Origin of the sequence: Cardinium endosymbiont of Oedothorax gibbosus, assembly GCF_936981045.1 — a bacterium.
GTDB lineage: Bacteria > Bacteroidota > Bacteroidia > Cytophagales > Amoebophilaceae > Cardinium.
The window spans coordinates 807,402-865,072 of the sequence record NZ_OW441264.1 but is presented as its reverse complement, the minus strand read 5'-3'; the positions used below and the strand labels follow the sequence as shown (position 1 = coordinate 865,072).

40 protein-coding genes, 3 tRNA genes and 18 pseudogenes (2 of these 61 cut by a window edge) are annotated in these 57,671 nt (G+C 36.3%); 36 read left to right on the top strand and 25 right to left on the bottom strand.

The window, feature by feature from the left end:
- The 5 genes from NBW36_RS04035 to prfA all read left to right on the top strand — a co-directional run.
- A protein-coding gene (locus NBW36_RS04035) for a prolipoprotein diacylglyceryl transferase (protein ID WP_250237947.1) crosses the window boundary here: on the top strand, positions 1-310 show its end. It extends 863 nt beyond the left edge of the window; only the last 310 of its 1,173 coding nucleotides appear in the window; the start codon falls outside the window, past its left edge; it ends in the stop codon at positions 308-310.
- Positions 311-461: 151 nt separating this feature from the next.
- Complete coding sequence (infC, locus tag NBW36_RS04030; protein ID WP_250237945.1) at positions 462-989, top strand: translation initiation factor IF-3; 528 nt, start codon at positions 462-464, stop codon at positions 987-989.
- Between the two features lie 193 nt (positions 990-1,182).
- Entirely contained in the window at positions 1,183-1,383 is a 201-nt protein-coding gene (gene rpmI, locus NBW36_RS04025) for a 50S ribosomal protein L35 (RefSeq protein ID WP_250237942.1), read from the top strand.
- A 94-nt stretch (positions 1,384-1,477) separates the two neighbouring features.
- The gene (rplT, locus tag NBW36_RS04020; RefSeq protein ID WP_250237940.1) at positions 1,478-1,822 is read left to right on the top strand and encodes a 50S ribosomal protein L20; all 345 of its coding nucleotides are present in this window, start codon (positions 1,478-1,480) and stop codon (positions 1,820-1,822) included.
- A gap of 113 nt (positions 1,823-1,935) precedes the next feature.
- A complete protein-coding gene (gene prfA, locus NBW36_RS04015; RefSeq protein WP_250237938.1) occupies positions 1,936-3,015 on the top strand; it encodes a peptide chain release factor 1 in 1,080 nt (359 codons plus the stop codon).
- Between the two features lie 22 nt (positions 3,016-3,037).
- Here prfA and NBW36_RS04010 read toward each other — a convergent pair whose 3' ends face one another.
- On the bottom strand, positions 3,038-4,498 hold the full coding sequence (locus tag NBW36_RS04010; protein ID WP_250237936.1) for a mechanosensitive ion channel family protein: 1,461 nt from the start codon (positions 4,496-4,498) through the stop codon (positions 3,038-3,040).
- A gap of 329 nt (positions 4,499-4,827) precedes the next feature.
- On the opposite strand from NBW36_RS04010, the gene uvrA reads away from it, so the two are divergent.
- On the top strand, positions 4,828-7,683 hold the full coding sequence (gene uvrA / locus NBW36_RS04005) for an excinuclease ABC subunit UvrA (RefSeq protein ID WP_250237934.1): 2,856 nt from the start codon (positions 4,828-4,830) through the stop codon (positions 7,681-7,683).
- Positions 7,684-7,749: 66 nt separating this feature from the next.
- Here uvrA and NBW36_RS04000 read toward each other — a convergent pair whose 3' ends face one another.
- Entirely contained in the window at positions 7,750-8,457 is a 708-nt protein-coding gene (locus NBW36_RS04000) for an IS6 family transposase (protein WP_250239135.1), read from the bottom strand.
- 56 nt (positions 8,458-8,513) lie between these two features.
- On the opposite strand from NBW36_RS04000, the pseudogene NBW36_RS03995 reads away from it, so the two are divergent.
- A pseudogene (locus NBW36_RS03995) lies at positions 8,514-8,903 on the top strand (DDE-type integrase/transposase/recombinase); the annotation flags it as partial.
- Between the two features lie 242 nt (positions 8,904-9,145).
- Here the strand turns inward: NBW36_RS03995 and NBW36_RS03990 are convergent.
- The 4 genes and pseudogenes from NBW36_RS03990 to NBW36_RS03975 form a co-directional block, all read right to left on the bottom strand.
- Positions 9,146-9,790 (bottom strand): alpha/beta hydrolase, encoded by a 645-nt coding sequence (locus tag NBW36_RS03990; RefSeq protein ID WP_250237932.1) that lies wholly within the window; start codon positions 9,788-9,790, stop codon positions 9,146-9,148.
- 177 nt (positions 9,791-9,967) lie between these two features.
- A pseudogene (locus tag NBW36_RS03985) lies at positions 9,968-10,309 on the bottom strand (transposase); the annotation flags it as partial.
- Between the two features lie 41 nt (positions 10,310-10,350).
- The gene (locus NBW36_RS03980; protein ID WP_250239133.1) at positions 10,351-11,058 is read right to left on the bottom strand and encodes an IS6 family transposase; all 708 of its coding nucleotides are present in this window, start codon (positions 11,056-11,058) and stop codon (positions 10,351-10,353) included.
- A 103-nt stretch (positions 11,059-11,161) separates the two neighbouring features.
- Positions 11,162-11,869 carry an IS6 family transposase gene (locus NBW36_RS03975; RefSeq protein WP_250239134.1) on the bottom strand — a complete coding sequence of 236 codons (708 nt, stop codon included), beginning with the start codon at positions 11,867-11,869 and terminating at the stop codon, positions 11,162-11,164.
- Between the two features lie 124 nt (positions 11,870-11,993).
- Here NBW36_RS03975 and nth point away from each other — a divergent pair, with 124 nt between their 5' ends.
- A complete protein-coding gene (nth, locus tag NBW36_RS03970; protein ID WP_250237930.1) occupies positions 11,994-12,626 on the top strand; it encodes an endonuclease III in 633 nt (210 codons plus the stop codon).
- 14 nt (positions 12,627-12,640) lie between these two features.
- Here nth and lepA read toward each other — a convergent pair whose 3' ends face one another.
- Positions 12,641-14,440 (bottom strand): translation elongation factor 4, encoded by a 1,800-nt coding sequence (lepA, locus tag NBW36_RS03965; RefSeq protein ID WP_250237928.1) that lies wholly within the window; start codon positions 14,438-14,440, stop codon positions 12,641-12,643.
- Positions 14,441-14,571: 131 nt separating this feature from the next.
- Between lepA and rplS the strand changes: the two genes are divergently transcribed.
- The 3 genes from rplS (at position 14,572) to NBW36_RS03950 (ending at position 16,037) form a co-directional block, all read left to right on the top strand.
- Positions 14,572-14,928: a 50S ribosomal protein L19 gene (gene rplS, locus NBW36_RS03960; RefSeq protein ID WP_250237925.1), complete on the top strand. Its 357-nt coding sequence runs from the start codon at positions 14,572-14,574 to the stop codon at positions 14,926-14,928.
- Between the two features lie 175 nt (positions 14,929-15,103).
- Positions 15,104-15,176 (top strand) — tRNA-Thr (locus tag NBW36_RS03955).
- 153 nt (positions 15,177-15,329) lie between these two features.
- Entirely contained in the window at positions 15,330-16,037 is a 708-nt protein-coding gene (locus NBW36_RS03950) for an IS6 family transposase (protein WP_250239133.1), read from the top strand.
- 130 nt (positions 16,038-16,167) lie between these two features.
- Here the strand turns inward: NBW36_RS03950 and NBW36_RS03945 are convergent.
- A pseudogene (locus tag NBW36_RS03945) lies at positions 16,168-16,686 on the bottom strand (transposase); the annotation flags it as partial.
- Positions 16,687-16,957: 271 nt separating this feature from the next.
- Here NBW36_RS03945 and NBW36_RS05730 point away from each other — a divergent pair.
- From NBW36_RS05730 to NBW36_RS03925, 4 genes and pseudogenes are all read left to right on the top strand, one after another.
- Positions 16,958-17,065, top strand: a pseudogene (locus NBW36_RS05730) (IS6 family transposase); the annotation flags it as partial.
- 328 nt (positions 17,066-17,393) lie between these two features.
- Positions 17,394-17,600 (top strand): cold-shock protein, encoded by a 207-nt coding sequence (locus NBW36_RS03935; RefSeq protein WP_250237924.1) that lies wholly within the window; start codon positions 17,394-17,396, stop codon positions 17,598-17,600.
- Positions 17,601-17,699: 99 nt separating this feature from the next.
- A complete protein-coding gene (locus tag NBW36_RS03930) occupies positions 17,700-18,809 on the top strand; it encodes a DEAD/DEAH box helicase (RefSeq protein ID WP_250239132.1) in 1,110 nt (369 codons plus the stop codon).
- A 430-nt stretch (positions 18,810-19,239) separates the two neighbouring features.
- Positions 19,240-19,899 (top strand): annotated as a pseudogene (locus NBW36_RS03925) (IS982 family transposase); the annotation flags it as partial.
- A gap of 203 nt (positions 19,900-20,102) precedes the next feature.
- Here the strand turns inward: NBW36_RS03925 and NBW36_RS03920 are convergent.
- The 4 genes and pseudogenes from NBW36_RS03920 to rho all read right to left on the bottom strand — a co-directional run.
- Positions 20,103-20,318: pseudogene (locus NBW36_RS03920) on the bottom strand (hypothetical protein); the annotation flags it as partial.
- 965 nt (positions 20,319-21,283) lie between these two features.
- A pseudogene (locus NBW36_RS03915) lies at positions 21,284-21,784 on the bottom strand (ArnT family glycosyltransferase); the annotation flags it as partial.
- Positions 21,785-21,896: 112 nt separating this feature from the next.
- The gene (locus tag NBW36_RS03910) at positions 21,897-22,454 is read right to left on the bottom strand and encodes a phosphatase PAP2 family protein (RefSeq protein WP_250237922.1); all 558 of its coding nucleotides are present in this window, start codon (positions 22,452-22,454) and stop codon (positions 21,897-21,899) included.
- 474 nt (positions 22,455-22,928) lie between these two features.
- A complete protein-coding gene (gene rho, locus NBW36_RS03905) occupies positions 22,929-24,461 on the bottom strand; it encodes a transcription termination factor Rho (RefSeq protein WP_250237919.1) in 1,533 nt (510 codons plus the stop codon).
- A gap of 590 nt (positions 24,462-25,051) precedes the next feature.
- Between rho and serS the strand changes: the two genes are divergently transcribed.
- The 5 genes and pseudogenes from serS to NBW36_RS03880 all read left to right on the top strand — a co-directional run.
- Positions 25,052-26,323: a serine--tRNA ligase gene (gene serS / locus NBW36_RS03900; RefSeq protein WP_250237918.1), complete on the top strand. Its 1,272-nt coding sequence runs from the start codon at positions 25,052-25,054 to the stop codon at positions 26,321-26,323.
- 96 nt (positions 26,324-26,419) lie between these two features.
- A pseudogene (locus NBW36_RS03895) lies at positions 26,420-26,944 on the top strand (IS6 family transposase); the annotation flags it as partial.
- 376 nt (positions 26,945-27,320) lie between these two features.
- On the top strand, positions 27,321-28,061 hold the full coding sequence (locus NBW36_RS03890) for a Bax inhibitor-1/YccA family protein (RefSeq protein ID WP_250237917.1): 741 nt from the start codon (positions 27,321-27,323) through the stop codon (positions 28,059-28,061).
- Between the two features lie 435 nt (positions 28,062-28,496).
- Positions 28,497-29,888, top strand: coding sequence for a chromosomal replication initiator protein DnaA (gene dnaA / locus NBW36_RS03885; protein ID WP_250237916.1), 1,392 nt, complete (start codon positions 28,497-28,499; stop codon positions 29,886-29,888).
- A 78-nt stretch (positions 29,889-29,966) separates the two neighbouring features.
- Positions 29,967-30,435 (top strand): annotated as a pseudogene (locus NBW36_RS03880) (IS6 family transposase); the annotation flags it as partial.
- A 66-nt stretch (positions 30,436-30,501) separates the two neighbouring features.
- Here NBW36_RS03880 and glyA read toward each other — a convergent pair.
- The 4 genes and pseudogenes from glyA to ltrA form a co-directional block, all read right to left on the bottom strand.
- The gene (gene glyA / locus NBW36_RS03875) at positions 30,502-31,791 is read right to left on the bottom strand and encodes a serine hydroxymethyltransferase (protein ID WP_250237915.1); all 1,290 of its coding nucleotides are present in this window, start codon (positions 31,789-31,791) and stop codon (positions 30,502-30,504) included.
- A 66-nt stretch (positions 31,792-31,857) separates the two neighbouring features.
- A complete protein-coding gene (locus NBW36_RS03870) occupies positions 31,858-32,922 on the bottom strand; it encodes an ankyrin repeat domain-containing protein (RefSeq protein ID WP_250237914.1) in 1,065 nt (354 codons plus the stop codon).
- Positions 32,923-33,059: 137 nt separating this feature from the next.
- Positions 33,060-33,167 (bottom strand): annotated as a pseudogene (locus NBW36_RS03865) (IS6 family transposase); the annotation flags it as partial.
- Positions 33,168-33,331: 164 nt separating this feature from the next.
- Positions 33,332-34,645 (bottom strand): group II intron reverse transcriptase/maturase, encoded by a 1,314-nt coding sequence (ltrA, locus tag NBW36_RS03860; RefSeq protein WP_250237913.1) that lies wholly within the window; start codon positions 34,643-34,645, stop codon positions 33,332-33,334.
- A gap of 238 nt (positions 34,646-34,883) precedes the next feature.
- Between ltrA and NBW36_RS03855 the strand changes: the two genes are divergently transcribed.
- Positions 34,884-35,027: a hypothetical protein gene (locus tag NBW36_RS03855; RefSeq protein ID WP_250237911.1), complete on the top strand. Its 144-nt coding sequence runs from the start codon at positions 34,884-34,886 to the stop codon at positions 35,025-35,027.
- Positions 35,028-35,133: 106 nt separating this feature from the next.
- On the opposite strand, the pseudogene NBW36_RS03850 reads toward NBW36_RS03855, so the two are convergent.
- From NBW36_RS03850 to NBW36_RS03840, 3 genes and pseudogenes are all read right to left on the bottom strand, one after another.
- Positions 35,134-35,733 (bottom strand): annotated as a pseudogene (locus tag NBW36_RS03850) (IS6 family transposase); the annotation flags it as partial.
- A 216-nt stretch (positions 35,734-35,949) separates the two neighbouring features.
- On the bottom strand, positions 35,950-36,465 hold the full coding sequence (locus NBW36_RS03845) for an Lrp/AsnC family transcriptional regulator (protein ID WP_250237909.1): 516 nt from the start codon (positions 36,463-36,465) through the stop codon (positions 35,950-35,952).
- A gap of 276 nt (positions 36,466-36,741) precedes the next feature.
- Positions 36,742-36,906: pseudogene (locus NBW36_RS03840) on the bottom strand (IS256 family transposase); the annotation flags it as partial.
- A gap of 352 nt (positions 36,907-37,258) precedes the next feature.
- Between NBW36_RS03840 and NBW36_RS03835 the strand changes: the two are divergent.
- The 4 genes and pseudogenes from NBW36_RS03835 (at position 37,259) to dusB (ending at position 41,335) form a co-directional block, all read left to right on the top strand.
- Positions 37,259-37,873 (top strand): IS256 family transposase, encoded by a 615-nt coding sequence (locus NBW36_RS03835; protein ID WP_250237907.1) that lies wholly within the window; start codon positions 37,259-37,261, stop codon positions 37,871-37,873.
- A gap of 270 nt (positions 37,874-38,143) precedes the next feature.
- Positions 38,144-38,676: pseudogene (locus NBW36_RS03830) on the top strand (IS256 family transposase).
- A gap of 606 nt (positions 38,677-39,282) precedes the next feature.
- Positions 39,283-40,164, top strand: a pseudogene (locus NBW36_RS03825) (IS982 family transposase).
- Between the two features lie 184 nt (positions 40,165-40,348).
- Positions 40,349-41,335: a tRNA dihydrouridine synthase DusB gene (gene dusB, locus NBW36_RS03820; protein ID WP_250237904.1), complete on the top strand. Its 987-nt coding sequence runs from the start codon at positions 40,349-40,351 to the stop codon at positions 41,333-41,335.
- Here the strand turns inward: dusB and dut are convergent.
- The 3 genes from dut to NBW36_RS03805 all read right to left on the bottom strand — a co-directional run bounded on the left by dut (position 41,332) and on the right by NBW36_RS03805 (position 44,399).
- Positions 41,332-41,766, bottom strand: a complete 435-nt coding sequence (gene dut / locus NBW36_RS03815) for a dUTP diphosphatase (protein ID WP_250237902.1) — start codon at positions 41,764-41,766, stop codon at positions 41,332-41,334. The two genes, dusB and dut, sit on opposite strands and share 4 nt — an antisense overlap.
- A gap of 314 nt (positions 41,767-42,080) precedes the next feature.
- Positions 42,081-43,511, bottom strand: coding sequence for an Asp-tRNA(Asn)/Glu-tRNA(Gln) amidotransferase subunit GatA (gene gatA, locus NBW36_RS03810; RefSeq protein WP_250237899.1), 1,431 nt, complete (start codon positions 43,509-43,511; stop codon positions 42,081-42,083).
- A gap of 21 nt (positions 43,512-43,532) precedes the next feature.
- Complete coding sequence (locus NBW36_RS03805; protein ID WP_250237897.1) at positions 43,533-44,399, bottom strand: DUF3108 domain-containing protein; 867 nt, start codon at positions 44,397-44,399, stop codon at positions 43,533-43,535.
- A 56-nt stretch (positions 44,400-44,455) separates the two neighbouring features.
- On the opposite strand from NBW36_RS03805, the gene NBW36_RS03800 reads away from it, so the two are divergent.
- The 5 genes and pseudogenes from NBW36_RS03800 to NBW36_RS03780 form a co-directional block, all read left to right on the top strand.
- Entirely contained in the window at positions 44,456-44,767 is a 312-nt protein-coding gene (locus NBW36_RS03800; protein WP_250237895.1) for a hypothetical protein, read from the top strand.
- A 1-nt stretch (position 44,768) separates the two neighbouring features.
- Positions 44,769-45,686: a hypothetical protein gene (locus NBW36_RS03795; RefSeq protein WP_250237893.1), complete on the top strand. Its 918-nt coding sequence runs from the start codon at positions 44,769-44,771 to the stop codon at positions 45,684-45,686.
- Between the two features lie 182 nt (positions 45,687-45,868).
- The gene (locus tag NBW36_RS03790; RefSeq protein WP_250237890.1) at positions 45,869-46,102 is read left to right on the top strand and encodes a hypothetical protein; all 234 of its coding nucleotides are present in this window, start codon (positions 45,869-45,871) and stop codon (positions 46,100-46,102) included.
- 489 nt (positions 46,103-46,591) lie between these two features.
- Positions 46,592-48,403 carry a RecQ family ATP-dependent DNA helicase gene (locus NBW36_RS03785; RefSeq protein WP_250237888.1) on the top strand — a complete coding sequence of 604 codons (1,812 nt, stop codon included), beginning with the start codon at positions 46,592-46,594 and terminating at the stop codon, positions 48,401-48,403.
- 198 nt (positions 48,404-48,601) lie between these two features.
- Positions 48,602-49,189 (top strand): annotated as a pseudogene (locus NBW36_RS03780) (transposase); the annotation flags it as partial.
- 292 nt (positions 49,190-49,481) lie between these two features.
- Here NBW36_RS03780 and NBW36_RS03775 read toward each other — a convergent pair.
- Positions 49,482-49,637, bottom strand: a pseudogene (locus NBW36_RS03775) (IS982 family transposase); the annotation flags it as partial.
- Positions 49,638-49,748: 111 nt separating this feature from the next.
- Between NBW36_RS03775 and NBW36_RS03770 the strand changes: the two are divergent.
- Positions 49,749-50,630 (top strand): IS982 family transposase, encoded by an 882-nt coding sequence (locus NBW36_RS03770; protein WP_250237886.1) that lies wholly within the window; start codon positions 49,749-49,751, stop codon positions 50,628-50,630.
- Here NBW36_RS03770 and NBW36_RS03765 read toward each other — a convergent pair.
- Positions 50,630-51,370: pseudogene (locus NBW36_RS03765) on the bottom strand (IS982 family transposase); the annotation flags it as partial. The gene NBW36_RS03770 and the pseudogene NBW36_RS03765 overlap by 1 nt on opposite strands.
- A gap of 442 nt (positions 51,371-51,812) precedes the next feature.
- Between NBW36_RS03765 and NBW36_RS03760 the strand changes: the two are divergent.
- From NBW36_RS03760 to NBW36_RS03740, 5 genes are all read left to right on the top strand, one after another.
- A tRNA-Ile gene (locus NBW36_RS03760) sits at positions 51,813-51,886 on the top strand.
- Positions 51,887-51,988: 102 nt separating this feature from the next.
- Positions 51,989-53,707 carry a signal peptide peptidase SppA gene (gene sppA / locus NBW36_RS03755; protein ID WP_250237884.1) on the top strand — a complete coding sequence of 573 codons (1,719 nt, stop codon included), beginning with the start codon at positions 51,989-51,991 and terminating at the stop codon, positions 53,705-53,707.
- 193 nt (positions 53,708-53,900) lie between these two features.
- Positions 53,901-53,983: transfer RNA gene (locus NBW36_RS03750), tRNA-Leu, on the top strand.
- A 58-nt stretch (positions 53,984-54,041) separates the two neighbouring features.
- Entirely contained in the window at positions 54,042-55,379 is a 1,338-nt protein-coding gene (locus tag NBW36_RS03745; RefSeq protein ID WP_250237883.1) for a trigger factor, read from the top strand.
- Positions 55,380-56,371: 992 nt separating this feature from the next.
- Positions 56,372-57,151, top strand: coding sequence for an IS256 family transposase (locus tag NBW36_RS03740; protein WP_250237879.1), 780 nt, complete (start codon positions 56,372-56,374; stop codon positions 57,149-57,151).
- Between the two features lie 19 nt (positions 57,152-57,170).
- On the opposite strand, the pseudogene NBW36_RS03735 reads toward NBW36_RS03740, so the two are convergent.
- Positions 57,171-57,671, bottom strand: a pseudogene (locus NBW36_RS03735) (IS256 family transposase) (it continues 674 nt past the right edge of the window).

Genomic DNA, 57,671 nt, shown 5'->3' with positions numbered 1-57,671 from the left:
CTATACCTGGGGTATTCCAAGGCATCCAGCACAACTTTATGAATCTTTTTCTTATTTTTTGATTTTTATAATGCTATTTTTATGGTGGTATAAAAAAGGTGAAACAATAGCACCTGGTCGCATCTTTGGAACACTTATAGTAACAGCTGCTTGCATGCGCTTTTTTTGCGAATGCTATAAAGAAAACCAAGTTGCATTTGAAAATAACATGTGGTTGAACATGGGGCAATTGCTTAGCTTACCTTGGGCTATAGTAGGATTGTTTTTAATACTCCGTCGAAGCGCTAAAACAGAACCCAAAACCATATAAGCTAAATAGGCCAGAAAAGAAGACCAGTATCCTATCTTTTTGATTTGATTTATTGAAAACTTGTTTAGATATTTGTATATTAACGTGCATAGCCAGAAGCAGCCTGGCTAAATGGATGTTTACAACAGACCTATAATCAATATTTCGCCATTTGAAACAGACAACAAAAGAAACCCATAATGTAAACGAGCGCATCACTGCATCGCAGGTACGCTTGGTTGGTGATAATGTCGTTGCCGGTGTGTATAGCATTCGTGAAGCTTTAGCCATTGCGGAAGCACAAGAGCTTGACTTAGTCGAAATTACCAAATCTAGTGATTTCCCTGTTTGTAAAGTAATGGATTATGCTAAATTTAAATACTTACAAAAGAGGAAGCATAAGGAAATAAAAAACAATGCCCAAAAGATCATTATAAAGGAAATCCGCTTTGGTCCCAATACAAGTGATCACGATTTTGACTTTAAGTTAAAGCATGCTATTAACTTTTTACAAGCTGCTGCTAAAGTCAAGGTTTGTGTTAAATTTGTAGGGAGGGAGATTATGTTTAAAGAAAGGGGTGAGCTTATCTTACTTAGGTTTTCGCAAGGACTAGAAGCCTATGGAAGGGTAGAGCAACTACCTAAACTAGAAGGCAAGAAAATGAGTCTAACCATAGCGCCATTAACAGCCAAAAAATAGTATCATTGTTAATGGGATTGTATTGCTATTTGAATATTTTTTACTAGATTTAGGGGTTATATAGGTCTACTATCAACCAGCAAGCAGCTTAGTCATATTGCGCATGCTTTAAAAAAGGCCTTAAAAAGGCACCAACCAGCAAATAAACCATTTGCGCTAGTTAAACCATTCAATATCCGTTATAACTAAAAGTATGCCAAAAGTTAAAACACATTCTGGTTCAAAAAAAAGGTTTCAAGTAACAGGTAGGGGTAAGATTAAGCGGAAGCATGCTTTTAAGAACCATTGCTTAGCAAAAAAAAATAAAAGTACAAGGCAAAAGAGGCATCTTACACACAGTGCACTGGTGCATAAGACCAATGCACCAACTATTCGCAAACTGCTAGCCATTTAGGGGTTATTAGCATCTCTACCTTTATTGTGCAACTGTAATATTTATCTTTCTATAGTTTTATAAATACCATCAACTTATAAATTAGAACATAACCATGCCAAGATCGGTTAATGCAGTAGCATCAAAAGCACGTAAAAAGCGGGTATTAAAGTTAGCAAAAGGTTACTGGGGCAAAAGAAAAAATGTTTGGACGGTAGCTAAGAATGCTGTTGAAAAAGGGCTTTTATATGCCTATAGAGACCGTAAAACAAAAAAAAGAACCATAAGAGCATTATGGATACAACGCATCAATGCAGCTGCTCGTCTGCATGGAATGGCTTACGCTCAGTTTATGGGCAAGCTTAAGCAAAACAATGTAGATATGGATAGGAAAGTACTAGCTGATTTGGCTATGAACCATCCAAGCGCATTTGAGGCTATTGTACAAAAAGTAGCTTAAAGGACATTTTTTGCTTGATAAAAAATGTGATAAACATTACTTATCTACCACTGACTTGAACAGATATATTTTGTAGCATTGCCACACAGCCGAACGGGATGCATCGGGATCATATGATTGAAAAATTAAAATCCATCAAAGAGCGGTTTCACGAGGTAGAAGCAGCCATCTATCAACCAGATGCCTTAAATGATATAAAGGCCTATGCAGCACTCAATAAGGAATATAGCAAGCTATCCAAAATTGTCGATTTATACAAATACTATGAACTTGTATTAGAAAACATAAAGGAAGCAAAAGAAGTATTAAATATTGAAAAAGAAGAAGAGTTCCGTGAAATTGCCAAACAAGAGTTAGCATCCGCCTTAGATAAAAAATCCCATTTAGAAGCCCAATTACGCGATGCCCTTACACCAAGTGATCCCAATGACAGTAGAAACATTGTTTTAGAGATTCGGGCCGGTATTGGTGGAGACGAAGCAGCCATTTTTACAGGAGATCTTTTTCGAATGTACAAACGTTTTGCAGAAAAAATGAAATGGGATTTTTCCATTGTATATACCATAGAAGGTACGGCTGGTGGATGGAAAGAAATTGTCTGTACCATAGCTGGCGAAGATGTATATGGCCTTATGAAATATGAATCTGGGGTACACCGTGTACAACGGGTCCCTACCACTGAAACACAAGGCCGTATACATACTTCAGCAGCCAGTGTAGTGGTGTTACCAGAAGCAGGGGAAGTGGAAATCAACTTGGACTTAAATGATGTACGAAAGGATACTTTTTGTTCTTCTGGTCCAGGTGGCCAGTCGGTAAACACGACCTATTCAGCCGTACGGCTCACCCACATCCCCACTGGGTTGGTTGTATCCTGTCAAGATGGCAAATCACAAATTAAAAATTATGAAAAAGCCTTAAAGGTATTGCGTTCCCGCCTCTATGATATGGAAGTTAAAAAGCAACAAGAAGCGATTGGTATGGAACGCAGATCTATGGTCAAACGTGGAGACAGAGGAGACAAAATCAGAACCTATAACTTTCCTCAATCCCGTGCAACCGATCACCGGATTGGCTATGCCGAACATAACTTAGCAGCCATATTAGATGGGGCGCTATTAGATATGATCAAAGCGCTGCGTATTGCAGATCATGCAGAAAAGTTACAAGCAGGAAGAGAAGGTGTCCTTTAACATACAGTAAGACAAAAATGCCTTACGGATGCGATGCTTCTATATGCGTAATATGTTGTATGTTTCCTAAACGTATACCAACTTGGTAGGCAAGTTTTAAGATAAGCGGTATAACCCTATTTTTACATGCATGTTCTAGACTGGTTTCAGTGGTGTCCAAATGAAAATTGAAAATGATTATAAATCCGTTTTCATTCATTTTATCAAGATATATGTTCGTTTTTTCTGGCTTTACTAATGGTTGAGATTCAGCAATCTCGCGTAATCCCCTTATAAATTTTGGTAATAATTCTAAAGATATAGCATAATTTAGTGGTACTTCTAGGGAAACCATTCGTGAAGCTCTTTTTCCAAAGTTATCAATGTAGGCATCAGCCAATTTTGCATTGGGTATATAGACTAAAGATTCTTCCTTTGTACGCAGTAAGGTAGAACGCAATCCCACTTCTTCTACTTTGCCACGAATGCCCCCAGAAACAATTTCATCCCCTACACTAAAAGGCCGATCCATTGTAATCATCAATGATGCAAATAGGTTCTTAATGGTATCTTGGCAAGCCAAACCAATACCAAGTGTACTGAAAGAAAGTGCCTTCACTAAGGATCCAGTTGCAAATCCAAGATGATCAATGGTTTGTACCAACCCAACAATCCCTACAACAATTTTAGCCATTATGCTAAAAAGAGGCAAAATATGGATCACAAACTTATTATGTTTCTTGGCAATTTTTATTCTATTTTGCATCAAATTGACACATTCATAGGCCAAACACATCCATAAGAAGGAAGTGGCAGCTTCTATGACCCGATTGATAAAAGCGGTTAAGAATTTAAACTGGAACATGGTCAGGCCACTCTTTAAGAAGTATATATTAATCACTAGCATGAGCAACCGTTCTATAGCAAATGATTTTTTACTACCTATAAACTTGTATACCATAAGCTTCAAAAAATAAGGCATAATTTTATAGGTCAGCCAAATAATGATGGTTAAACCTATCAACATAATATATTGCCAAATGGCAAAATTTAATATCTGTTTTTGACAAAATGTTTCAGGCAAAAAGTGATGTAAAAGCGTGTGAAATCTATCTGATACTTCATATTCCCTTATAAAATCTAGGGTTTCTTTACTGTAACGCCATTGTTCACCTTCCTTGATTAAGTAGACTTTTGGTAGTTTTTTAGATAAAATAAATCTATTTTCATTTATCGTTGGATCCATATAATTAGGATCTTTAGATATGGTTTCAATATTGATACCCTTAAGGGTCAGTAATCTTTTTAACTTAATAGCCATTTCTTTACTTTTTTGGTTAAAGGTTTCTCCATGTAGAAATACAATGCCTGCATGTTTAGAGGCTTTATTACCAGGATTTAAAAGCATAAAATGGGTATACACGGTATGGTATGGAGAGCTCAAATTTATATTGGGATCATCGATGCCTCTATTATCTGCTTGTACGATAATCGGTGGTAGCACGCATACAAAGAAAGCAATGTATGGTATCAGCTTGATCCGTAAGAAATAGGTTGGAATCTTGTGTATAGAAAATCGATGGGTACTATTCATGCTTATACATATTTAATGCTTATCGAATGTTAGAATATTTGCCCCTAAATTAAGCTATATCTTGAATTTTGTACAAAAAATAGCTCTTTAAAATGTTGAATGAGTCAAAGTTATAAAAATCAGGTTTATATATTTTCTGCTTGTTAACATGTGCGGGTCGTCTTCCTATACGGAACCCTCCATGTGGGCTAACCGTGCAAGATGCTGCTTCGTTGCGTCTGATTAAATCTTTTAGCTATATGGTAGATACAATCAATACAAAACAGACCCATCATGCTTGCCAAGACCATTATGGTTTTGACTATATAGAAGTTTTGGGTGCAAGGACCCACAATTTAAAAAATATTGATGTGGTTTTTCCGCGCAATCGATTGGTGATCATTACAGGTGTAAGTGGCAGCGGAAAGTCCTCTTTGGCCTTTGACACTATAAATGCAGAGGGACAAAGACGGTATCGGGAAAGCTTTAGTGCCTATGCACGCGGCTTTTTAGGTAGCTTAACCAGACCGGAAGTAGATAAAATAAATGGACTGAGCCCTGTTATTGCCATCGAACAGAAAACTACTCATCGCAATGTACGCTCTACTGTAGGGACGGCTACAGAAATCTATGACTTTATGCGCTTACTTTTTGCACGCATAGCAGATGCATATGCCTACACTACGGGTAGCAAAATGACAACACAGGATGAGGAACAAATCCTTGCCCATCTATTACGCACCTTCGCTAGAAAACGGGTGATCCTAATGGCCCCCGTTGTTAGGGGTAAAAAAGGCCATCATGAAACACTACTAAAACGTTTTATCAAACTGGGTTTCAATAAAGTTAGAGTGAATGATGCGATTGTTGAATTGACAGATAACCTCAAGCTGGCCCGCCATAAAAAACATGATATTGCCTTGGTGATAGATTATATGTTAATAGATCTAAAAGAGGTGGATCGTATCAAAAATGCACTACAGTTGGCTTTCCAATATGGAAAAGGGACATTATTGGTAGTAGATCCTGAGCAGCAAGATCACTATTTCTCTACAAACCTAATGGATGAAGAGACAGGGCTTGCCTATGATGCACCAGCGCCAAATCTTTTTTCTTTTAATACGCCTTATGGGGCCTGTCCTACCTGTGATGGATTGGGTGCAATTACCCACATAGATATAGACATGATTATTCCAGATAAAAGTATAAGCATTAAACACGGTGCCATTCTACCATTAGGCCCTTATAAAGCATCATTATTATTTAAAAAAATAGAAGCCTTACTAAGGTTTTTCCAATGTAAAATTACCGATCCAGTTGAGCGCCTGCCTTCAGCTGTATTGAACTTGTTGTTATTTGGCAATATTACAAAACATCGTTCTGTGCTTATTGCAAATTGTGTAGAACCATTTGAAGGGATGATCACTGCACTGATCAAGCAACAAGAACGAGAAACGGTTACACGGCATAGTAGTCTAGCAGAGGGGTTTGTTTACACAACTATATGCCCAGATTGCAAAGGGACTAGATTAAATCCAATTGCCAGGTCTTTTAAAATTAAAGAGCAAAGTATTGCTGATTTGGTTTCAATGGACCTAGATGGACTTAAAAAATGGTTTGATACCTTATCAACTGTATTAACAGAAAAACAGCAAATCATTGCCTATGAAATTATAAAAGAAATTTCCAAACGACTCCAATTTTTAATTGATGTTGGGTTACATTATTTACATCTTAATAGAGGCTTAAATACCTTGTCAGGGGGGGAAGCACAACGCATTAGACTGGCTACACAAATAGGGACCCAACTATTGGGCGTCTGCTATATTCTTGATGAACCCAGTATTGGTTTACACCAACGTGACAATTGGCGTCTTATTGGTGCCTTAAAAGCGCTTAGGGATATAGGCAATACGGTACTTGTAGTAGAGCATGATAAGGAAATCATGTTGGCAGCAGACTATTTAATTGAAATAGGCCCTCAAGCGGGCATTTGTGGAGGAGAAGTAGTTGCAGCCGGTCCCTTAGTGGAGTTTTTAGCAAAACCTAGCGTTACAGCCGAGTTTTTAACCAATAAAAAAACCTTTACCTTTCCAACTCATCGCAAACCAGGCAATGGTAAAACCCTAACCATTAGGGCGTGTAGTGGCAATAATTTAAAAAACATAACTTTAACCATTCCATTGGGTCTAATGATTTGCATAACAGGGGTATCAGGCAGCGGAAAATCTTCGCTGATTCGTAAAACCCTCTTGCCTATTCTTAAAAAACATCTCTATAACAGCCGTGTTATACCACTACCTTATGAAGAAGCCTTTGGATTGGAACACATTAATAAAGTTATAGAGGTAAGTCAGTCACCTATAGGCAGAACCCCGCGCTCTAATCCTAGTACCTATACGGGTATGTTTACCGATATACGTAGCTTTTTTGCAATCTTGCCAGAGGCTAAAATTAGAGGTTATAAGCCAGGTAGATTCTCTTTTAATCTAAAAGAAGGCCGGTGCAACACTTGTGAAGGGGCTGGTATTCAACGTATAGAAATGGGCTTTCTACCAGAGGTATATGTAACCTGTGATAGCTGTAAAGGCAAGCGTTACAGTCGTGAAACATTGGAAGTACAATATAAAGGTAAATCTATTGCGGATGTTTTAGATATGACGGTATCCAATGTAATTCCTTTTTTTGAAAGCCATCCATCTATACTGCTTAAACTGCGCACCTTAGAACAAGTAGGTCTGGGGTACATTACCCTGGGTCAACATGCGACTACTTTGTCAGGCGGAGAAGCACAACGGGTCAAGTTGGCGACAGAATTGTCCAAAAAAAGCACTGGGGATACCTTTTATATCTTAGATGAACCCAGTACGGGTCTTCACTTTCAGGATATTGTGGCGCTATTATCTGTGCTAAAGAAATTGGTAGACCAAGGGAATACGGTGCTGATCATAGAGCATAATATGGATATTATAAAAGTAGCAGACTATGTGATTGATATTGGTCCGGATGGTGGGCGCGATGGAGGCTATCTAGTAGCAGAGGGTACCCCAGAAGCTATTGCAAGGGTACCGAAGAGTTATACGGGCTATTTTTTACAAAAAGAATTAGGGGTGTAAAATACGGTTCTGTCGCGTCTATAGTTTTCTTAGTATAGGTTTTTCGTTTAAGTCAAATTTTGGATATTATGCGGCCATTAAGATAGCAAAGTTCTCAAAAGTAGAAAGATGATTTTTAGCTCCTCTTACTTGTCCTTTTTGAATCATACGAATGTTTTCTATCCCTGAAATAGTAATGGAAGCAGAATAAAAATTCTTAAAACCCAGCATAGGTTTTATCCGTTTTTTGATAAACCTATGATCTTGTTCAACTCTATTATTCAAATATTTGTTTTGAAATATTTGAATGGTATGATCTTGATCAAGATCTGTATTGATCGCATCAAGGGCAGCTTTATTACTACCGCTTTTGTCAATTACTACTTTCTTAGGAATATTATTTTCTGTGATCGCCTTGCGAAAAAAAGAAAGCGTTGAAGACTTGTCTCTATGATCAGATAGAAAAAAGTCAACTGTATCACCATAACGATCTACTGCTCTATATAAATAGATCCACTTCCCGTTTAGTTTAACATAGGTTTCATCCATTTTCCAACTACTACCAATTGGTCGTTTTCTTTTTCTTACTGCTTTATCTATCAGAGGAACAAACTTAATAACCCATCTCTGTAGCGTAGAATGATCAACTCTTGCGCCTCTCATACGCATCATCTCTTCCAAATCTCTATAGCTCAAGGAAAAACGACACTTCATGTATACAAATAACAGGATGACTTCTGATGAAGAACAATAACCTTTAAAATATGGTAATAACTCGGGAGAAATATTAAACATAATAACTACTTTTTTAAATACCGATACTAAAATAATCATTTTTTAGAATAAACGCGACAGAACCGTTTTTTCTATCTGATCATAGAGACAAGTCTTCAGCGCTTTCTTTTTTTCGCAAGGCTATCACAGAAAACAATATTCCTAAGAAAGTAGTAATTGACAAAAGCGGTAGTAATAAAGCTGCCCTTGATGCGATCAATACAGATCTTGATCAAGATCATACCATTCAAATATTGCAAAACAAATATTTGAATAATAGAGTTGAACAAGATCATAGGTTTATCAAAAAACGGATAAAACCTATGCTGGGTTTTAAGAATTTTTATTCTGCTTCCATTACTATTTCAGGGATAGAAAACATTCGTATGATTCAAAAAGGACAAGTAAGAGGAGCTAAAAATCATCTTTCTACTTTTGAGAACTTTGCTATCTTAATGGCCGCATAATATCCAAAATTTGACTTAAACGAAAAACCTATACTAAGAAAACTATAGACGCGACAGAACCGTAATCGGAGCTAAAAATCATCTTTCTACTTTTGAGAATTTTGTTATGCTAATGGCCGAATAATACCCAATATATATCCAAAACTTCACTTAAAAGAAAAGACGTTACTAACGAAAATGTAGACGCGACAGAACCGGTCATACTGCTGAATAAACATTTTTTTCTTCTTTTGGGGTATAGCTTATTGTTTTAAACTACTATTTTTTATAGCGTTAACCGCAATTTCTAGGCCTCTATAATCTATCGAATGCGCAAGGTTTTCTAGTTTATGCGCGCTACATGGTACCTTATGGTTAGATAAATATTGTATGGCATGATCTATTGCATCTACTGTTACTATATTATCCAACACACCATGAATCAAACAAATTGGTGTAGTGGTATTGATGCATTGTGGAGGGGCTACCAATAACCCAGAAAATCCTATTGTAGATAAGAAGGGCTCGGTCTGTATAAGGGTTAAATACAGACCCATCATGGCGCCCTGCGAGAACCCGATGATAATGGTTTCTTTATTGGAAAGATTTAGCGCTATTTGTTTTTGTTTAATAATGTCTGTAACCGATGCAATATTACTGCCTAGTAACCTTTTCATCACATATAGCGTTCGATCTTGTAGGCTAAACCATTGTCGCCCATGAGGGGCCATATCATATGGTTCTACCCCATGCGGAGCCATAAAATAGCAATCTGACAAATCATCTTTAATATATGGAGCCAATTTGATTAAATCATGCCCATTAGAACCGACACCGTGCAATAGTACTACTAACTTTTTTGCTGGTAGTACTTTACTATGTGCTTCAGGATGTATTAAATTATTCATTATTGATCTACTATTATTGTAAACTCACAAGGTTATCACATCATGAGGCCGTTGTGATAGATTTCTATTATAATATTTTTAGGGTTGTTTAGACTGATCTTTGGTATTAAAGTGGTATTAATTTTATTATTTATTGATTTTCATGTACTTTTATTGCATTTTAGACAGACCATTCCCCTAAAGACCTCTTAATATGATATTTGGCGACCTGTATAAGTTATAGGCTATTGCTTCGATAACGTGTTGCGTATGAGTTTTAGCAAGTCCTATGTAGTGAGCTCCTGAGCTTCGGAACCAACTTTTAATACTTCCAAATACACGTTCTACTTTATACCTGGTTTTAGCTACCAATGTATCAAACCGTTTAGCAGTAGGTGATAAAGGATTATTTCTAGTAGCTTTCTTCTGAATAGCTGATTTTAAGGCTTTATTCTTTAATAAGGTTTCACTAGGTGATCCGCTATAGCCCTTATCTGCATATAGCCTACTACCTACTTTTGGTTCTGTCGCGTCTATAGTTTTCTTAGTATAGGTTTTTCGTTTAAGTCAAATTTTGGATATTATGCGGCCATTAAGATAGCAAAGTTCTCAAAAGTAGAAAGATGATTTTTAGCTCCTCTTACTTGTCCTTTTTGAATCATACGAATGTTTTCTATCCCTGAAATAGTAATGGAAGCAGAATAAAAATTCTTAAAACCCAGCATAGGTTTTATCCGTTTTTTGATAAACCTATGATCTTGTTCAACTCTATTATTCAAATATTTGTTTTGAAATATTTGAATGGTATGATCTTGATCAAGATCTGTATTGATCGCATCAAGGGCAGCTTTATTACTACCGCTTTTGTCAATTACTACTTTCTTAGGAATATTATTTTCTGTGATCGCCTTGCGAAAAAAAGAAAGCGTTGAAGACTTGTCTCTATGATCAGATAGAAAAAAGTCAACTGTATCACCATAACGATCTACTGCTCTATATAAATAGATCCACTTCCCGTTTAGTTTAACATAGGTTTCATCCATTCTCCAACTACTACCAACTGGTCGTTTTCTTTTTCTTACTGCTTTATCTATCAGAGGAACAAACTTAATAACCCATCTCTGTAGCGTAGAATGATCAACTCTTGCGCCTCTCATACGCATCATCTCTTCCAAATCTCTATAGCTCAAGGAAAAACGACACTTCATGTATACAAATAACAGGATGACTTCTGATGAAGAACAATAACCTTTAAAATATGGTAATAACTCGGGAGAAATATTAAACATAATAACTACTTTTTTAAATACCGATACTAAAATAATCATTTTTTAGAATAAACGCGACAGAACCAAAAGACGTTACTAACGAAAATGTAGACGCGACAGAACCTTATGCGGCCATTAAGATAGCAAAGTTCTCAAAAGTAGAAAGATGATTTTTAGCTCCTCTTACTTGTCCTTTTTGAATCATACGAATGTTTTCTATCCCTGAAATAGTAATGGAAGCAGAATAAAAATTCTTAAAACCCAGCATAGGTTTTATCCGTTTTTTGATAAACCTATGATCTTGTTCAACTCTATTATTCAAATATTTGTTTTGCAATATTTGAATGGTATGATCTTGATCAAGATCTGTATTGATCGCATCAAGGGCAGCTTTATTACTACCGCTTTTGTCAATTACTACTTTCTTAGGAATATTATTTTCTGTGATAGCCTTGCGAAAAAAAGAAAGCGTTGAAGACTTGTCTCTATGCTCAGATAGAAAAAAGTCAACTGTATCACCATAACGATCTACTGCTCTATATAAATAGATCCACTTCCCGTTTAGTTTAACATAGGTTTCATCCATTCTCCAACTACTACCAACTGGTCGTTTTCTTTTTCTTACTGCTTTATCTATCAGAGGAACAAACTTAATAACCCATCTCTGTAGCGTAGAATGATCAACTCTTGCGCCTCTCATACGCATCATCTCTCCCAAATCTCTATAGCTCAAGGAAAAACGACACTTCATGTATACAAATAACAGGATGACTTCTGATGAAGAACAATAACCTTTAAAATATGGTAATAACTCGGGAGAGATATTAAACATAATAACTACTTTTTTAAATACCGATACTAAAATAATCATTTTTTAGAATAAACGCGACAGAACCAATCCATTACCTATATATTAACATTCATGTAACGCTATTTCCTTTTACCATCAATATATTATGGAAAAACCAATAGTTGATAGAATTTTTGAGATTTTAAGCCATAAAAATCAAAACCCTACCACAGAACTAATCTATAAAAATGACTTTACCTTATTAGTAGCAGTCATACTATCGGCACAAGCTACGGATGTATCGGTAAATGTAGCAACAAAACCTTTATTTGGACGGTTTGATACACCAGAAAAAATGGTACACCTTGGAGAAGAAGGGTTAAAAAAGTATATCAAATCCATTGGATTATTTAACCATAAAGCCAAAAACATTATCTCCCTATGTAACCTATTGATCCGCCACTATGATAGCCGTGTACCCAACAACTTTGAAGCACTTTTGCAATTACCAGGTGTAGGACGAAAAACAGCCAATGTGGTCTTAAATTGTTTGTTTAACGAGCCAACTATTGCGGTAGATACCCACGTATTTAGAGTAGCCAAGAGGATTGGTCTGGCAAAGGGTACGACACCGGAAAAAGTAGAAAGTGAGCTATTAGAGACCATAGATCAAAAGTGGAGCAGATATGCCCATCATTGGCTTATACTACATGGTAGGTATATTTGCAAAGCACGAAAACCCAACTGTACCATGTGTCCCATTAAACTATATTGTGCCTACTATCAAGAAAGTGGGTAGTACCCCATTGCAATTTAATCATCCAACTTTAATACCGCCATAAAAGCCTCTTGAGGGATTTCTACTGAACCCACTTGCCGCATTCGTTTTTTACCTTTTTTTTGTTTTTCTAAAAGCTTCCTTTTCCGTGAAATATCACCACCATAGCATTTGGCAATCACATTTTTTCGTAATGATTTTACCGTTTCTCTGGCAATAATTTTTGTGCCAATAGCTGCTTGAATGCTTACTTCAAACATATGTCTAGGAATGATTTCTTTGAGCTTTTTACATAAGACCTTACCTCGTTCATAGGCATTTGATCTATGTACAATCGCTGAAAGGGCATCTACTTTTTCATTGTGTAATAGAATATCTAATTTGACTAGGTCTGCATCTGCAAACCTAGCTAATTCGTAATCCAAGGAAGCATAGCCGCGTGAAATCGTCTTAAGTTTATCAAAAAAGTCAAAGACTACTTCTGCTAGAGGCAGTTCAAAAGAAAGTTCTACACGGTTAGCCGTTAAGTAGACCTGGTTTTTAAAAATCCCTCTTCTATCCATACAAAGTTTCATAATGCCACCCACAAATTCCGATTTTGTAATAATTTGTGCTTTTATAAGTGGTTCCTCAATGCGATGAGTGGTATTAGGGTCGGGCATATCTGCAGGTGCTTGCACATCTATCCATTGACCTTTTTGATCTATTATACGAAACTGTACGGACGGAACAGTAGTGATAATGGTGATATTAAATTCTTTTTCTAATCGTTCCTGTATAATCTCCATATGGAGCATGCCTAAGAAACCACATCGAAACCCAAAACCCAAAGCAGTAGAACTCTCCGGCTCCCAAACCAACGAAGCATCATTTAATTTTAACTTTTCCATAGCATCTCGTAGTGCCTCATATTCGGTCGTATCTACTGGATAGATGCCGGCAAAAACCATAGGTTTTACCTCTTCAAATCCCTTAATCATTGCCCCTATCGTACGTCCCGACTTATCTATATGGGTAACCGTATCCCCTACTTTTACTTCACTTGCATTTTTAATCCCAGCAATCATATAGCCTACATGACCTGCTTCTAAAAATGGCTTGGGTATTTGCTGCAATTTTAAAATCCCAACCTCTTCCACCCTATAATCTATAGCTGTACTGATACATGTAATCTGATCTCCAGGCTTAATCGTTCCATTAAAGATGCGAAAATAGACCTCTACACCACGAAAAGTATTATATAGCGAATCAAAAATCATCGCTTGCAGTGGTGCCTGCTTATCCCCTTTAGGCGCAGGTATACGGGTCACTACCGATTTGAGTATGGCCTCAATCCCAATACCCTGTTTAGCACTAGCAGAGAGAATCTCATCTCGATCACATCCTATCAGTTCTACGATTTGATCCTTTATCTCTTCTGGCATTGCGCCTGGCAAATCAATCTTATTCAATACAGGGATAATGGTAAGATTTTGCACTAAGGCCAGATAGAGATTAGAAATGGTTTGCGCTTCCACTCCCTGTGCGGCATCGACCACTAGTAGAGCCCCCTCACAGGCAGCAATGGAGCGAGAAACTTCATAGGTAAAGTCTACATGCCCGGGTGTATCAATTAAGTTGAGCAAATAGGATTGACCATCGTATACATATTCCATTTGAATCGCATGGCTTTTAATCGTGATGCCCCGTTCACGCTCTAAATCCATATTATCCAGTACTTGATTTTTTTGATCCCGTACGCCAACCGTTTGAGTTGTTTCTAGTAAACGATCTGCCAAGGTACTTTTGCCATGGTCAATGTGTGCAATGATGCAAAAATTTCGAATATTTTTCATTAAACTTGGTTAAAGTGAAGATAAGAAGGTTTGATCTGTCGTTGCTTTTGCCATTTGCAATATTACAAGGTACGGAATTTAAAAAATAGTATTACCTTTGCATTAGCTTTTATGTAATTTTCCAACCAGTCATGAATAACTTAATAAAATATGTTGAAGCGGCATGTAATCCTCAACCAGCCCGTATATTTCCCTCTTTTAAGGCTGGAGATACCATCAACGTACATGTAAAGATACAAGAAGGGAACAAGGTTCGTATTCAACAATTTCAAGGAGCAGTTATTCAACGTAAGCACCCTAACACGAATGGAGAAACCTTTACAGTACGTAAAGTATCTAAAGAGATTGGTGTAGAGCGCATTTTTCCTTTACTTTGCCCCAATATTGAAAAAATAGAAGTAAAAAGAAAAGGCCGTGTACGCAGGGCTAGAATTTATTACCTGCGGGACAAACAAGGTAAAGCAGCACGTATTAAAGAACTTAGGTAAAGGGTTACCTTTATTATTTTTTAGCGCCATAGAACATAGCCCTTAGCTTTTGTAACCTTCGCCTTCATTGAGAAATGGGGTTCTGTAATGCACCTTTTTATATAAGCTTATTAACACATTTATAGTACATTTTTCTATATTTGCTTACTGTTTTTGATAGCATACTTTTTTAGTAGCCTCCTTAGCTCAACTGGTAGAGCAACTGATTTGTAATCAGTAGGTTGCTGGTTCGATTCCGGCAGGGGGCACTTATGGGTTCTGTCGTGTCTATATTTTCGTTAGTAAAGGCTTTTCTTTTGGTTCTGTCGCGTCTACATTTTCGTTAGTAACGTCTTTTGGTTCTGTCGCGTTTATTCTAAAAAATGATTATTTTAGTATCGGTATTTAAAAAAGTAGTTATTATGTTTAATATTTCTCCCGAGTTATTACCATATTTTAAAGGTTATTGTTCTTCATCAGAAGTCATCCTGTTATTTGTATACATGAAGTGTCGTTTTTCCTTGAGCTATAGAGATTTGGAAGAGATGATGCGTATGAGAGGCGCAAGAGTTGATCATTCTACGCTACAGAGATGGGTTATTAAGTTTGTTCCTCTGATAGATAAAGCAGTAAGAAAAAGAAAACGACCAGTTGGTAGTAGTTGGAGAATGGATGAAACCTATGTTAAACTAAACGGGAAGTGGATCTATTTATATAGAGCAGTAGATCGTTATGGTGATACAGTTGACTTTTTTCTATCTGATCATAGAGACAAGTCTTCAACGCTTTCTTTTTTTCGCAAGGCGATCACAGAAAATAATATTCCTAAGAAAGTAGTAATTGACAAAAGCGGTAGTAATAAAGCTGCCCTTGATGCGATCAATACAGATCTTGATCAAGATCATACCATTCAAATATTTCAAAACAAATATTTGAATAATAGAGTTGAACAAGATCATAGGTTTATCAAAAAACGGATAAAACCTATGCTGGGTTTTAAGAATTTTTATTCTGCTTCCATTACTATTTCAGGGATAGAAAACATTCGTATGATTCAAAAAGGACAAGTAAGAGGAGCTAAAAATCATCTTTCTACTTTTGAGAACTTTGCTATCTTAATGGCCGCATAATATCCAAAATTTGACTTAAACGAAAAACCTATACTAAGAAAACTATAGACGCGACAGAACCCCGCATAATATCCAAAATTTGACTTAAACGAAAAACCTATACTAAGAAAACTATAGACGCGACAGAACCATTAGTTTTACCTGTGGTCAGTTGAAAATTCATAATTTCTCCTAAATCATTGACTATCAAGTGCAACTTTAATCCAAAAAACCAACCGGTGCTGGTTTTACCTTTAGTAGCAATCGATTTAAAAACCCTGTGCGTATAGGCTCTTTTGATATGGCAAACCTTGATGGCTGTTGCATCCATAAAATAACAACCTGTTTTTGTTTTAGAAAGACTTTTTGTAAAACAGTACAAGGGAACTAACGTTCTTTGGATCAGTTCTATAAATCTATTCTAGCTTACTAACTTTCCAAATTTACTAGAATGAAATTGCTGTAAATGAATATAATAAGACTTAAAATTTCTAAAACCAATCACATGAAAGGCAATAAGAACAGTCATTATTTCACTCAAAGTTAATGAACAAGTTTTAGTAGGTTTTCTTTTAGAGTTGGTTAACAGTTGTTTTTCCATATACGGCATAAACTTTATGAGAAATTCATCAACAGCATAATATATTTCAACTAATTTTTCTACATTCATAACTGGCTCCTTTGGATAATCTGGTTAGTATTTTTTTATCTCCAAATTTAAAACACAAAGGAGCTTTTTAAAGCTATTTTTTAACAAGCTAATCCCGAACTCAGGTAAGAAGACTGTCGGACCGCCGTATTCGGGAAAACTGAACGTACGGTGGGATGAGAAGGGAATGGGTAAACAATGAAGAATAAAGTTAGTCAGTTACTGTATTGCGAGCAATCGGAAGCAATAGATATGCTTAATTTTAAGTGGTCCAACCATTTCTTTACTCTAGACCATTGTAGAGATAGAAAACATTCCTATGATTCAAAAAGGACAAGTAATCGGAGCTAAAAATCATCTTTCTACTTTTGAGAATTTTGTTATGCTAATGGCCGAATAATAACCAATATATATCCAAAACTTCACTTAAAAGAAAAGACGTTACTAACGAAAATATAGAAGCGACAGAACCCGTTTTGTTTGGTTATAGCGGTAGATTAGAGCAGTGCAAGTCAAGATTGAAGCGCTATCTGTTCAAGCCTATCCGTTTAATTTTTTGGCAAGGAAAGTTTTCTTTTTTGAATAAAAAATTTTAACTTGTGGCCAGCGTTTTTTTATTCCAACCTTGAGCCAAACTGCTTATAGGTTGCTCGTTTAACGGTTTATATAAGTAAAGGTAGGTTAGGGCGCTTGGAGTCTAATTTTTTAATATAGTTTTTTTGTTTCCTATGGAAGGAGTAGTAAAATGGTTTGACCCAGCCAAAGGTTATGGGTTTATCAAACCAGTAAATGGAGGTAAGGATGTTTTTGTGCATATAAGTGCACTTGTGGCGTCTAGAGTAAGCATGATAGACCACGGTCAATCGGTGTATTTTGAAATCACCAGTGATAGAGGTAAGGAGGTAGCTAGTAACATTAGAGTTCTTGATGTGTGAATAACACATCAAGAACTTTTTAAATTTTAATATTGTACTTTGAGTAATACTTTTCAGAAATATAATCTGCCATCAGCTCTATTAGGAGCGTTGGCAAGGATGCAGTATGACCACCCTACTGCTATTCAAGATCAAGTAATTCCAGTAGCCTTAACCGGTCAAGATATTTTGGGTTCTTCTAAAACAGGTAGCGGAAAGACAGCCGCCTTTTCTATACCTGTAGTTGCGCAGCTTATGCATTGCCCTGCTGCCAGCGTATTGGTATTAGCGCCTACACGAGAGCTTGCTGAGCAAGTAGCAGGTGTTATGTCAAGCATGGTGAGTGGCTGTAAGCATTTACGTACGGTGTTGTTAATAGGAGGGGAGCCTATTGGGAAGCAGTTAATGCGTTTGCGTGCAAATCCCAACATCATTGTAGGTACACCTGGCCGTGTGGAAGATCATTTATGTAGGGGTTCGTTGTGTTTTCATAACACTACCTTTTTGGTATTGGATGAGATTGACCGAATGCTAGATATGGGTTTCTCTATTCAGATAGATAAGATTATTAAACGTTTGCCAATGGAGCGGCAAACTTTAATGTTTTCGGCTACTTTGGATAGGAATATTGAGCGTTTAGCTGGATCCTATTTAAAACAACCAGCACGGATTAATGTGGAAATTTTAAATAGTGAGTCCAAAAATATTCAAGAAGAATTCCTTTATGCGCCAGAATCAGGAAAGTTTCAAGTCTTATTGGAGCAGCTTAGTCAACGGGAAGGTTCTGTGATTATCTTTGTAAAAACGCAAGTAAAGGCTGACAGTATCAGTTATCAATTGCAACAAGCAAGTTTTAAGGTTCGCGCGATTCATGGTGGATTAAAACAACACCAACGAAAGCAGGTAATCAAGGACTTTAGAAACAAGCAGTATTCTATTATTGTGGCAACTGATGTGGCTGCAAGGGGATTAGATATTGATCATATTAAACATGTAATCAATTATGATTTTCCGCAAGCTGCTGAAGATTATACCCATAGAATAGGTAGAACGGGTAGAGCTGGTGCAACAGGATTTGCTTTATCTATGATTTCTTCTCCTCAAGAAAAGAGACTCTGGCGTATTATTCATAACGAGCCAGTAGAAAAAGAAGAGCGGAGTCCATTTAGGAAAAGTTCACATTTTAATCGGTTTAGGTCTCGTCCTTTTAGGCGTGGTTTTTCAGGTTAAGCATTTAGCTTGCTAAACCTGTTTTATGTAAAGGCCAGCTCTCATCCATTTTTGAGGGTTGGTCCTTTTTTTATATCCATTCTTGTTTTTCTTGCCTTTTATTTTCTGTTCAGCCTGGTGAGATTGGAGGTACAATAACGCTCTTTTTGGGGCTATTCTGCCTAACTTAGATCAAAACAACCTTATCACGTGGGTTCGGGATTTATGTGACTGATTTACAACAATTTAATATCAATTATTTAGTTAATATTTGCACCTATTTAATAAGTTTTTATATCTAATTTTATAAATATAATATATATAATAAACTGATTATCAGAATTATTTGTTATTCAACTACCTATTTAACTGTCTATAAAACAAATTTTATAAATTTTTATTAATATTGATTATCAAATGAAAAAATAATCTAATCCCGAACTCACGTTAGAATGAAATTGGAAAGTTAGTAAGCTACAATAGATTTATAGAACTGATCCAAAGAACGTTAGTTCCCTTGTACTGTTTTACACAAAGTCTTTCTAAAACAAAAACAGGTTGTTATTTTATGGATGCAACAGCCATCAAGGTTTTCCATATCAAAAGAGCCTATACGCACAGGGTTTTTAAATCGATTGCTACTAAAGGTAAAACCAGCACCGGTTGGTTTTTTGGATTAAAGTTGCACTTGATAGTCAATGATTTAGGAGAAATTATGAATTTTCAACTGACCACAGGTAAAACTAATGATAGGCTTCCTGTAGAAAATTTATGTAAACACTTCATGGGTAAAATGTTTGCCGATAAAGGTTACATAAGCAAAGATTTATTTGAAAAACTGATCGAGAAAGGCGTGGAACTCATTACCTAAATCAGAAAAAATATGAAAAATGCTTTTATGCCACTCTAGGATAAACTGATGCTTAGAAAACGATCTATAATTGAAACTATTATAGATCATCTCAAAAATATTAGCCAGATAGAACATTCCAGGCATAGAAGCATACCTAATTTTCTAGTCAATTTGATAACTGGAATTACAGCTTATGCACTAAAAGAGAAAAAACCTTCTATAACTAATATATATATGACTGGTTCACAATACGTCTAATCCCGAACTGAGGTTATTAATAAAAATTTATAAAATTTGTTTTATAGACAGTTAAATAGGTAGTTGAATAACAAATAATTCTGATAATCAGTTTATTATATATATTATATTTATAAAATTAGATATAAAAACTTGTTAAATAGGTGCAAATATTAACTAAATAATTGATATTAAATTGTTGTAAATCAGTCACATAAATCCCGAACCCACGTTTGTAGCATAGCATGATCAACTCTTGCGCCTCTCATACGCATCATCTCTTCCAAATCTCTATAGCTCAAGGAAAAACGACACTTCATCTAGACAAATAACAGGATGACTTCTGCTGAAAAACAATAGCCTTTAAAATAAGGTAATAATTTGGCTTCTGTTGCAGCACCTGGGTCTTGGAAACTGCTTGGTTTTGATGCGCTACGGATACTTTAGGTAACCGTTTATAAAATGCAAAACAGCCGGCATCTTTTATATAAGTAATATCTTTATAGGGTTCCAAAAGTGCGCTATTGCTTTTGTATAAAATAAACAAACAAGGCTTGTCAATAGCCCCTTCCAATAGCCAGGCTATATCTGGTCGCTTTAAGCTTTTGGGTTGATCGGCATAGAAAAGAGGTGCAGCTGATTTAAAACCAATGGTAGTAAGGTATAGATCCTTTCCTTTGCATGCTTTACAAAAATCAACCATTTCTTTTTGCGTATAAGCTTCTACCTTAGGTGCAATACGCATGCAAAATAATGCCAATGTGCAAATATTGATGCACATAAAGGCTACCATAAAAGGAACCAAACGAAACTGCAAAAAGTAATAGTAGGCGATACCTATACCTATGATATAGATCAAACCTGGCATGCTATCCCAATAGTTCCATATAACAGATAGTTCGAAGGCATCTTTTATAACTTGATTTTTAATAAGGGGAACCCATGCAGCTTTATGTAGCATTACCCAAGGCATAATGGCTAAAACGCTACCTATCACTACACCCATGGCTACAAACACCCCTCCTATCCTTGGATGGATATATTTTCTATTGTAAATCCATTCATAGAAAAAATCAGCTGCAAAAAAGGTTATAGGGAAATAGGCCATAGCGCTATAATGGACAATTTTGGTACCCACCAACGTAAAAATCAGTAAGACGACCACCAGTAAAGCTTGCATATTAGCTGCAAAATAATGGTTCTGGATCAACCTTTTTTCTTTTAAAAAGTGCATCGCAAACAGGGAGCTTGGAAAGCATCCCCAAAAAAGTACTAGATAGTGATAGTACCAAGGTTGTGCATGGGTATCAACAGGGTGATGATAGAGCAATAAATGGTAGGCCCAAAGTTCTTTAATAAACCTAGATCCATTAGAGTAAATTTCTGGAACAAGCCAACAGGATAGGACTACTGTTGCTACCAACATAGCTAAAATGAGCGGCCGCACCACCCTTCCCCTAAACCAAGTGTAAGATAAGGATAAGGTAGCCAGTGGTATGATAAGCGCCATAGGTCCTTTGGACAATAACGCACAACCTATAGATAGCCCGCCATACAGCGATGCTTTGGATAACGTAACTGTACGTGATAAAAAATAGATGGCCAACAGCAAAAAATAATTAAAAAAAGGATCTATAATACCTGATTTAAAGTAAAAATGAGGCAAAAAAGCAGTTGCATACAAGCACATCCATAAAAAGCCAAACCATCTCCCCTTGTAGTGTTTACCGATGTAGTATATCGTTGCAAGTGTGAATAACCCACACACACCATTAGGAAAGCGCGCACCAATCTCATTAATGCCCCAGAGGTGCATGCTAGCCGCTTGTAGCCAAAAGAAAAGCGGCGGTTTTTCATAGAGGGGTTCAAAATTAAAGGTCACTTGACCATACCAGCCAGTACGCATCATCTCTCTAGTAATCTCAGCAAAATAGAGCTCATCTAAATCAAATAGATGCACCGCTCCTATGCCCCAGGCAAAAATAGATCCAAAGCCCACTAAAAAATAAGCAACTGTACTATTTTTTAATCGGGAACCCTTTTCCATGCGTATATATTAAACAATAGATAGAACGATCCAACCAGTCTGGTCCATTCAAATGGGCAAGAGCTATATATACTATCACAGCAGCAACTGTACCAATCCAAGCACCTACATAGACATCTGTGTAGAAATGCTGGCAAAGATACATTCTTGAGTAGGCAACCGTTAGGGCAAGCCCTAATAAGATGACACTATAGATTTTATTTTTGCTTTCAGACAATAGCTGTATAACAGATATCAACAGAAAGATAGTAGCCGAGTGACCTGAAGGGAAACTTAAATCCCTTAATAAGGGTACTCCCTCTACTAGGTGTAAGGATTCACCTACAGGGAGCAAGGCTATGGGCCTTAACCTATGCATAAAAAAAGCACGCTTTAATAATTGCACTACAATAGACATACAGACAAAACTACCCCCCATAATGATAATCTTTCTACAACTTGCACACAACAAGGCAACCATCCATAGAAGACATATATAAGTAACTCCATCACCTAACCAGGTCAAATAAGGCGCTATACAATCTACCACAGGATCGTGCCACTGCTTGAGGAATATCAAAAAAGCAACTTTATCCAACACGAACAAGGGAAAGATTCCGATGATGAATAGGGCAGTAAGCAGGTAAAAAAACAACTTATTTTCACACCAAATCATCCTAATAGGCGTTATCTGCTTCATGCTGTTTTTGTATCTGTTCAGCTGGTAATGGGGCTTAATGGAATACATTTTATTGCAACCCTACTTATAGACTGTTGGTATAGTCCCTTGCTATACGGCCAAATTCCTTTATCGACGGCCATAATACCGCTAATAGCTTGATTTGATAGAGTTGCAAAGTATTATTAGACCAGTTTCGACCAAGCAATCCCTTACATTCCTCTCTATGGTCTATTCAGACCATGGCGCCAACTTAAGGATTATATCCGCTCTGTTTTCTGGCAACACTGCTTAAACATAAGAAAAGGTAGCATACAAATTCCTTATCTGCCATGCCGCTCATAACTAATTGCTCATAGAGACTAAAAACTCCTCATTATTACGTGTACCCCGCATTTTCTTAAGTAGAAAATCCATAGCTTCTGTAGAACTCATATCTGACATAATATTACGCAATATCCAGATCCGCGCCAATTCCTCTTTTCCAATCAATAACTCTTCATGTCTTGTTCCAGAAGCAGGTACATCAATAGCGGGATAGATACGTTTGTTGGCCAACTTTCGATCCAATTGTAACTCCATATTACCCGTACCTTTGAATTCTTCAAAAATCACCTCATCCATTTTAGAGCCTGTATCAATAAGTGCGGTAGCCAAAATAGTCAATGAGCCCCCATTCTCCACATTACGGGCTGCACCAAAAAATCGCTGTGGCTTATGCAGTGCATTAGCATCAATACCACCAGAAAGTATCTTTCCAGAAGAGGGACTAACCGTATTGTGCGCCCGAGCCAATCGGGTAATAGAATCCAATAAAATAACCACATCACGACTACATTCTACCATTCTCTTGGCCTTTTCTAAAACAATATTAGAAACTTTTACGTGCCGCTCAGCTTGTTCATCAAAGGTCGAAGCAATTACCTCTGCTTTTACATTCCTAGCCATATCCGTCACCTCCTCTGGACGTTCTCCAATTAAAAGAACAATCAAATAGACCTCTGGATGATTAGATGCAATGGCATTGGCAATTTCTTTTAATAGTACCGTTTTACCAGTCTTAGGTTGTGCGACAATCATGCCACGCTGCCCCTTACCAATAGGAGAAAATAAATCCATAATGCGTGTCGAATATTGACTGGCCCCATTGGAAATATGCAACTTATGATGTGGAAAAAGCGGTGTAAGATGTTCAAAGGGAATACGATTACGCCCCTCCTCTGTGGTGACACCATTCATATAAATTACCTTTAAAAGTGCAAAGTATTTTTCCCCTTCTTTAGGTGGTCGTATTTTGCCACGAATGGTATCACCTGTTTTTAGATTAAATAACTTGATTTGAGAGGGGGATACATAGACATCGTCTGGGCTGGCTAAATAATGATAGTCAGATGAACGTAAAAATCCATAGCCATCTTGCATAATCTCTAGTACGCCTTCCCCTTCAATAGTGGTGTCCAGGTTATGCAGCATAACGGCTTCTTTTTTACTCTTTTCAAATGAAAGGGGTAACTCCTTTGGTTCTTTGACAGTCGAAATAGAAGAACGTTCAGTTACAACTGATTTTTCTGGCTCTGTGGGCTCACTGTTTTTGCCTTGTACACTAAATTCAACCTGTGCTTCTATTGCCCTAGATTTCACATACCCTTTTTTTGGTAATACAGATGCGGGTACTTCCTTTGGTTGCGGCAGTGCAATAGGCACCTGGTTATTCTTTTTTTGAGGAATCTCCCCTACAGGAAGTAGGGCTTGCTGGTCCAATATTTTATAAATAAGTTCCTCTTTTGAAAGCGTTTTATAACTTTTAACTTTAAATCTTTCTGCTATTTCGCGTAACTCAGAAATAAGCTTTTGATTGAGCTCTCCGATATTGTACATGATTGAGTTAGGTGTAAATTAATATAAATCCCATTAAAAATAATATGCATCATCTTAATGATTATTCTTAAAAATGAGTAGTAGTAACGTATATTACATAGGCATATAAGTGAAGTGTGCCAACATGCAGGCAACCAATACTATTTGTCAATTGACCATCAATCTATAACCAATAAAACGCTTCCACACTTCAAGTAAAGCCATCTTGTAAGACTTCAATACCGTATGGTTATGTAAATCTTTACGTCAGCTAATAATATATCTTAATTGCCAAGCAGAAGTAATATCTGCATTAAATATGCATACTACCTTCTTATTTGTTCTGATTTCGCTTTTTTAAATCTAGTAAGAATAGCCAAAAATAAGGGTATTTCTGTACATACAGCATATATAAAAGCTGTAACAAGGAATGAATATTAATGCAGGAATCCGAATGCAGCCCCATGGCAAACCAATACCAGCAATTATACAACTATAATTTGAAAAAATCAAAAAAAGCAACATTTTTAATAAAAATAAAGATCGGTTGCTTAAAATACTGTAGCTTTAAGCTAATGTATGCTATACTGCAAAGTTTAAACGCAAATAGAATGATTGACTTACATCGTATAAGAACAGATAAAAAGGCAGTAATAGATGGCCTCCATAAAAGAGGTTTACCCAATGCAGAAGAGCTCGTAGAAGTCATATTCAGACTGGACATAGCAAAACGGGCGACACAATCCCAACTAGACAACCTAGCTGCTACACTAAACAAACTAAACAGGGAAATAGGAAGTGCACGGCGCTTACAAGGTGAAACAGCCCTATTAGAGGGCAAAAAGAGCGAAATTAATAGATTAAAAACAACGGCCAAGCAGTTGACCCAAAAGGTCAAGGAATATACATCATCTCTGTTAGAGCGGCTCTATGCGCTACCCAACCTGCCTCATGAAAGCGTACCCATTGGCAGCCATGCTGAAGACAATTTGATTATTTATCAAACGCCACCAAGTCGCAGAAGCGGGCATTGGGCCCACTGGGATTTAATTAAAAAATATGACTTAGTTGACTTTGAACTGGGCAATAAAATTACAGGTGCCGGTTTTCCAGTATACAAAGGAAAAGGTGCTAAGCTACAACGTGCTTTAATCAACTTTTTTTTGGATCAAGCATCAAAATCAGGCTATACAGAAATTCAACCCCCTATTTTAGTAAACGAGGCATCTGCCTATGCAACGGGTCAACTACCTGACAAAGAAGATCAAATGTATCAGATACCATCGGCACAATTATATCTGATACCTACTGCTGAGGTATCTATCACAAATATCTATCGTGATACTATGGTAGCAGAGGCTGCATTACCTATTAAACATGTAGGATATACGCCTTGCTTTAGGCGCGAAGCAGGTTCTTGGGGAGCTGATGTACGTGGACTGAATAGACTCCATCAATTTGATAAGGTAGAACTGGTTCAGATTTGTCATCCTGACCAGTCTTATGCCAACCTAGAAGAGATGCTAGCCTATGTGCAAGGGTTAGTAGAACAGCTAGAACTAGCTTATCGCGTTGTAAAACTTTGTAATGGAGATTTAGGTTTTTGCGCTGCTATGACCTACGATATAGAAGTATATGCTATAGCCCAAAGTAAGTGGTTAGAAGTGAGTTCAATTAGTAATTTTGAAACCTTCCAATCCAATAGGTTATCGCTAAGGTATAAAGATAAAAATAAGAAAAGTTGTCTTTTACATACCTTAAATGGAAGTGGATTAGCCCTTCCACGTATTCTAGCTGCACTGTTAGAATGGAATCAAACTCCAGAAGGGATTCATATTCCAAAAGTCTTACAATCGTATACAGGGTTTAATATAATGCATTAGCATCTGTTTAGCCAACGGTGCGGCCTTAAACCGGTTCTGTCGCGTTTATTCTAAAAAATCATTATTTTAGTATCTATAGTTAAAAAAGTAGTTATTATGTCTAGTATTTCGCCCAAATTATTACCTTATTTTAAGGGCTATTGTTCTTCAGCAGAAGTCATCCTGTTATTTGTCTAGATGAAGTGTCGTTTTTCCTTGAGCTATAGAGATTTGGAAGAGATGATGCGTATGAGAGGCGCAAGAGTTGATCGTTCTACGCTACAAAGATGGGTTATTAAGTTTGTTCCTCTTATAGATGAAGCAGTAAGCAAAAGAAAACGACCAGTTGGTGGTAGTTGGAGAATGGATGAAACCTATGTTAAACTAAACGGGAAGTGGATCTATTTATATAGAGCAGTAGATCGTTATGGTGATACAGTTGACTTTTTTCTATCTGAGCATAGAGACAAGTCTGCAGCTTTTTCTTTTTTTCGTAAGGCGATCACAGAAAATAATATTCCTAAGAAAGTAGTAATTGACAAAAGCGGTAGTAATAAAGCTGCCTTTGATGCGGTCAATACAGAACTTGATCAAGATCATACCATTCAAATATTTCAAAACAAATACTTGAATAATAACGTGAGTTCGGGATTTATTTGACTGATTTACAAAAATTTAATGTCAATTATTTAGTTAATATTTGCACCTATTTAACAAGTTTTTATATCTAATTTTATAAATATAATATATATAATAAACTGATTATCAGAATTATTTGTTATTCAACTACCTATTTAACTGTCTATAAAACAAATTTTATAAATTTTTATTAATATTGATTATCAAATGAAAAAATAATCTAATCCCGAACTCACGTTACTAACGAAAATGTAGACGTGACAGAACCGGTTAAGCGACCAAACAGCTACCGATTAGAGGCCAGCATTGGATTTTATGCTAATATTTTATAAATTTGATTAGTGGTTTGTAGACTAACTATTTAAAAGATTTAAGAACGATGAATGATTACATAAGAGATTACATGCGCGCCAAGCGAGCCGTAGATAGTGGTTTGCAGCGCTATATGGTTAAGGTATACATGCATATAGCTTTTGGACTGTTGATTACGGCTGTTGCAGCAGCGGCGACCTTTACTTTTCCGCCTTTAACCAACTTACTTTTTGAATTTGACCAGTGGGGAAATATTGTAGGTCGTACTTTTTTGAGTTATGGGATCATGGTTGCTCCATTTTGCATTGCTATGTATCTATCGGGCAACTTTGTTAGGGCAACATTTGCCCATTCTCGCTTCCTTTTAATGTTGTATGCTACACTTGTGGGCATATCACTGACTGAACTAGCTTTTTTTTACACGACTGATTCTTTACATAAAACTTTTCTCACAACGGCTTTTACCTTTGGGGCTATGAGTATGTATGGTTATATGGCCAACCGTGATTTAACCTCTGTCGGCTCTTTTTGTATGATGGCTATTTGGGGGCTTATTATAAGCACTGTAGTAAATATTTTTTTTCAGAGTCATGCGGTTTATTTTGTAACCAGTTTTATAGGGGTAGTTGTATTCATTGCTTTTGTGGCATACAACACCCAGAAATTAAAAAACCTCTACTATGAGGTACAAGAGACTGGTCTAGTAGAGAAAGCCGCACTCATGGGTGCATTTTCGCTCTATCTTAATTTCTTAAATCTTTTTTTATACTTGCTACGTTTTTTAGGAGAGCAAAAAAGAAGAAATTAATGATATGCTAAGGAGGTTATACTAGTGGTTTAAGTCACTCCCAGTATAACGTCAAAAACACGAGCATGACAAGCATGTACGCTTGTGAACCAGTTGTTTTGTATGGTTTGTATAGTGTATATCAGTGCCTAAAGTAGGCAATCAGTAAGATAGATAGCCTTACAGCTATCTATCTTAATTTCTATTTTTTTATAGTGACCTCACGGTTTTCATAAAAAGCGTCATGCGCTTTTAGAAAGGGGACATATATATCGACTAGTTGGGCAGTTAGTAAGCCCTATGATGTTTTACGCTGGTTTTATACCAAAACAAAATACCGTCCAAACATAAAGCGATTACAACCCCTGGCATCTGTGTATTGCTCAATAATTGGCGTAAAGCAATCTTCTATAATATGGTAATAGGATTTTAAAATAGCTGAAAAAGAAGTCATTCATGCATACCGATGGCAAAATTATTTGGGGTAAATGTCTTCTGTATATTCAAGGTCAGATCAGTGAACAAACCTATAAGACCTGGTTCAGCCCTATTATAGCCAAAGATTTCAAGGATGGTATCTTAATGATTCAAGTCCCTAGTCAATTTTTTTATGAGTGGTTAGAAGAGCACCATTTACCATTGCTTAAGCAAGCAGTACTTCAAGAAATAGGTCCTCATGGCAAACTAGCCTATGCTGTTGTGATAGACAAAGGGAATAAAAGGCAGAAGCCGTTGATGGTGAATTTGCCTACCTACCCAGGTCCAGCGCCAAAAAGTGTTATTGCACACCCATCTACTATTTCAGGAAATGAAATCTTTCAATTAAACCCTAATTATCTTTTTGATAATCTCATAGAAGGAAACTGTAACCAACTTGCCAAGTCTGCTGCACAAGCTGTTTCCAAGCAGCCAGGTGGAACTGCTTTTAATCCGCTGATGCTTTACGGAGGTGTAGGCCTAGGCAAGACCCATATTTCTCAAGCTATTGGAAATGAGGTTAAAATATTTTTACCAGACAAAAAAGTAGCTTATGTTTCCTCTGAAAAATTTACGACGCAGTTTATAGAAGCCTTGCGCAGCAACTACGTTCAAGCTTTTACAGGGCAATACCTAGCGGTAGATTTGCTTATTCTGGATGATATACAGTTTTTATCTGGTAAAGAAAAAACACAAGAAATCTTTTTTCATATTTTTAACCATTTGCATCAACTAAAAAAACAAATTATCATTACAAGTGATTGTGCACCACGTGATTTAAAAGGGTTGCAAGAACGCCTTCTTTCCAGGTTCAAATGGGGCTTAACAGCAGATTTACAGTGTCCCGATTTTGAAACCCGTGTTGCCATTATACATAGTAAAGTAGCGGCGGATGGCATCACGTTTTCATCAGACTTGATCAATTATATTGCCAAACATGTCGATACCAATGTAAGAGAATTAGAGGGCGTACTTATTTCACTTATTGCGCATGCTTCGTTGACCAAACGAGACATTAACATAGAACTGGCCGAACAAGTTTTAAAACATATTGTACAGCAACAACCTACTGCTGAAACCACTATTGAAGTACTACAAGAGCACGTGGTTGCACATTATAATATTGCCTTAGATGATCTAAAGGGTAAATCACGTAAAAAGGAAATTGTAGCTGCTCGACAAGTCGCTATGCACCTAATTAAAAAATATACTACACATTCTTTAAAATCCATAGGTGCCTATTTTGGTGGAAGGGATCATACAACGGTGATACATGCTGTACAAGTCATAGATGACTTATTGAATAAAGACCCAGAATATGCTCAGTTCTATGCATCACTTGAAAATAAGATCAAATTAACGATCAAATAAGATAACGCTTTGTTGGTTCTGTCGCGTTTATTCTAAAAAATGATTATTTTAGTATCTGTAGTTAAAAAAGTAGTTATTATGTTTAATATTTCGCCCAAATTATTACTTTATTTTAAAGGCTATTGTTCTTCAGCAGAAGTCATCCTACTTATTTGTCTAGATGAAGTGTCGTTTTTCCTTGAGCTATAGAGATTTGGAAGAGATGATCCGTATGAGAGGCGAAAGAGTTGATCATTCTACACTACAAAGATGGGTTATTAAGTTTGTTCCTCTTATAGATGAAGCAGTAAGCAAAAGAAAACAACCAGTTGGTGGTAGTTGGAGAATGGATGAGACCTGTGTTAAACTAAACGGGAAGTAGATCTATTTATATAGAGCAGTAGATCGTTATAGTGATACAGTTAACTTTTTTCTATCTGAGCATAGAGACAGGTCTGCAGCTTTTTCTTTTTTTCGTAAGGCGATCACAGAAAATAATATTCTTAAGAAAGTAGTAATTGACAAAAGCGGTAGTAATAAAGCTGCCTTTGATTCGATCAATACCAAATTCCTTATTTACCACTGACTTGGACAGATACCCTTGCAACAAGTAGCATACAAATTTCTTATTCGGCTAGTTCGAATGATCAACCATGGTTAAGGGAAAATGGCTCATATATTTATTGACTTCTTCCTTTACTTTTTTAATTTTTGATTCATTTTCAATATTTTTAAGCACACGATCGATCCATTCTACTACCAATAGCATATCAGAGGCTACCAATCCTCTAGTCGTTATTGCAGCTGTTCCCAAGCGGATACCTGAGGTTATTTGTGGCGTGGTACGGTCAAAAGGGATTAAGTTTTTATTAGTGGTAATAGCTGCCTTTTGTAAGGCTGCTTCGGCTTTTTTACCCGAGATATTTTTACTAGATAAGTCCAACAATAATAAGTGGTTATCTGTTCCATCAGATATAATTTTATATCCTTTATCCATCAATGCTTGTGCCATAACGGTTGCATTTTTTTGTACTTGTATGGCATAAGCTTTATAGTTGCTTGTCATGGCTTCGTAGCATGCAATAGCCTTGGCAGCAATACTATGCACCAGTGGTCCACCCTGTGTGCCAGGGAAGACAGCAGCATCAAGTAGCGTAGACATACGTTGAACCATCCCTTTGGCATTGGTTTTACCAAAGGGATTATTAAAATCTTTTCCCATCAGTATCATACCACCTCGAGGCCCTCGCAATGTTTTATGCGTTGTAGTAGTTACAAAGTGGCAATGCGGGAAGGGATTATTGAGTAACCCTTGGCTAATAAGACCTGCAGGATGGGCAATATCTGCCCATAAAAATGCACCTATTTCATCTGCAATCGCCCGTAGTCGTACATAGTCCCAATCACGGCTATAGGCAGAAGCACCACAAATCATCATAACGGGTTGTAGCCTCCTTGCCTTTTGTGCAACTTCTTCCCATTCCACACGCCCCGTTTCTCGGTTTACACCATAAAAAAAAGATTGATATAATTTGCCAGAAAAATTTACAGGAGATCCATGGGTTAAGTGACCACCATGGGCTAGATTAAATCCCAAAATTTTATCACCGGGCTTTAAAACCCCCATCATCAACGCTGCATTTGCCTGTGAACCAGAATGTGGTTGTACATTCACCCAATCCACATTGAACAATGCTTTGGCTCGTTCAATAGCTAAGGATTCTACTTCATCCACAATATGACAACCACCATAATAGCGTTTGCCTGGAAGGCCTTCTGCATACTTATTCGTTAGAATGCTTCCTGTGGCAGCAGCTATTTGAGCAGAAACAAAATTTTCAGAAGCGATCAACTCTAATCCTTCTTCTTGACGTATTTTTTCTTTTGCTATCAGTTTAAGAATAATTGAATCCTGTTTGATCATCTCAGATGTATAATTAAGATCATTACAGTGCGTGGCGTCCGGTGCACACGAACTCTAATAGAAGGGTTAATCAACGCCTAAAAGACTTATATGCGCTAGCATTAAGTTATACATTTTAACGTTATTTTGATGCATGGCAAGCTCTAATGGTGTAATCTCTTTTTTATTTTGTATGCATATCCCCTTACCAGCGCGTGCTAATAGTTTTTTTAAAATGGCCATATGTTGGTATTGAACAGCATAATGTAAAGCGGTTTGGCCTATATTGTTTTGTATATTTACATCAATGGAAGCACAACGCAATAAGCCATTCACGGTTTTTAGCTGATTAGTAGCTGCTGCATAGTGTAATGGTGTACTGCCCGTACTATCTTGTGCATTGACTTCCAATAAGGGATGATTCAACAAAATTTTTAAAAACTTACTTTTTTTATTTGTAGCTATAAAATGCAGTGGGGTAGCCCCATTATTTGCTTTTGCATTAATATTAAAACGTTCAGACTTTACTAATGCGCTAAAGATACCTACTGCATTTTGCTTGGCAGCCCAATACAACTCAGTATATCCCTTTTTATCTTTCGTTTCAATAATTTGTTTTTGTTGCAACAACAGTTGTACGATTGGAAGACTACCTCTTTCAATGGCCATCCGTAAAGGGCTAAGACTGGCGCTACAAGTGGCACCTGCTTGCAATAGTAATTGAACAAGGTCCTTTCTATTTTGTTGAATAGCAAGTTGTAATGCATTGTATCCTTTATGATTTACAATATTTGGATTTGCACCAGCTACTAGCAAAAGCGATGCAATCCTTTTATGTCCTCTCTGAATCGCCAGTAATAAAGGTGTATGGCCATTTCTAATACTCACTTGATCCAAAAAAGCTTTGGCTTCAACCAAGTGTGCTACAATTGCTGTCTTAGCATATTTAGCCGCATAGTGTAATGGGGTATATCCTAAAAAATCTTGATTATTAATGTTTTTTACATCACGTAATAAAGCAGTAACCTTTTTTAAATTATTCTCTTGAATGGCCCATATAAGCTGTTTATCTGCAATAGATGGCTTGTTCGTTCCAGCCGCTACGTTTGGCTCTGATGTAGCATGGATATATGAACCGCTAATGGATGGCATCCAAAAGAAAATAAATACTTTTAAATATTTTGCAGAAAAAAAGACAAAAGATGATGGTTGCATATGGTTCTGTCGCGTCTATATTTTCGTTAGTAACGTCTTTTCTTTTAAGTGAAGTTTTGGATATATATTGGTTATTATTCGGCCATTAGCATAACAAAATTCTCAAAAGTAGAAAGATGATTTTTAGCTCCGATTACTTGTCCTTTTTGAATCATAGGAATGTTTTCTATCTCTACAATGGTCTAGAGTAAAGAAATGGTTGGACCACTTAAAATTAAGCATATCTATTGCTTCTGATTGCTCGCAATACAGTAGCTGACTAACTTGATTCTTCATTGTTTACCCATTCCCTTCTCATCCCAAGGTACGTTCAGTTTTCCCGAATACGGCGGTCCGACAGTCTTCTTCATAAACCTTGCACAACTCTCTCAGGATAGTTAATCATTCCACTACCAATGTACAACATCCCCATTGTATAGAGTTTGCTATTGGGATAGCTTTGCCACCCACACCCACGGCCTTTTCTTCTATGGGTTAAGTATCTGCGAAATCGGTTATTAATAAAGTCCTGCAATCTAACAAAAGCTTCACTGGAATTCGTATGTTTAAAATAGTTAACCCATCCTAACACTATTGGTTTTATTTGCTCGATGAATGCTTGAGGTTTGATTGGTGCTCTTCTACAAGTCAGGTATTTTAGTCTGTTACGGATGCTTTGTTGGGATTGTTTCGTTGGAAATACATAAATGCTATTTCTGCCACTTGTTGGACTCTTTCTTTTTACAAAGTAAAAACCTATGAAGTTAAAGCCTTCTTTCAGTTTCGTTATTCGTGTTTTTTGGTGGTTAATAATGAGCGATAACCTCTTTACTAATTCTATGAATTTCTCCAGCGCTAAGCTAGCACTCTTACGACATACCAAAATTGCATCATCACAATACCTATGCAAGGTTGCGCTTAGCTTTTCTGGATACCCCCTTGAGTGCCACACTTGGTCTATAACATTTAGGTAGATATTACTATACAACGGTGATATTGGTGATCCTTGCGGTACTCCAACTTTCTTGCATGTAATTTTACCTTGTTTTACTATTGACGTTGTTAGGGTTTGTTTAATTAGCTTCAACATACTGCCATCTGCTATCCTTTTACTAATAAGTTTTAATAATTTTTCGTGTGAGATGCTAGTAAAGTATGATTGAAAATCAATCTCAACTACGCCCCATGCCTGCTGGTATAGATCTTCTCGGATCACTAAACTCGCTTGTTTGGTTCCTCGTTTCGGTCTATAGCCGTATGAACATTCATGAAAATCAGCTTCGAAGATCGGTTCAATGACTATTTTCATTGCTGTGAGCACTATGAGATCTTCTACGGTCATTACCTCTAGTGGCCTTGTTCCACCTTTAGCTTTGGGTATTTCTACCAACCTGCTTGAGGTAAATTTGTATAGCTTTGCGCGTAGTTGCTGCTGCAATTTATTGATAATCTTTGCCTCACCTTGATCTATTATATCACTTATGCTTTTACCATCAATCCCTGCTGAACCTTGATTTGCTTTGACTTGACGCCAAGCTTCCCAAAGTACATCTTTTAGATAAATTTTATCATATATACTATAAAATCTGACTTCCTTACATTGCTTGGATTTGAGATATAGAGTTCTTTGGAGTTGCTGAACTTTTAATGTTCCGTTCATAGCTTTAGGGCAATCAGACATTCTCAACTCTTTTAAACTCGTTAACTGAAGTAGGGTCCCTTTCCTCTTGAGTGGTTTCCCAATCAATACGAACGGTATTATAGACCCCGCGGACTTCTGATATGACCCTTATTGATTTCGCTTTACTTATACAATAAAGTTTCCAGTGGCCTACTGGATTCATATCAGATCTCCCGGACTACGATGTGAAACATTCATAGCGTGCAACCCCTAACACCCCGGCACTTGTATGATGGTCATGGTCTATTTTTTCCATCCTACTATCAGCCTTCCTGTAGCCACTAGACAGTCGGCAAATGTGCTTAAACGGCTTAACGAGGCTAATTTGGGTTCACTTTTGTTGCAGCCCGCTATTTTGCAGATGCATTTAAAGGTAACTTAAACCTGTGAATCACCTCACAAATCCAACCTCCTGCTAGACTCCCGAAATAGACAAATTAGAGTCAGGGGACTTACACCTCATTTGTTGCACACCTGTGCCGGCGTGCAATGGCTGCAGCCTTAAAACACTTAAAACTAAGCATAGGTTTTAGCCGTTTTTTGATAAACCTATGATCTTGTTCAACTCTATTATTCAAGTATTTGTTTTGAAATATTTGAATGGTATAATCTTGATCAAGTTCTGTATTGATCGTATCAAGGGCAGCTTTATTACTACCGCTTTTGTCAATTACTACTTTCTTAGGAATATTATTTTCTGTGATCGCCTTACGAAAAAAAGAAAAAGCTGCAGACTTGTCTCTATGCTCAGATAGAAAAAAGTTAACTGTATCACCATAATGATCTACTGTTCTATATAAATAGATCCACTTCCCGTTTAGTTTAATATAGGTCTCATCCATTCTCCAACTACCACCAACTGGTCGTTTTCTTTTGCTTACTGCTTCATCTATAAGAGGAACAAACTTAATAACCCATCTTTGTAGCGTAGAACGATCAACTCTTGCGCCTCTCATACGCATCATATCTTCCAAATCTCTATAGCTCAAGGAAAAACGACACTTCATCTAGACAAATAACAGGATGACTTCTGCTGAAGAACAATAGCCCTTAAAATAAGGTAATAATTTGGGCGAAATATTAAACATAATAACTACTTTTTTAACTGCAGATGCTAAAATAATGATTTTTTAGAATAAACGCGACAGAACCTAGTTTTTTCTTCCGAACTAAAATTCCTAATCTTATTTCTACACATCTGATTAATTTATTGTATGACTTTAAAACTAAACAATACGGAAAATAAATTAAAAGATTTTTGTCCGAATTTTTCAGACCAGTATAATTATCAAGGCGCTAAAAACCTACTCTAGAAACAACTGTTTGTTTTTGACACGTTGGGTGACGGAAAAAGTTTGCACATGGTCGACAAAGGGAAGCATATAGATTTTTTCTACTACCATCGTTTGGTAACTAGATAAATGCTTAGCATGCACCATTAAAATAAAATCAAAGTCACCTATTACTTGATAACAAGTTGTAATGGGTGCTATTTTAGCAACTGTAAGTTTAAATAACTTGATATTTTCAGCTGTGATTTTATGCAGGCGAATACCAACCATTACATGCACCAAAAAACCTAACTTTGAATAGTCAATTTGTGCAGAATAATTGGTGATGATTTCATATTGCTCTAACTTTTTTACCCGTTCAAGCGTAGCAGCAGGAGACAGATTGATTTTTTGTGCAAGCGCAGCATTTGTGATTTTTGAATCAACTTGCAGAATATTTAAAATATGTTTATCTATTTTATCCAGTTCCATATTACCTAAAAACAGAAAAAACGCTTGTCCATTCAACTTTCTAGCAACATGAAACAAGAAAAAACACCCCCTTTTAAAAAGTTACCAGTAGGCAAGCTGCCCTTAAAGAGGCATAGAAAAGCAGTTTAATGGGGTTTCAGAACGGCTTCTGATTTTCCAGCTTTAAATACCATTGCCTAAATGGATACTAACGTTGTAATAAATTTTAGTAGTCAATATTTAAGCTAACAGGCAGTAAAACTTAGACTTTAAAGTTTTCAGTTAAGTTTAGTGTGTCAGGTATTCTGTTAAGATACGAGGGAAGTGTTCAATGAACTGTGTCACAGTACTGCTCTATCTCAACTCGAACTTTAACCTACCGGGAAAAAAGATGTCGAGCTGAAATATCGTTAATGCCCATTCTCGCACGAGCATAGTCCACTTTTCTTCCATCTTTTTTATGGCACAATATACTAATTTATACAAGGAATTTATACTGGTAAATGGGTCTTTTTTTTTAAGTATGTAAATATTTTTTAGAATTTATCTTTACCTAAATCATAACACTTAAAACAATGAAAAGAAAAGAGACAGTTAAAGATGGGATAAGCAAGGCCATAGATGTACTGATAACGTAAGTTCGGGATTTATTTGACTGATTTACAACAATTTAATATCAATTATTTAGTTAATATTTGCACCTATTTAACAAGTTTTTATATCTAATTCTATAAATATAATACATATAATAAACTGATTATAAGAATTATTTGTTATTCAACTACCTATTTAACTGTCTATAAAACAAATTTTATAAATTTTCATTGATATTGATTATCAAATGCAAAAATAATCTAATCCTGAACTCACGTTGATAGAATCAGGTGTAGACCTTTCCAGACTTTTTGATCAAGACGGCTTACTCAAACAATTAAGTAAGCGTCTTGTAGAAAAAGCATTACAGTCAGAAATGGATGACCATTTAGGTTATAATAAGTATGCACGTAGTGATTCAGAGAATGTACGTAATGGATTATCCAGTAAGCAAGTTATTACTGATAATGGCATTATATCGGTTGAAGTACCCAGAGATAGAGCATCGACTTTTGAACCTATTTTATTGCCTAATCGTCAAACAAGAATTCCTGGTTTGGATGATAAGATCTTATCTTTATATGCTAAAGGTATGAGTCTGTCAGATATTCAGATTCAAATACAGGAATTATATGGCGCAGAAGTAAGTGAAAGCCTGATAAGTAACATCACAGACTCTGTTATTGAAGATGTTAAGATATGGAAAAATCGTCCCTTAGAATCAGTCTATTCTATTGTTTTTTTTGATTGCTTTGTAGTTAAAGTTAGACAAGATAAGCGCATCATCAACAAGGCAGTCTATGTTGCTTTAGGTATAGATAGATCTGGCATAAAGGATGTTTTAGGGCTTTGGATGAGTGAAAATGAAGGGGCTAAATTTTGGTTAACGTGAGTTCGGGATTAGATTATTTTTTCATTTGATAATCAATATCAATGAAAATTTATAAAATTTGTTTTATAGACAGTCAAATAGGTAGTTGAATAACAAATAATTCTTATAATCAGTTTATTATATATATTATATTTATAAAATTAGATATAAAAACTTGTTAAATAGGTGCAAATATTAACTAAATAATTGATATTAAATTGTTGTAAATCAGTCAAATAAATCCCGAACTTACGTTGGTTAGGCAATTTAACAGAACTCAAAAATCGGGGTATGAACGATATGCTCATTGAATGTACAGATAATTTGTCAGGCATGTCTAAGGCCATTGCTGCCGTATACCCAAAAACGGAACATCAGCTCTGTATTGCTCATGCAATTAGGAGTAATTTGCAGTATGTTTCTTATAAACATAGAAAGGTATTAGTTGCTGATTTAAAACCAATTTATACAGCAGTTACCGAGCAAGAAGCATTGATGGCCTTAGAAGCTTTTGCTACTAAGTGGAATCAACAATACCCACAAATAGCCCAATCTTGGTATGCTAACTGGGATAATCTGATGGTATTTTTACAGTACCCTAATGCCATACGTAAGGTCATTTACACAACAAATGTTTGGAATCTGTAAATAGCCAATTTCGTAGAGTTACCAAAAATAAAAAAGTGTTCCCTAACGATCTAGCTGTTTTTAAAACATTATATCTAACTATTAACTACATGACTAAAAAATGGACCACCTCTATTCATAACTGGAGCGAGACTATGGCACATTTTTTAATTAAATTTGAAAACAGAATTGAATAAAACCAAAAAATAATTTACACACTTAAGTGGACAGAGCCCCGAATTCAGGTTGTATACGTGAGTTCGGGATTGGATTATTTTTTCATTTGATAATCAATATCAATTAAAATTTATAAAATTTGTTTTATTAGACAGTTAAATAGGTAGTTGAATAACAAATAATTCTGTTAATCAGTTTATTATATATATTATGTTTATAAAATTAGATATAAAAATTTGTTAAATAGGTACAAATATTAACTAAATAATTGATATTAAATTGTTGTAAATCAGTCAAATAAATCCCGAACTTACGTTATATAGTCTTTTGAGCCATTTCCCTTTTAGCAACCAACTCTATTGATTCAGGCAATGGCGTCAACTTAGCGCATAAATGTTATTTACCATTAGACAGAATAGCATGTTTTTTATATTTGATAAGTTTATCAAATATAATTTTTTTCTTACTTGGCAACATTACCTAAAAGCAAGAAAAAACTGCCCTTTGTAAAAAGCTATGAACCTGAGTTCGGGATTAGCTTGTTAAAAAATAGCTTTAAAAAGCTCCTTTGTGTTTTAAATTTGGAGATAAAAAAATACTAACCAGATTATCCAAAGGAGCCAGTTATGAATGTAGAAAAATTAGTTGAAATATATTATGCTGTTGATGAATTTCTCATAAAGTTTATGCCGTATATGGAAAAACAACTGTTAACCAACTCTAAAAGAAAACCCACTAGAACTTGTTCATTAACTTTGAGTGAAATAATGACTGTTCTTATTGCCTTTCATGTGATTGGTTTTAGAAATTTTAAGTCTTATTATATTCATTTACAGCAATTTCATTCTAGTAAATTTGGAAAATTAGTAAGCTAGAATAGATTTATAGAACTGATCCAAAGAACGTTAGTTCCCTTGTACTGTTTTACACAAAGTCTTTCTAAAACAAAAACAGGTTGTTATTTTATGGATGCAACGGCCATCAAGGTTTGCCATATCAAAAGAGCCTATACGCACAGGGTTTTTAAATCGATTGCTACTAAAGGTAAAACCAGCATCGGTTGGTTTTTTGGATTAAAGTTGCACTTGATAGTCAATTATTTAGGAGAAATTATGAATTTTCAACTGACCACAGGTAAAACTAATGATAGGCTTCCTGTAGAAAATTTATGTAAACACTTGATGGGTAAAATGTTTGCCGATAAAGGTTACATAAGCAAAGATTTATTTAAAAAACTGATCGAGAAAGGCGTGGAACTCATTACCCAGATCAGAAAAAATATGAAAAATGCTTTTATGCCACTCTGGGATAAACTGATGCTTAGAAAACGATCTATAATTGAAACTATTATAGATCAGCTCAAAAATATTAGCCAGATAGAACATTCCAGGCATAGAAGCATACCTAATTTTCCAGTCAATTTGATAGCTGGAATTACAGCTTATGCACTAAAAGATAAAAAACCTTCTATAACTAATATATATATGACTGGTTCACAATACGTCTAATCCCGAACTGAGGTTATTATCTTAATACGCCTTACAGCTGACGGAAAAAACAGTTTAGTAGCGGCTACGAGTTGGCGTCTGCTTGTACAGCTCTAAGGTGTGCTTAAAGCAACTTTTTGCACAGGGCATGGCTTGTATACACTTTTTGGTCAAGTAAAAAGTATCATATAAATGCTTTCTATTTATGTTACAAATTGGAGATTGTGTATTGGGTGATTTTCCACTTTTATTGGCACCCATGGAAGATGTTAGTGATCCTTCCTTTCGTGCCATATGCAAGGCACATGGTGCAGATCTGATGTATACGGAATTTATTTCCTCCGAAGGGCTGATTAGAGATGCTACCAAAAGTGTAAAAAAGTTGGAAATATATGAAGATGAACGCCCTATTGGCATACAAATCTTTGGAGATGTAATAGAGGTCATGCGAGAAGCAGCTGCTATTGTAGAAAGGGCTCAGCCAACCTTATTGGACATCAACTATGGTTGTCCTGTTAAACAGGTAGCTTGCAAAGGAGCGGGTGCTGGTATTCTCTTAGATCTTCCTAAAATGCAGGCCATGGCTGCAGAAATTGTCAAACAAGTTTCCATTCCGGTTACGGTCAAAACGCGCTTAGGGTGGGACCACGAATCGATTAAAATTTTGGAAGTAGTGCATCGTCTTCAAGACGTTGGGGTACAGGCTGTAACCATTCATGGAAGAACCCGACAACAAATGTACAAAGGATCGGCAGACTGGAGCTATATTGGGGCTGCAAAAGCAGATCCAACTATTCATATCCCCATTTTTGGGAATGGTGACATTGACAGCCCTACCAAGGCAGTTGCCTATAAAAATGAATATGGCGTCGATGGTATTATGATTGGCCGTGCAAGCATTGGCTACCCTTGGATTTTTAGAGAAATCAAACACTACCATACAACAGGTAGCCTACTCCCCCCCCCTACCCTAACAGAACGGATTGAAACGGTAAAAAAACATTTGGTACATGCCATACAATGGAAAGGAGAACGAACGGGCATACTAGAAATGAGACGCCATTATACCAATTACTTTAGAGGGGTGTCTGGCATAAGGGAATACCGATCCAGTTTGGTAACTGCCAACACGTATACAGCCATATGTGACCTCTTAGATGAAATGATGCAAAAAGTGCCCAATGCATGCTAGTCTCTACCTGTACTACCATGGCCTCCCGTTCCCCTAGCAGTTTGATCTAGCACTGGTACCACTTTCCAAAGAATCGACGCATATTTGGAAACTACCAGCTGCGCAATTCTATCCCCATCCTGCACAACAAAGGGCTGATCAGAGAGATTTATGAGTAATACTTTTATTTCCCCTCTGTAGTCTGCATCAATGGTTCCGGGACTGTTTAAAACCGTAATACCATGGTGCAATGCCAATCCGCTACGTGGCCTTACTTGCGCCTCATATCCTTGTGGCAAAGCAATAGAAATACCCGTAGCAATTAGTATTCTTTGTCCAGAAGACAACCGAATAGGAAGAGGGGTCAAAGCACGCAGATCCATACCACTAGCCCCCAATGTAGCATAAGCAGGCAATGGATGGTGTGATTGGTTCACAATTCGAACTTCCATACAATACGAATCATTTAAAATATTACTTTTTGCACATCTGTTCAGCACTGACCCACAATATAGGCCATACCAAAAAAGAAATTTTATTGACTGAAGTTACAGCCATCTGAGAACGCAAAATAAGAAAAAACGCCCATTGTAAAAAGTTGCAATCAGAAAGTGTACCTTACAGCTGATCAGCAAAACAGCTTAATGGAGGCCCACAAAGTAACTGCTGTTTTTCCTGGTGGGGCTTGCAATAATTTTTGGCACAGAGCTTGATGTTTTGGCTACTTTTTGATCTAGCAAAAAAATATAAGCAGCATATAAATGCCTTATTTTACAATAGCCTCAAAATGACTTGCAAAAGTAAGTAGTTTAGCTTCTTCAAAATAGTTACCAATAATTTGAATACCAATGGGTAAATTCTTTTGATCTACTCCATTTGGCAAAGAAATAGCCGGTAAGCCAGCTACGGATGCCAATACGGTATAAAGGTCACTCCAATACATGGATAATGGATGGCTTGCAAAACTATTCACCTTAAAAGCAGTAGTGGTAGTGGTAGGCAGTATGATAAAATCGTAACCGCTTAAGATCTCTTGCATCGCCTTTTTAATCATATTACGTACCTTTAGCGCTTTGATATAGTGTGTTTCACATTGAGAGGCACTGAGCACAAAGGCGCCTAACATAATCCGCTTTTTGACTTCCTTAGCAAATCCTTCTGTTCTTGTCTTCGTGTAGACCTCTTCTAATGTGGTAGCATGGCCACTTCTATAGCCATAACGAATGCCATCAAAGCGCGCAAGATTGGTACTTGCTTCTGCATTTACCAATATATAATAAGTAGGTAGGGCATATTTGAGTAGTGCAAAATGCACGTTATCTACTTGATGGCCCTCTTTCTTTAAAAGTTCCAAGCCATGCAATGTATGTTCTTTTATTTCTGGCTGTAACCCTTCATTGCTAAGTGTGCCTGCTAAGCAGGCTACCTTATAACGCCCGGGGTGATGCAATGCCTCCGTATAACGGGGCACTTCTTGAGCGGCTGCGGTATCATCAAATGCATCAGGGCCAGCTATTGCCGACAGTACACTGGCACAATCTTCTACAGTATGGGCCAAAATGCCAGGTGTGTCAAAAGAAGAAGCATAAGCTACTACTCCATGTCTAGAAATTCTACCATAAGAGGGTTTAAGACCTACAAGGCCACAAAATGCAGCTGGCTGCCTAACAGATCCACCTGTATCGGTGCCAATGGAAACATGACACATTTTGGCTTTTACAGCTGCTGCAGATCCACCAGAAGAACCACCTGCGACCCTTGTCTTATCCAAAGGATTGAGTACCGTACCAAAATAAGCATTTTCTGAAGAGGAACCCATGCCAAATTCATCACAATTCTGGTGGCCAATAATCAATGCATCAGCTGCTAAAAGTCGTTCCGTAACCGTTGCATCAAATGGAGAGATATAATTGGCCAAAATTTTACTACCAGCTTGTAATGGATGGTCTTTGTAGGCAATCATATCCTTCAAGCCAACGACCATTCCAGCCAAGGGACCACTCTTATGTTCTATTATTTTCTGATCGACTACAGCAGCATGTTCTATTACTTCTTGATCATAAACATTTACAAAAGCATTTAAGTCTTTTTGGGTTTGAATATGTTGCAATAGCTGCCCAGCTACTTCTATAGAAGTAACGTTTTGTGATGCTAGTAAGGGACGGAGTGAACTAAAAGAATCAGGATGGTACAACATATAGATACAAGATTATAAAGATTAAGATGGTTGGAAATGAATAGCCTCTTTCAAACCTTTATAGCCTGTGAGTTCTACTTCTACTGCACCTATTACGAGGTTAACTTTTAATTTTAGAGGAACTTTATTGACATCATCGGAAATATATGCTTCTACCGGACGCGCTCCGGAAAATATACTATCCTCGGTAGGCACCAAGGGTGCAAAAACCAAGGCTGATGTTTTTCCTAGTTTAGTGGTAATAATCTTTTTTCCAAGAAATAGGATGACAACATCTTCATAGATCTGCTGGCCATGTAAAACCGTTAGTACAAGCTTATCACCTAGTTTTAGATTTGTAGTATCAATGGAACGCAACCCATAGTAGCCACCAATCAGATCTTTAATTTTTTTTGTACTAGGGATAGGATGATAAGTAACTTCATGCTCCATATTATTATGACCTTCAGATACTTTTACCCGGGCTTGATGTACTTGATAATCAAAATCAATTTGTTCTTGCCTTATATAACCATTTTCTTGAAGATGGGTAACACATCTATGTGGCCGTAATGCGTTGGCACCATCTACATCTAAATAACTTTCCCATTTATCCAATACTTTAAAGCCTAAGATACCCAATGCAGTACTAGAAGTACCCTGCACTTGAACCTTATAGCAAAAATCCTCATTTAGCTGATGCAACACCTCATCCACATACATGGTGGCTGTACCAGCATGTATAAAGCTATAGTAAACTTGATATTGTAGCCATTCTCCTCGGCGAAAGGGAGGCTCCAGGCCTACAAGAGCTTTGACATGTACACTACTTAAAAAAATACCCGTTAGAAAACAGAAAAAAAACTTTTTTAAGTATCGTACAACCACCATAAGTATCAAGTAATTCAAAAAACAACCATTATAACCTGAAAAGGTACAACAAAAAAAGCAGCTAGCCAAATCAAATGCGCAATAGATTACTAGAAAATCAACCCATTTATAAAAATTCAAGGCTAGAAATAGGAAAAAAAGAGATAAAAAACTATCTTGCTGAAGTCCTAAATCGGGCATTTGACGGGCATTTAAATGAAGTAATGCTAAAGCTATATAGTAAAATAGTGTATCCATTGAGATCAGTGGTAAAAAAAGGAATCGTATATCATTTCTTAATCAAAAGAGTGTTTGTTCTTGCTTTTTACTTGTTTTTAGGCAGGAGTGGCAAAAAGATGAATGGATACAAGGTAGTAAACCTGTTAAGCCTGAATAATATATTATAAAATGCATGTAAAAAAATATTCTTGTCACACTTTTGCACTGCTTCTTTTCTGTGGATGTAGAAATAAAAATGAATACACCCGTCAAGAAGAAAGGGGGTATCATACGCAGAATCATCATACGGTAGTCTCGTTCTCGATAGAGTCATTCGAAAGAACAATTAGGCCACTATCATTTGATGAGGTTACTAAGTTTAGAACAAAACTATCGGGTAGAACCTCCGAATGGTGTACAAGCGGTACAGAAGAAAAACCATGCAAACTCTGGAAGGAATTTAGACAGACCATACCAGAAGAAATAGTCCAGGAGCTAAAAAAGGAAGATGATACCACACTTCTAGAAAACTATTATGATAGGCTGGGCAACCTATTTAAAGCGCCTACAGAAGAAAATGAAAAAGAAGTGATAGACGCAATTCAAAAGCTACAAGCTAATGTTAAACTGACGCAAGCATGGGAATCGTATCTAGCAGCAAGGTACAATAACCCGGCAACCATTTATCTTACTAAAGCTACATTAGCGTATCAAGAACTATTTTATTTTATTTTAGAAGAAAATAATACACTACATATTAAGCTAAAAAAATGCCAATCTAATCTAGTAAAATGGCAAAAAGATGGCCATCCAATCGGTCAAGCACTATGGAAACTGATTCAGCAAGATTATAGTAGACAACTCAACAGTTCTAAATCTCATAAATATAACAAGGCAGCCATTGCACAAAGTTTAAAGCTCATGGATCAGCTGGCAGATAATCCATATAGTTTAAGTTATAAGGATTTCTTAGAAACACTACCATATGGCATAGGTAAATTAAAGGATACTTTATATGAAGTAGGGTTAAAAGAATCCGACCATATAAATATAAAATTACTAAGAACTTATATCGACCTGACACCAAGTTTATGTTTATATGCATAGTCTATCTTCATTAGACCTAACTAGTGTCCGTTATTTGTAGGGAAGGTGAAAATATTTTTAATATATTCGTAGTGTTAATACCTAAAAAAGAAAAAAGCAAACATAAGCAACAAACTTTTAATCAAAACATTGCTATGTAAATAAAAAAAATATTTCCGCCATTGCTAATAGTGGTATCTACTATGGCAAATCACTGTGGCTCTATAGAGGATTTTCAAGGAAGATATTATATAGAGGGTAAAAAAGATCTTCAAAGGGATGTGATTAGAATTACTTACCTAGGCGAATTTGAAGTTTCTAATGAAAAGGAGATTGAAGTTCATGCATATCCTGCTCTAAAAGAAATAAACATTTTGGGTAATGGATTGTACACTGGTCGTGTAACGCTTACCTATACGCCTGCTGGGAATCATTGATTGCTAGCAGGCAAAAACTAAACCTTTGAGTGATATCATTACAAGCTGTTACCTAGGCGAATTTGGTGAAAAACCTTCAGGAGAGGAACTTCTAAATAGGTTAAAGCAACTATGCCCTAGCTTAAATATGAACTGGATTAGAGTTCGTAGTTTTTCTACTCTAAAACAAATACTCATTTTGCCATAGGAAAGCTTACTATAAATTGGCTAAAAAATATCATACAGATAAATCTCAAGGTCCAAGTGACGAGGACAAGAAAAAATATGAAGATCTAATCAGGAGAGTAAACACAGCATGCAGTTTAATAGACCACCACTTAAGGCAGTAAAGCTGGAATAGAGTTCTAGGTTTGTTTATTATGTATTGGTCTACTTGCCTTTTTGAGCGCATTAGAAGTATCTGTTTAGGCCAGTAGTAAAAAGGGGACAGTTTTTCTTGTTTTTAGGCAGATACATTCTAAAGCAATTAGAAAGCTACCCTCTCCAATCATGGAAAAAATTTATGATGTATTAAGCAAACATTGGGGCTATCATTCCTTTAGACCGCTTCAGGAAGCAATCATTAAGGCCATTTTAGATGGCAAAGATGTATTGGTTTTTTTACCTACTGGCAGTGGCAAATCGCTTTGTTTTCAATTACCAGCCTTATGCAAAGAGGGCTTAACCCTTGTCGTTACGCCACTTATTGCACTTATGAAAGACCAAGTCGCACAACTTGCTCAGAGAGGTATTCACGCAGAGGCCATTTTCTCAGGCATGTCTAGTTTAGAAATAGAACGCAGGCTGGATAATTGCGTATATGGTAGCGTTAAATTATTGTATGTATCCCCAGAACGATTACAGACCGACCTTTTTAAACTTCGTGCTGCTACCATGTCTATTACCACCTTGGTAGTGGATGAGGCCCACTGTATTTCCCAATGGGGATATGACTTTAGGCCTTCTTATTTAGAAATTGCCCAGTTTAAGCAAATGCTTCCAAAGGCCAATACAGTAGCCTTTACAGCTACTGCCACTAAAGCCGTTAAACAGGATATTCAAGATCGTTTGCAACTTAACCATCCACTCTTTTTTGCACAAACTTTTCATAGGCCCAATCTAGTTTACTGGGTACGCAAAACAGACAACAAAGAAGCACAACTGCTCAAAGCATTACAACAGACTTCTGGACCGGCCATTATCTATGTCAACACACGCAAAAAAACAGAAACCATTGCTACTTTTTTGCATAACAATGGTCTCACCAGTACATTTTACCATGCTGGTTTAACCATGGCTGATAGAGCTATCAAACAAGCCATATGGAGTGAAAATAAAGTACGTACCATGGTGGCTACAGCAGCATTTGGCATGGGGATTGATAAAGCAGATGTTGCCTTAGTAGTACACTTAGACCTACCGTCTTCATTAGAAGCCTATTGCCAAGAAGCAGGAAGAGCTGGTCGGAATAATGCCATAGCCTATGCTATTCTTTGGTATGATTTACAAGATATTGCACATTTAAAACAAAAGTGGAAAGAAAGTTACCCCACTATTGATCAAGTAAGAAAAGTTTACCAACATCTGGTTAATTACTATAAAATCGCAGTAGGTTCTCATGCTTTTGTAACCTATGATTTTGACTTAGAGGATTTTAAGAACGCAACTAGACTCTATACAAAAGAAGCCTACTATGGACTAAAAGCATTAGAGTCAGAGGGGGTTATACAGCTCAATGAAGCCTATTACCAACCATCTAAAGTCTATGTGCTCCTATCCAGGGAGGCATTGTATGCATTTCAGCTCCATCATCCTGCTTATGATGCATGCATCAAAGCACTTTTAAGGCTCTATGGTGGCACACTTTTTACGCCATATTGTACAATTGTTGAAAAAAAAATAGCCCAGCTTATTCAGCTTACAGAATACAAGGTACAAGACCAATTATATACCTTACATCGACTAAAGGTTCTGGAATACCTTCCACAAAAAGCAAATCCACAAATTACTTTTTTAACACCACGTTATCTTGCTGCCAAATTGCCATTACCGATTGACAAAATCGAGCAAAAAAATAAAATAGCTTACCAACACATAGAAGCAGTTATACAATACGTTACCAATAATCGGCGCTGCCGTTTGGCTACATTATTGGATTACTTTGATGAAGATGAATCAATTTGCAACCAATGCGATATTTGTAAAAGAAAAGCAACTGAAAAGATAAACCATAATGTTATGATCGAAAGTCGCCATTACGTTATGAATGCCATTAGACAAGGTAAACAGGACCTTAAAAAACTAATAGAAGCGGGCCCCTGAAAAAGAAAAAGCATTGTTGGATACAAATAAGAGGCATGCTAGATGCAAAAGAAATATACTATCAAAACCCTGAGCAACTACAAATCCGTGAATCTTCAAAGCCGCTGGGTTAAAAGAAAAAAAGGGAAGTGTTCACTAAACTGTGTCAAATCTTTAAAAAGTTATAATTTACATACTTAACAGATAAAGGTTTTAGACATGGAAAAAACAATGCATAATGACTACGTTGGCTTAGTAGATTACAAATCTCTAGAGGCAAATATTTTATCCTCTATCCGTTTAGGTAAGCCTTTAACAGGCAAAGGTGGTGCTTTAACGCCTCTGATAAAAAAACTTCTAGAGGCAAGTCTAGAAGGTGAAATGGCATACCATTTATCTAGTGATTCACGAGAAAATAATAGAAGAAATGGCAAAAGCTCTAAAACTTTTCGTACAAGCTCTGGTTCATTTGATTTAGTAACCCCTAGGGATAGGACAGGTAGTTTCGATCTGCAAATAGTTAAAAAGCGTCAAACAAGTTTATATCCTGAGCTGGAAACCAAGATCTTAAGCATGTTTTCTAGTGATATGAGGTATAATTCTATAGCGTCTCATGTTGAAGAAATTTATGATCATAAAGTGCCAGCTGCTGAAATATCGGCTATTACAAATAGCTTGTTACCGATAATAAATGAATGGCGTAACCGTCCTCTTCAATCAGTTTATCCAATAGTTTTTATGGATGGCATGTTTTTTAAGGTGAAAGAAGATGGAAAATGTGTAAGTAAATGCATGTATACCTTATTAACGTGAGTTCGGGATTAGATTATTTTTTCATTTGATAATCAATATTAATAAAAATTTATAAAATTTGTTTTATAGACAGTTAAATAGGTAGTTGAATAACAAATAATTCTGATAATCAGTTTATTATATATATTATATTTATAAAATTAGATATAAAAACTTGTTAAATAGGTGCAAATATTAACTAAATAATTGATATTAAATTGTTGTAAATCAGTCACATAAATCCCGAACTCACGTTATTAGGCATAGATCAGGAGGGGAAAAAAGAAGTATTAACCTCAGTTCGGGATTAGACGTATTGTGAACCAGTCATATATATATTAGTTATAGAAGGTTTTTTCTCTTTTAGTCCATAAGCTGTAATTCCAGCTATCAAATTGACCAAAAAATTAGGTATACTTCTATGGCTGGCATGTTCTATCTGGCTAATATTTTTGAGCTGATCTATAAACCTGAGTTCGGGATTAGCTTGTTAAAAAATAGCTTTAAAAAGCTCCTTTGTGTTTTAAATTTGGAGATAAAAAAATACTAACCAGATTATCCAAAGGAGCCAGTTATGAATGTAGAAAAGTTAGTTGAAATATATTATGCTGTTAATGAATTTCTCATAAAGTTTATGCCGTATATGGAAAAACAACTGTTAACCAACTCTAAAAGAAAACCCACTAGAACTTGTTCATTAACTTTAAGTGAAATAATGACTATAATTATTGCCTTTCACGTGATTGGTTTTAGAAATTTTAAGGCTTATTATCTTCATTTACAGCAGTTTCATTCTAATGAGTTTAAAACATTAGTAAGCTATAATAGGTTCATCGAACTGGTTCAAAGAACCTTAATTCTCTTTTACTTTTTTACCAAAAGTCTTTCTAAAACCCAAACAGGCTGTTACTTTATGGATGCTGCGGCTGTCAAAGTTTGTAACATCAAAAGAGCCCATTCTAACAGGGTTTTTAAATCGATTGCTACTAAAGGTAAAACCAGCACCGGTTGGTTTTTTGGATTAAAGTTGCACTTGATAGTCAATGATTTAGGAGAAATTATGAATTTTCAACTGACCACAGGTAAAACTAATGATAGGCTTCCTGTAGAAGATTTGTGTAAACACTTCATGGGTAAAATGTTTGCCGATAAAGGTTACATAAGCAAAGATTTGTTTGAAAAACTGATGGGAAAAGGCGTGGAACTCATTACCCAGATCAGAAAAAATATGAAAAATGCTTTTATGCCACTCTGGGATAAACTGATGCTTAGAAAACGATCTATAATTGAAACTATTATAGATCAGCTCAAAAATATTAGCCAGATAGAACATTCCAGGCATAGAAGCATACCTAATTTTCCAGTCAATTTGATAGCTGGAATTACAGCTTATGCACTAAAAGATAAAAAACCTTCTATAACTAATATATATATGACTGGTTCACAATACGTCTAATCCCGAACTGAGGTTATAATGGTTTCAATTATAGATCGTTTTCTAAGCATCAGTTTATCCCAGAGTGGCATAAAAGCATTTTTCATATTTTTTCTGATCTGGGTAATGAGTTCCACGCCTTTTCCCATCAGTTTTTCAAACAAATCTTTGCTTATGTAACCTTTATCGGCAAACATTTTACCCATGAAGTGTTTACACAAATCTTCTACAGGAAGCCTATCATTAGTTTTACCTGTGGTCAGTTGAAAATTCATAATTTCTCCTAAATCATTGACTATCAAGTGCAACTTTAATCCAAAAAACCAACCGGTGCTGGTTTTACCTTTAGTAGCAATCGATTTAAAAACCCTGTTAGAATGGGCTCTTTTGATGTTACAAACTTTGACAGCCGCAGCATCCATAAAGTAACAGCCTGTTTGGGTTTTAGAAAGACTTTTGGTAAAAAAGTAAAAGAGAATTAAGGTTCTTTGAACCAGTTCGATGAACCTATTATAGCTTACTAATGTTTTAAACTCATTAGAATGAAACTGCTGTAAATGAAGATAATAAGCCTTAAAATTTCTAAAACCAATCACGTGAAAGGCAATAATTATAGTCATTATTTCACTTAAAGTTAATGAACAAGTTCTAGTGGGTTTTCTTGCTGAAGTGGGTGAGAGCTGTTTTTCCATATAGGGCGTAAATTTTTTTAAAAACTCATCAACAGCATAATATATTTCTACTAATTTTGCTACATTCATAACTGGCTCCTTTGTTAATTTTGCTACAAACTTGATCTCCAAATTTAAAACACAAAGGGGCTTTTTAACACAATTTATAAACATTTAATCCCGAACTGACGTATATAGGTTGCTGGATCACCCGCTACAAATCTATACTTAAAGTTGGCATTTCCTATGGATGAAAAGATTGCTGCTAATGACTAATGGTACAAAGTGGGTTAAAACAAAGATTTCTTACAGCTATTTATTGGGTATAAACAGAATAATATGTAATTTAGCTGTGTTGGCAGCTTAACTGTTTCAAAGTCAGTAAAAAGCTTTTTTATAGATCAGTAGCGCTTTCCATGTAGATAGGTTATAGTAATAATTTACTATAACTAGATTTCTAGTCTAGTTGATGTATTTGTTTGCGCTTTGTATTAGTATAGTAAGTAGTTTCCATCGGAAGTTATAGATTTTAGGGCCTGTAGCTCAGCTGGTTAGAGCGCTACACTGATAATGTAGAGGTCCGCGGTTCAAGTCCGCGCAGGCCCACGTCTACGCAAGCATAAGCAATATTCTTAAATAAGAATATACATAAACTTTCCTTGTTGGTTTTAGGAGTACAGGTTATTATCATCTTTTTATATAATCAAAATGAGCGTAAAGCGTTTTATTAAGCAGGTCTTGACCATTGCTATAGGGTTCCTTATCTCTTTGTTATCTTTATGTTTCATAGTTGTTTTTGGATTTTTAAAATTAACCTCTAAAGATTCTAGGCAAGTAGAAAACAATTCAGTTGTAGCGTTCAACATGGAGGGGCGAATGGTTGAGTGGGTACCCATTTCATTGTTTGGTTCCAATAAAGGCCTGATAGATTTTAAAGTAGTTAAAAAAGCTATTCACCAGGCAACCAAAGATAGTCGTGTTCCCGCTATCTACTTGGATGTATCTTATCTGGATGCGGGCTGGGCTGCTTTGGAGGAAATTAGAGAAGCTTTATTAGCTTTTAAAAAGCAAGGTAAAACCATCATCGCATATGGGGATTTATATACACAAAAGTCCTATTATTTGGCTTCTGTAGCAGATGAAATCATACTAAACCCCAGTGGTTTCTTAGCATTCAAAGGTTTCTCTGCAACCGTTGAATTCTATACAAAACTTTTTGAGCATATTGCTATAAAGCCAATAATATTTCGTGTTGGAGACTACAAGAGTGCAGTAGAACCCTTTTGTTTGACTAAAATGAGTGAAGAAAGTAGACAGCAAATAAAAGCATGTCTTCAACCTTGTTATGAACACTTTTTAATTAAAATAGGTGCCTCTAGAAACATAGGGGTTACAGCGCTCAAAGGATATGCTAATAATCTTTCAGCTGTGCTACCCAATGATGCCTTGCATGCCCACTTCATTACCAGAATAGGCTATGAGACAGAAGCTAAACAGTTGCTAAAAGAAAAACTAAAATCTCCTTCTTTTATCGGCCACAAGGAATATAGTGCTTCAGAGTCCCCACCTGATTCAGTTGATAAAATTGCCGTTTTTATTGCTGAAGGGGAAATTGGGAATGGATCAAGTAGGGCTGGGCATGTTGGTGCCCATGGTTTGGTTAAAACGCTAAAGGTTATTCAAGAAGACAGTAGCGTAAAAGCATTAGTATTGCGTATCAATTCACCAGGGGGTAGTATAGTTGCTTCGAATATTATCTGGAAGGCAATAGCAGAGTTTAGATCCGTTAAGCCAGTTGTGGCTTCTATGTCTAACGTGGCTACTTCTGGGGGATATTATATTGCTGCCCCTTGCCATTATATTTTTGCACAGCCCACTACCATTACAGGTTCCATTGGTGTTTTTGGTATACTATTTGATCCAGCTGAGTTGATGCATAAAATAGGTATTCACCGTGATGTAGTCAAAACAGCTCCTTCTGCAGATTTTCTAACTCCTAGGGTAAATTGTTCCGAGTTAGAGTCTAAATTGATGTATAAAATGTTACAGGAAAGTTATGATGGTTTTTTATGTAAGGTTTCTAATGGAAGGAGGCTGGATTTAGCCTGTGTAGAAAAATTAGCTGGTGGTAGGGTATATACTGGTTTAGTAGCGAAAGATAATGGACTAGTAGATGAATTGGGTGGGCTAGATGCAGCTATTGCTAAAGCTGTTTCTTTAGCCAAATTAACCCAAAAGTATCGTATTTGTTATTTACCTCGCCCTAAAACAAAATTTCAACAGCTACTAAGCTATACTACTAATGATGTTAAAATAGAATTACTGGATGCCTTAGTGCAAGAATATCCTATAATGAGTCATTATCACACCCTATCTATACTCCATAGCGTACAAGCAATGCTTCCGTATAAGATTCACATTGATTAAGATTGATTAAGATTGATTAAGATTGATTAAGAGCACCCGATCTATGGGTTGGGTTTCTAAGTGCATATTGATTTTCTAGCTTTAAGGATAGCGCTATTTCTTGATCCAGTAAAAAGTAACTTTTTGCTATTTGCTTGAGAAGCTTGTTTTTGCTATTTTTGTAGGGGAGGTCGTTGTTGTCTTCTACGGTCCTACGGATGTGGCGGAATTCGGTAGACGCGCTAGACTTAGGATCTAGTACCGTGAGGTGTGGGGGTTCGAGTCCCTTCATCCGTACTTTTTTATGTGTATTTTTAAGGCATCCGCTTTTTATCTTTACTAAATCTGTTTTACCTTGGATATTCAGTTTAATAAGATTAATCCTAATCATGGTGTTATTTCCATTACGTTAGATGAGCCTGATTATAAGCCATTTGTTCAGAAACAGCTGAAGCATTATGCTCAGAATGTTCGTTTGAAAGGGTTCAGATTGGGGGCTGTCCCTGCAGATCTTATTAAAAAGATGTATGGCCCTTCTATTCTTGCTCAGGAATTGCATAAAGTAGCTGTAGCCTCTTTAAACGATTACATTGTGCAAGAGCGTATTCCTATTTTTATGGAGCCGCTTTGCATTACCCCTTCGAAAGCAATGGACCTTAAAAATCAACATAGGTTTACTTTCTCTTATGAGGTTGGATTAATTGAAAAACGTTCTATTACATTAGGCCCTAATATTTCTATTACTGACTTTGAAATAGATGGTGTTGGTTCTAAATTGGTGGATGAATTTTTAGAAGGGTTGCAGATTATTCATGGTCAAGCTGTTCATCTTGAAGAAAGTGCACTGGACACTATGTTGTATGGTACGCTTACAGATAGTACGGGGGCAGTTGGTCTGGATATCCGTATTTCTATAATGCATATTCTTGAGCATTTAAGAGAAGCATTGGTAGGGCTTCGTGTGGGTCATAAAGTAACCGTAACAGAAGAGATGTTAAAGCATCACTTCTCTGCCCTTTTAGGTGTAGGTTCTGGTGCCTTTGCTGCCTTTAGAAGGCATAAGTCTGCTTGGCCAGCTGTTTTTACAATTGGTAGCATCGTTCGTGTTGTGCCAGCGCCTATTGAACCTGCACTTTTCGATCGTGTATTAGGACAAGGGGTTGTTGGCTCCAAAAGTGACTTTAGGGAGGCTATTGCTAAAATTATCTTATTCGACAAACGTACGGAAGCACGTCATGCATTCTATGAGGACTTACGGGAGGAGCTTTGTAAACATAATGTAGTTGACTTGCCAGAGGCCTTTCTTAAAAGGTGGCTTTGCATGAATAATCCAGAGGCAACTCTAAAAGAGGTGGAAGCCTACTATCATGCACATGCGGAAAGTTTAAAGTGGGAAATTTTATTAAGTAGTATAGTGCGTCAAAATGACTTAGCCGTTACGCCATCAGATGTAGTAGATGAAACCAAACGCGCATATATTGACTACGCCGGTAACAATGTTTTGCAGATAGAAGCGCGTGATGCTGCTATTCACGCGGGTGCACTTTCTTTTCTACAAGGCAGTGAAGGGAATAAGTATTATTCCAAATTGCATAATCAGCTAAGCAGGGATAGGGCTATAAATTTTATAAAGGAACAAATAACTGTAGTAACTGAAACGGTTACGGCTGAAGTCTTCGATGCAAGGAGGTAGTGTTCCATTCCTGGACGGCAAGGCTTAAACTTAGTTTAAAACGGTCATGCAACGTACTCTTTACGTTAGGTTCACACTATTGTATTCGTTAAGCCTTCTGGCCACACTGTCTAAAAACAACAAAACCCGCCCCTTGTAAAAAGCTATTATCTTAACATGCAGATTATTGCGCCAATTTCGGCTCGGTTTTCATAGGGTGAACGAAAGATCGTTATGATGTATTTACGCACAATTTTGCCTAGTACCTTCATTATGTCAGTCAAGAAGAACAAGGGGAATATGCAATCTCTTGTGGATGCTTATGATCTTTTTGGGTTGATATCCGCATTGTTAGAACAACCAGATAAACCAGATATTGCCCCAGAAAACTAATGGGTGATTTTTTTATTATATTTTGAGCATATAAAACGTACGTTAACCTAACGTGGGTTCGGGATTTATTTGACTGATTTACAACAATTTAATATCAATTATTTAGTTAATATTTGCACCTATTTAACAAGTTTTTATATCTAATTTTATAAATATAATATATATAATAAACTGATTACCAGAATTATTTGTTATTCAACTACCTATTTAACTGTCTAATAAAACAAATTTTATAAATTTTCATTGATATTGATTATCAAATGAAAAAATAATCTAATCCCGAACTCACGTTAACCTAATGCAAGTTTAGGGTATTTTATAAGGCCTACTACTTTAATGATCAATTATTTTCTACTTTTAAAAGTAAAGCTAGCTTTAGAGTACATAGGGGAGCATAAGCTTAGGATAGCTTTGGGGTAGCTGATTCAAATGGCTCACTTGAAACGTATCCCTACTTAGTCGTCCCTGAAGTATTATTTATCTACTTGTTAATCAAAATAAAAAATATTAAAAATCTGTTAAATTTATATTAAGAAATAACCACTTTTTGGGGTCTTTTGTTTTAAGTGTGTAAATATTTTTTAGGATTTATCTTTACCTAAATCATAACACTTAAAACAATGAAAAGAAAAGAGATAGTTAAAGATGGGATAAGCAAGGCCATAGATGTACTGATAGAATCAGGTGTAGACCTTTCCAGACTTTTTTATCAAGACGGCTTACTCAAACAATTAAGTAAGCGTCTTGTAGAAAAAGCATTACAGTCGGAAATGGATGACCATTTAGGTTATAATAAGTATGCACGTAGTGATTCAGAGAATGTACGTAATGGATTATCCAGTAAGCACGTTATTACTGATAATGGCGTTATATCGGTTGAAGTACCCAGAGATAGAGCATCGACTTTTGAACCTATTTTATTGCCTAATCGTCAAACAAGAATTCCTGGTTTGGATGATAAGATCATATCTTTATATGCTAAAGGTATGAGTCTGTCAGATATTCAGATTCAAATACAGGAATTATATGGCGCAGAAGTAAGTGAAAGCCTGATAAGTAACATCACAGACTCTGTTATTGAAGATGTTAAGATATGGCAAAATCATCCCTTAGAATCAGTCTATTCTATTGTTTTTTTTGATTGCTTTGTAGTTAAAGTTAGACAAGATAAGCGCATCATCAACAAGGCAGTCTATGTTGCTTTAGGTATAGATAGATCTAGCATAAAGGATGTTTTAGGGCTTTGTATGAGTGAAAATAAAGGGGCTAAATTTTGGTTAGGCAATTTAACAGAACTCAAAAATCGGGGTATGAACGATATGCTCATTGCATGTACAGATAATTTGTCAGGCATGTCTGAGGCCATTGCTGCTGTATACCAAAACGGAAGTGTTCTATAAACTGTGTCACATCTCCTGTTCATCTCAACGTCTCTTTTAATCTACCGGGAAAAAAGATGTCTATCTGAGATATGGTCAACGCCCAGTTTCGCAGCGGCATAGTCCATTTATCCTCGATCTTCTTTATGGCACAATATACTAATCTATACAAAGCATTTATACTGGTAAACGCTCCTTTTGTCTTGGTAAACTTCCTAATCTGCCTATGCAAGCTTTCTATAGGATTGGTGGTATAAATTAGCCTTCTGACAGGATCTGAATACTTAAAATAACCAGACAAATGTTCCCAATTATTTTGCCAAGATTTGGTAACCATTGGATACTTCCCCCCCCATTTTTCTTCTAATTCCAATAGATAATGCTCAGCAACTTCCTTACTTGAAGCTTGATATATTTGCTTTAAATCAGTTAAAAAACGTTTTACGTCTTTGCTAGCTACATACTTGAGTGAGTTTCGTATCTGATGTACTACACAGACCTGCACTTGTGCATTAGGGAAAACGCTATTTATGGCTGAAGG

Coding starts and splice junctions, on each gene's coding strand:
- NBW36_RS03870 (WP_250237914.1), bottom strand. CDS start 32,922: ATGCCATCCATTAGCGGTTCATATATCCATGCTACATCAGAGCCAAAC.
- NBW36_RS03785 (WP_250237888.1), top strand. CDS start 46,592: ATGGAAAAAATTTATGATGTATTAAGCAAACATTGGGGCTATCATTCC.
- dnaA (WP_250237916.1), top strand. CDS start 28,497: ATGCATACCGATGGCAAAATTATTTGGGGTAAATGTCTTCTGTATATT.
- NBW36_RS04000 (WP_250239135.1), bottom strand. CDS start 8,457: ATGTTTAATATTTCTCCCGAGTTATTACCATATTTTAAAGGTTATTGT.
- dusB (WP_250237904.1), top strand. CDS start 40,349: ATGTTACAAATTGGAGATTGTGTATTGGGTGATTTTCCACTTTTATTG.
- sppA (WP_250237884.1), top strand. CDS start 51,989: ATGAGCGTAAAGCGTTTTATTAAGCAGGTCTTGACCATTGCTATAGGG.
- gatA (WP_250237899.1), bottom strand. CDS start 43,511: ATGTTGTACCATCCTGATTCTTTTAGTTCACTCCGTCCCTTACTAGCA.
- rho (WP_250237919.1), bottom strand. CDS start 24,461: ATGTACAATATCGGAGAGCTCAATCAAAAGCTTATTTCTGAGTTACGC.
- NBW36_RS03740 (WP_250237879.1), top strand. CDS start 56,372: ATGAAAAGAAAAGAGATAGTTAAAGATGGGATAAGCAAGGCCATAGAT.
- NBW36_RS03990 (WP_250237932.1), bottom strand. CDS start 9,790: ATGAATAATTTAATACATCCTGAAGCACATAGTAAAGTACTACCAGCA.
- rpmI (WP_250237942.1), top strand. CDS start 1,183: ATGCCAAAAGTTAAAACACATTCTGGTTCAAAAAAAAGGTTTCAAGTA.
- NBW36_RS03770 (WP_250237886.1), top strand. CDS start 49,749: ATGAATGTAGAAAAGTTAGTTGAAATATATTATGCTGTTAATGAATTT.
- serS (WP_250237918.1), top strand. CDS start 25,052: ATGATTGACTTACATCGTATAAGAACAGATAAAAAGGCAGTAATAGAT.
- uvrA (WP_250237934.1), top strand. CDS start 4,828: ATGGTAGATACAATCAATACAAAACAGACCCATCATGCTTGCCAAGAC.
- NBW36_RS03800 (WP_250237895.1), top strand. CDS start 44,456: ATGCGCAATAGATTACTAGAAAATCAACCCATTTATAAAAATTCAAGG.
- NBW36_RS03935 (WP_250237924.1), top strand. CDS start 17,394: ATGGAAGGAGTAGTAAAATGGTTTGACCCAGCCAAAGGTTATGGGTTT.
- NBW36_RS03930 (WP_250239132.1), top strand. CDS start 17,700: ATGCAGTATGACCACCCTACTGCTATTCAAGATCAAGTAATTCCAGTA.
- rplT (WP_250237940.1), top strand. CDS start 1,478: ATGCCAAGATCGGTTAATGCAGTAGCATCAAAAGCACGTAAAAAGCGG.
- prfA (WP_250237938.1), top strand. CDS start 1,936: ATGATTGAAAAATTAAAATCCATCAAAGAGCGGTTTCACGAGGTAGAA.
- NBW36_RS03975 (WP_250239134.1), bottom strand. CDS start 11,869: ATGTTTAATATCTCTCCCGAGTTATTACCATATTTTAAAGGTTATTGT.
- NBW36_RS03790 (WP_250237890.1), top strand. CDS start 45,869: ATGGCAAATCACTGTGGCTCTATAGAGGATTTTCAAGGAAGATATTAT.
- glyA (WP_250237915.1), bottom strand. CDS start 31,791: ATGATCAAACAGGATTCAATTATTCTTAAACTGATAGCAAAAGAAAAA.
- NBW36_RS03855 (WP_250237911.1), top strand. CDS start 34,884: ATGGTCTATTTTTTCCATCCTACTATCAGCCTTCCTGTAGCCACTAGA.
- dut (WP_250237902.1), bottom strand. CDS start 41,766: ATGGAAGTTCGAATTGTGAACCAATCACACCATCCATTGCCTGCTTAT.
- NBW36_RS03980 (WP_250239133.1), bottom strand. CDS start 11,058: ATGTTTAATATTTCTCCCGAGTTATTACCATATTTTAAAGGTTATTGT.
- NBW36_RS03890 (WP_250237917.1), top strand. CDS start 27,321: ATGAATGATTACATAAGAGATTACATGCGCGCCAAGCGAGCCGTAGAT.
- nth (WP_250237930.1), top strand. CDS start 11,994: ATGGAAAAACCAATAGTTGATAGAATTTTTGAGATTTTAAGCCATAAA.
- ltrA (WP_250237913.1), bottom strand. CDS start 34,645: ATGTCTGATTGCCCTAAAGCTATGAACGGAACATTAAAAGTTCAGCAA.
- rplS (WP_250237925.1), top strand. CDS start 14,572: ATGAATAACTTAATAAAATATGTTGAAGCGGCATGTAATCCTCAACCA.
- lepA (WP_250237928.1), bottom strand. CDS start 14,440: ATGAAAAATATTCGAAATTTTTGCATCATTGCACACATTGACCATGGC.
- NBW36_RS03950 (WP_250239133.1), top strand. CDS start 15,330: ATGTTTAATATTTCTCCCGAGTTATTACCATATTTTAAAGGTTATTGT.
- NBW36_RS03795 (WP_250237893.1), top strand. CDS start 44,769: ATGCATGTAAAAAAATATTCTTGTCACACTTTTGCACTGCTTCTTTTC.